This window comes from Roseomonas sp. CAU 1739, from assembly GCF_039839775.1.
In the GTDB taxonomy this organism is placed as follows: Bacteria; Pseudomonadota; Alphaproteobacteria; order Acetobacterales; family Acetobacteraceae; genus Neoroseomonas.
Map to the genome: position 1 here is coordinate 500,022 of NZ_JBDOQQ010000002.1, position 57,671 is coordinate 557,692.

Annotated in this window: 48 protein-coding genes, 1 tRNA gene and 1 pseudogene (1 of these 50 only partly in view); 24 read left to right on the forward strand and 26 right to left on the reverse strand. The window is 68.7% G+C overall.

The window, feature by feature from the left end:
* On the reverse strand, window positions 1–601 hold the beginning of the coding sequence (locus AAFN86_RS05990) for a N,N-dimethylformamidase beta subunit family domain-containing protein (protein WP_347542325.1). The gene continues 1,595 nt to the left of window position 1, outside the view; only the first 601 of its 2,196 coding nucleotides appear in the window; its start codon is at window positions 599–601; the stop codon falls past the left edge of the window.
* 119 nt (window positions 602–720) lie between these two features.
* On the opposite strand from AAFN86_RS05990, the gene AAFN86_RS05995 reads away from it, so the two are divergent.
* The gene (locus AAFN86_RS05995) at window positions 721–1,485 is read left to right on the forward strand and encodes a class II aldolase/adducin family protein (protein ID WP_347542326.1); all 765 of its coding nucleotides are present in this window, start codon (window positions 721–723) and stop codon (window positions 1,483–1,485) included.
* A 22-nt stretch (window positions 1,486–1,507) separates the two neighbouring features.
* Here AAFN86_RS05995 and AAFN86_RS06000 read toward each other — a convergent pair whose 3' ends face one another.
* From AAFN86_RS06000 to AAFN86_RS06025, 6 genes are all read right to left on the reverse strand, one after another.
* On the reverse strand, window positions 1,508–2,314 hold the full coding sequence (locus tag AAFN86_RS06000; RefSeq protein WP_347542327.1) for a 3'-5' exonuclease: 807 nt from the start codon (window positions 2,312–2,314) through the stop codon (window positions 1,508–1,510).
* 19 nt (window positions 2,315–2,333) lie between these two features.
* Window positions 2,334–3,476, reverse strand: coding sequence for an MFS transporter (locus AAFN86_RS06005; protein WP_347542328.1), 1,143 nt, complete (start codon window positions 3,474–3,476; stop codon window positions 2,334–2,336).
* Window positions 3,477–3,789: 313 nt separating this feature from the next.
* Window positions 3,790–5,394 (reverse strand): GMC family oxidoreductase N-terminal domain-containing protein, encoded by a 1,605-nt coding sequence (locus AAFN86_RS06010; protein WP_347542329.1) that lies wholly within the window; start codon window positions 5,392–5,394, stop codon window positions 3,790–3,792.
* Window positions 5,391–6,380 (reverse strand): tripartite tricarboxylate transporter substrate binding protein, encoded by a 990-nt coding sequence (locus AAFN86_RS06015; protein ID WP_347542330.1) that lies wholly within the window; start codon window positions 6,378–6,380, stop codon window positions 5,391–5,393. Before AAFN86_RS06015 ends, AAFN86_RS06010 begins: the two co-directional genes overlap by 4 nt.
* A gap of 72 nt (window positions 6,381–6,452) precedes the next feature.
* Window positions 6,453–7,079, reverse strand: a complete 627-nt coding sequence (locus tag AAFN86_RS06020; RefSeq protein ID WP_347542331.1) for a DUF1345 domain-containing protein — start codon at window positions 7,077–7,079, stop codon at window positions 6,453–6,455.
* Window positions 7,079–8,059, reverse strand: coding sequence for a pyridoxal-phosphate dependent enzyme (locus tag AAFN86_RS06025; RefSeq protein ID WP_347542332.1), 981 nt, complete (start codon window positions 8,057–8,059; stop codon window positions 7,079–7,081). Before AAFN86_RS06025 ends, AAFN86_RS06020 begins: the two co-directional genes overlap by 1 nt.
* Window positions 8,060–8,259: 200 nt before the next feature.
* On the opposite strand from AAFN86_RS06025, the gene AAFN86_RS06030 reads away from it, so the two are divergent.
* From AAFN86_RS06030 to AAFN86_RS06055, 6 genes are all read left to right on the forward strand, one after another.
* The gene (locus AAFN86_RS06030; RefSeq protein WP_347542333.1) at window positions 8,260–9,621 is read left to right on the forward strand and encodes an ABC transporter substrate-binding protein; all 1,362 of its coding nucleotides are present in this window, start codon (window positions 8,260–8,262) and stop codon (window positions 9,619–9,621) included.
* Between the two features lie 68 nt (window positions 9,622–9,689).
* Entirely contained in the window at window positions 9,690–10,622 is a 933-nt protein-coding gene (locus tag AAFN86_RS06035) for a sugar ABC transporter permease (RefSeq protein WP_347542334.1), read from the forward strand.
* A complete protein-coding gene (locus AAFN86_RS06040) occupies window positions 10,622–11,518 on the forward strand; it encodes a carbohydrate ABC transporter permease (protein WP_347542335.1) in 897 nt (298 codons plus the stop codon). Before AAFN86_RS06035 ends, AAFN86_RS06040 begins: the two co-directional genes overlap by 1 nt.
* 6 nt (window positions 11,519–11,524) lie before the next feature.
* The gene (locus AAFN86_RS06045) at window positions 11,525–12,625 is read left to right on the forward strand and encodes a sn-glycerol-3-phosphate ABC transporter ATP-binding protein UgpC (RefSeq protein WP_347542336.1); all 1,101 of its coding nucleotides are present in this window, start codon (window positions 11,525–11,527) and stop codon (window positions 12,623–12,625) included.
* A 3-nt stretch (window positions 12,626–12,628) separates the two neighbouring features.
* Window positions 12,629–13,387 (forward strand): SDR family oxidoreductase, encoded by a 759-nt coding sequence (locus AAFN86_RS06050; protein WP_347542337.1) that lies wholly within the window; start codon window positions 12,629–12,631, stop codon window positions 13,385–13,387.
* 192 nt (window positions 13,388–13,579) lie between these two features.
* A complete protein-coding gene (locus AAFN86_RS06055; RefSeq protein ID WP_347542338.1) occupies window positions 13,580–14,659 on the forward strand; it encodes a malate/lactate/ureidoglycolate dehydrogenase in 1,080 nt (359 codons plus the stop codon).
* Between the two features lies 1 nt (window position 14,660).
* On the opposite strand, the gene AAFN86_RS06060 is transcribed toward AAFN86_RS06055, so the two are convergent.
* Together AAFN86_RS06060 and AAFN86_RS06065 are read right to left on the reverse strand one after the other, a co-directional pair.
* Window positions 14,661–16,499 (reverse strand): ABC transporter ATP-binding protein/permease, encoded by a 1,839-nt coding sequence (locus tag AAFN86_RS06060; protein ID WP_347542339.1) that lies wholly within the window; start codon window positions 16,497–16,499, stop codon window positions 14,661–14,663.
* Window positions 16,496–17,338, reverse strand: a complete 843-nt coding sequence (locus AAFN86_RS06065; RefSeq protein WP_347542340.1) for a DUF1932 domain-containing protein — start codon at window positions 17,336–17,338, stop codon at window positions 16,496–16,498. The genes AAFN86_RS06060 and AAFN86_RS06065 overlap by 4 nt, the downstream gene beginning before the upstream one ends.
* A gap of 226 nt (window positions 17,339–17,564) precedes the next feature.
* On the opposite strand from AAFN86_RS06065, the gene AAFN86_RS06070 reads away from it, so the two are divergent.
* From AAFN86_RS06070 to AAFN86_RS06105, 8 genes are all read left to right on the forward strand, one after another.
* The gene (locus AAFN86_RS06070) at window positions 17,565–18,464 is read left to right on the forward strand and encodes a TauD/TfdA family dioxygenase (RefSeq protein WP_347542341.1); all 900 of its coding nucleotides are present in this window, start codon (window positions 17,565–17,567) and stop codon (window positions 18,462–18,464) included.
* Complete coding sequence (locus AAFN86_RS06075) at window positions 18,464–19,249, forward strand: fumarylacetoacetate hydrolase family protein (protein WP_347542342.1); 786 nt, start codon at window positions 18,464–18,466, stop codon at window positions 19,247–19,249. Before AAFN86_RS06070 ends, AAFN86_RS06075 begins: the two co-directional genes overlap by 1 nt.
* Window positions 19,250–19,253: 4 nt before the next feature.
* On the forward strand, window positions 19,254–20,336 hold the full coding sequence (locus AAFN86_RS06080; RefSeq protein ID WP_347542343.1) for an Ldh family oxidoreductase: 1,083 nt from the start codon (window positions 19,254–19,256) through the stop codon (window positions 20,334–20,336).
* Between the two features lie 27 nt (window positions 20,337–20,363).
* Window positions 20,364–21,935 carry an ABC transporter substrate-binding protein gene (locus AAFN86_RS06085; protein WP_347542344.1) on the forward strand — a complete coding sequence of 524 codons (1,572 nt, stop codon included), beginning with the start codon at window positions 20,364–20,366 and terminating at the stop codon, window positions 21,933–21,935.
* Between the two features lie 183 nt (window positions 21,936–22,118).
* Window positions 22,119–23,309 carry a hypothetical protein gene (locus tag AAFN86_RS06090; RefSeq protein WP_347542345.1) on the forward strand — a complete coding sequence of 397 codons (1,191 nt, stop codon included), beginning with the start codon at window positions 22,119–22,121 and terminating at the stop codon, window positions 23,307–23,309.
* Entirely contained in the window at window positions 23,302–24,249 is a 948-nt protein-coding gene (locus tag AAFN86_RS06095) for a DUF6384 family protein (protein WP_347542346.1), read from the forward strand. Before AAFN86_RS06090 ends, AAFN86_RS06095 begins: the two co-directional genes overlap by 8 nt.
* Entirely contained in the window at window positions 24,243–25,820 is a 1,578-nt protein-coding gene (locus AAFN86_RS06100; RefSeq protein WP_347542347.1) for a hypothetical protein, read from the forward strand. The genes AAFN86_RS06095 and AAFN86_RS06100 overlap by 7 nt, the downstream gene beginning before the upstream one ends.
* A 135-nt stretch (window positions 25,821–25,955) precedes the next feature.
* Window positions 25,956–26,996 (forward strand): amino acid ABC transporter substrate-binding protein, encoded by a 1,041-nt coding sequence (locus AAFN86_RS06105; RefSeq protein ID WP_347542348.1) that lies wholly within the window; start codon window positions 25,956–25,958, stop codon window positions 26,994–26,996.
* A gap of 260 nt (window positions 26,997–27,256) precedes the next feature.
* Here AAFN86_RS06105 and AAFN86_RS06110 read toward each other — a convergent pair whose 3' ends face one another.
* The 10 genes from AAFN86_RS06110 to AAFN86_RS06155 form a co-directional block, all read right to left on the reverse strand.
* Window positions 27,257–28,027, reverse strand: a complete 771-nt coding sequence (locus AAFN86_RS06110) for an SDR family oxidoreductase (RefSeq protein ID WP_347542349.1) — start codon at window positions 28,025–28,027, stop codon at window positions 27,257–27,259.
* 425 nt (window positions 28,028–28,452) lie between these two features.
* Window positions 28,453–29,409: a D-2-hydroxyacid dehydrogenase gene (locus tag AAFN86_RS06115; RefSeq protein ID WP_347542350.1), complete on the reverse strand. Its 957-nt coding sequence runs from the start codon at window positions 29,407–29,409 to the stop codon at window positions 28,453–28,455.
* A 306-nt stretch (window positions 29,410–29,715) separates the two neighbouring features.
* Window positions 29,716–30,480 (reverse strand): Crp/Fnr family transcriptional regulator, encoded by a 765-nt coding sequence (locus tag AAFN86_RS06120; RefSeq protein ID WP_347542351.1) that lies wholly within the window; start codon window positions 30,478–30,480, stop codon window positions 29,716–29,718.
* A 632-nt stretch (window positions 30,481–31,112) separates the two neighbouring features.
* Window positions 31,113–33,248 (reverse strand): acetate--CoA ligase family protein, encoded by a 2,136-nt coding sequence (locus AAFN86_RS06125; protein WP_347542352.1) that lies wholly within the window; start codon window positions 33,246–33,248, stop codon window positions 31,113–31,115.
* A gap of 75 nt (window positions 33,249–33,323) precedes the next feature.
* Complete coding sequence (locus AAFN86_RS06130; RefSeq protein ID WP_347542353.1) at window positions 33,324–33,791, reverse strand: CYTH domain-containing protein; 468 nt, start codon at window positions 33,789–33,791, stop codon at window positions 33,324–33,326.
* 7 nt (window positions 33,792–33,798) lie between these two features.
* Window positions 33,799–35,628 (reverse strand): alpha/beta fold hydrolase, encoded by a 1,830-nt coding sequence (locus AAFN86_RS06135; protein ID WP_347542354.1) that lies wholly within the window; start codon window positions 35,626–35,628, stop codon window positions 33,799–33,801.
* 72 nt (window positions 35,629–35,700) lie between these two features.
* Window positions 35,701–36,903, reverse strand: coding sequence for an aminotransferase class V-fold PLP-dependent enzyme (locus tag AAFN86_RS06140; RefSeq protein ID WP_347542355.1), 1,203 nt, complete (start codon window positions 36,901–36,903; stop codon window positions 35,701–35,703).
* A gap of 108 nt (window positions 36,904–37,011) precedes the next feature.
* Complete coding sequence (locus AAFN86_RS06145) at window positions 37,012–38,190, reverse strand: VWA domain-containing protein (RefSeq protein WP_347542356.1); 1,179 nt, start codon at window positions 38,188–38,190, stop codon at window positions 37,012–37,014.
* 4 nt (window positions 38,191–38,194) lie between these two features.
* Complete coding sequence (locus AAFN86_RS06150) at window positions 38,195–39,043, reverse strand: MoxR family ATPase (protein WP_347542357.1); 849 nt, start codon at window positions 39,041–39,043, stop codon at window positions 38,195–38,197.
* Window positions 39,044–39,091: 48 nt separating this feature from the next.
* Window positions 39,092–39,571 (reverse strand): CinA family protein, encoded by a 480-nt coding sequence (locus AAFN86_RS06155; protein WP_347542358.1) that lies wholly within the window; start codon window positions 39,569–39,571, stop codon window positions 39,092–39,094.
* 172 nt (window positions 39,572–39,743) lie between these two features.
* Between AAFN86_RS06155 and AAFN86_RS06160 the strand changes: the two genes are divergently transcribed.
* Window positions 39,744–41,813 carry a carbon starvation CstA family protein gene (locus AAFN86_RS06160; protein ID WP_347542359.1) on the forward strand — a complete coding sequence of 690 codons (2,070 nt, stop codon included), beginning with the start codon at window positions 39,744–39,746 and terminating at the stop codon, window positions 41,811–41,813.
* Complete coding sequence (locus AAFN86_RS06165; protein ID WP_408906582.1) at window positions 41,810–42,037, forward strand: YbdD/YjiX family protein; 228 nt, start codon at window positions 41,810–41,812, stop codon at window positions 42,035–42,037. Before AAFN86_RS06160 ends, AAFN86_RS06165 begins: the two co-directional genes overlap by 4 nt.
* A gap of 175 nt (window positions 42,038–42,212) precedes the next feature.
* Here the strand turns inward: AAFN86_RS06165 and AAFN86_RS06170 are convergent, their stop codons facing one another.
* Together AAFN86_RS06170 and AAFN86_RS06175 are read right to left on the reverse strand one after the other, a co-directional pair.
* Window positions 42,213–43,412, reverse strand: a complete 1,200-nt coding sequence (locus AAFN86_RS06170) for an MFS transporter (protein WP_347542360.1) — start codon at window positions 43,410–43,412, stop codon at window positions 42,213–42,215.
* A 298-nt stretch (window positions 43,413–43,710) separates the two neighbouring features.
* A complete protein-coding gene (locus tag AAFN86_RS06175) occupies window positions 43,711–45,147 on the reverse strand; it encodes an NAD-dependent succinate-semialdehyde dehydrogenase (RefSeq protein WP_347542361.1) in 1,437 nt (478 codons plus the stop codon).
* Between the two features lie 200 nt (window positions 45,148–45,347).
* On the opposite strand from AAFN86_RS06175, the gene AAFN86_RS06180 reads away from it, so the two are divergent.
* From AAFN86_RS06180 to AAFN86_RS06190, 3 genes are all read left to right on the forward strand, one after another.
* A complete protein-coding gene (locus tag AAFN86_RS06180; RefSeq protein WP_347542362.1) occupies window positions 45,348–47,048 on the forward strand; it encodes a tetratricopeptide repeat protein in 1,701 nt (566 codons plus the stop codon).
* Window positions 47,045–47,905: a 4-(cytidine 5'-diphospho)-2-C-methyl-D-erythritol kinase gene (locus tag AAFN86_RS06185; protein WP_408906589.1), complete on the forward strand. Its 861-nt coding sequence runs from the start codon at window positions 47,045–47,047 to the stop codon at window positions 47,903–47,905. Before AAFN86_RS06180 ends, AAFN86_RS06185 begins: the two co-directional genes overlap by 4 nt.
* 11 nt (window positions 47,906–47,916) lie before the next feature.
* Window positions 47,917–47,991: transfer RNA gene (locus AAFN86_RS06190), tRNA-Gln, on the forward strand.
* Window positions 47,992–47,993: 2 nt separating this feature from the next.
* On the opposite strand, the gene AAFN86_RS06195 is transcribed toward AAFN86_RS06190, so the two are convergent.
* The 3 genes from AAFN86_RS06195 to AAFN86_RS06205 form a co-directional block, all read right to left on the reverse strand.
* Window positions 47,994–49,262 carry a recombinase family protein gene (locus tag AAFN86_RS06195; RefSeq protein ID WP_347542363.1) on the reverse strand — a complete coding sequence of 423 codons (1,269 nt, stop codon included), beginning with the start codon at window positions 49,260–49,262 and terminating at the stop codon, window positions 47,994–47,996.
* Window positions 49,255–49,812, reverse strand: coding sequence for a DUF2924 domain-containing protein (locus AAFN86_RS06200; RefSeq protein WP_347542364.1), 558 nt, complete (start codon window positions 49,810–49,812; stop codon window positions 49,255–49,257). The genes AAFN86_RS06195 and AAFN86_RS06200 overlap by 8 nt, the downstream gene beginning before the upstream one ends.
* A gap of 400 nt (window positions 49,813–50,212) precedes the next feature.
* Entirely contained in the window at window positions 50,213–50,815 is a 603-nt protein-coding gene (locus AAFN86_RS06205) for a DUF3489 domain-containing protein (protein ID WP_347542365.1), read from the reverse strand.
* Between the two features lie 721 nt (window positions 50,816–51,536).
* Here AAFN86_RS06205 and AAFN86_RS06210 point away from each other — a divergent pair.
* Window positions 51,537–52,249, forward strand: a pseudogene (locus AAFN86_RS06210) (IS5 family transposase).
* Window positions 52,250–53,137: 888 nt separating this feature from the next.
* Entirely contained in the window at window positions 53,138–53,887 is a 750-nt protein-coding gene (locus AAFN86_RS06215; protein ID WP_347542366.1) for an aldolase/citrate lyase family protein, read from the forward strand.
* Window positions 53,888–54,251: 364 nt separating this feature from the next.
* Here the strand turns inward: AAFN86_RS06215 and AAFN86_RS06220 are convergent, their stop codons facing one another.
* Window positions 54,252–55,241: a tripartite tricarboxylate transporter substrate binding protein gene (locus tag AAFN86_RS06220; protein WP_347542367.1), complete on the reverse strand. Its 990-nt coding sequence runs from the start codon at window positions 55,239–55,241 to the stop codon at window positions 54,252–54,254.
* A 138-nt stretch (window positions 55,242–55,379) separates the two neighbouring features.
* Here AAFN86_RS06220 and AAFN86_RS06225 point away from each other — a divergent pair, with 138 nt between their 5' ends.
* On the forward strand, window positions 55,380–55,766 hold the full coding sequence (locus tag AAFN86_RS06225) for a VOC family protein (protein ID WP_347542368.1): 387 nt from the start codon (window positions 55,380–55,382) through the stop codon (window positions 55,764–55,766).
* Window positions 55,767–55,786: 20 nt separating this feature from the next.
* Entirely contained in the window at window positions 55,787–56,629 is an 843-nt protein-coding gene (locus tag AAFN86_RS06230) for an alpha/beta hydrolase (RefSeq protein ID WP_347542369.1), read from the forward strand.
* A gap of 7 nt (window positions 56,630–56,636) precedes the next feature.
* Here AAFN86_RS06230 and AAFN86_RS06235 read toward each other — a convergent pair whose 3' ends face one another.
* A complete protein-coding gene (locus tag AAFN86_RS06235; protein ID WP_347542371.1) occupies window positions 56,637–57,623 on the reverse strand; it encodes a tripartite tricarboxylate transporter substrate binding protein in 987 nt (328 codons plus the stop codon).
* Between the last annotated feature and the right edge of the window lie 48 nt (window positions 57,624–57,671).

Here is a 57,671-nt window from a genome sequence, read left to right on the forward strand (position 1 = left end):
CGTCGCCGGACGGCAGACGCAGCCCCGCCACGACAGCGGTCGCGACGGCCTCGGCCCCACCATAGAGTGGCACAGAGCCGACGGCCACGCGGCCCGTGCCCGGATCGGCACTGAGCCAAAGCCGATGCCAGCCGCGCGGCGCCGGCGCGCGGCCGGTCGCCACCACCACCGCGCCTTGCGTCCCGGTGATGCTGCCGGTCACGCCCTCCGGGCCGATCGACAGCGTGGCGCAGGCGCCGTCCGCGGTCTCGCTCATCACCGTTACGGCATCACGCGGCAGCACCGCCAGCCAGACCAGCGCGGTCCAGGTCAGCGGCCCGGCCTGCCGCCGCGGCGGCCGCGGCACCACCGCATGCGACCCCAGCCGGATCGGCTGGTGCCGCCCTTCGAAGGTCACATCGAAGCGGTACGACAGATCCTCGAAGCGCAGCCCGGGCCCGGCCGGGTTGGGGTCGCCGGAGATCACCCGCACCAGCCTCGCCCGCGCCTGGCCACCATCGCGCACGCTGATGCGCGCGTCGAAGCGCTCACCCGGGCGGTGCGAGAAGCGGTCGAGATAGCCGGTGATCGGCAGCTCCGCGAAGGGTGGTGGCGGCGACATGGCGGGGCTCCTCGAAACGCGCTGCACAAAGCCTCCGCCGCGTGCCGCGACGCGTCAATCCGCGGATGGCGGGCGCGCGCGCTTCATGCCAGCCTGTCGTGTCCCGGCAGGAGGCTTCCATGGCGAATGTGGTCCACTCCCTTACCGACAGCCGCGCGGAGGAACGCGAATGGGCGTTGCGCTGCGACATGGCGGCGGTGTTCCGCATCGGCGCGCGGCTCGGCTGGAACGAGCATATCGGCAACCACAATTCACTGATGCTGCCGGACAGCGAGACGCCGCTGTTCCTGATCAACCCACGCGGATACCTGTTCCAGGAACTGCGCGCCTCCGACCTGATCGTCTGCGACCTCGATGGGAAGGTGCTGAAGGGCAAGGGTGAGCTGCGCAAGGTCGCCTTCCACATCCATTGCCGCATCCACCTGGCGAACCCCAAGGCGACGTGCGTGGTGCATGTCCATCCGCGCTGGCTGACCGCGCTGTCGATGATCGAGGGTGCGGAATTCTCGCTCTCCCATCACAACTCGCTGCTGCTGAACGACCGCACCGTCTATGACGGCGAGGGCGACCAGCCCGTGCACAGCAACGAGGAAGGCGACCGCATCGCGCGGCTGATGGGCGACAAGACCATCATGGTGATGCGCGGCCATGGCGTGACCGTCGTCGGCCCCACCGTGCACGATGCCTTCGACGAGACCTACATGGCCGAGCGCACGACCATGTACCAGATGACCGCCATGCAGACGGGGATGCCGCTGCACAAGCTGCCGGACGGGTTGCGCCGGCACCATACCGGGGCGTGGGGGGACAAGCTGGATGCGCGGCTGCACCTCGATGCCTGGCGCCGCGTGCTGGACCGCGAGGAACCCGACTACGCGACGTGAAGGCTACGGCGCGGCGCTGCGGCTATCCTCGTGACAGCCGTAGCGCCGTCTCGGCATGGTCGGCCAGGTGCGGCTCGGCGCGGTGTTCCTCCAGATAGGTCGCGAAGGCGGTGAAGGAGGCGCGGGCGGCGTCCTGCGGCATCGCACCGGTCGCCTGCCAGAAGCGCAGCAGCAACAGCCAGGTCGCGGCCACATCCGTCTCGCAATATTCCGCGACCTCGGCGCCGCGGCCGGCGGCCATGGCGGGTTCCACCTCGGACCCATCCATGCCGGCCTTGGCGGTCAGGCCGAGCAACGCGCAGGCTTCCGCCAGGGACGGCATCGGCGAGGCGCGGAACCCCGACAAGCGATCCGCCAGATCGATGTGGTCGCGCCCATAGCGATAGCCGTAGTCCCGACCGTTGCCACCATTCAGCGACGGCATCGCCACGCCCGTCGCGATCGCGCGATACCGCAGCACCGGCAGGTCGAAACCGGATGTATTGAAGCCCGCCAGCATCGGCGCGGGTCGCTGCGACAGCGTGCGTTCGAACAGCGCCAGGATCTCCGGCTCGCTGGTCTCGCCGATATGCCGGGCCGCCATGCGGCGCGGGCGCCAGGGTTCCTCGGCGCCGTCGCGTTCGGCGACCAGCAAGGCGAGGCAGGCGACCGCGTGCAGCGGCGGCTTCAGGAAGGTGGTGGCCGGGTCCTGTCCCTCTCGCGCATAGCGGGCGCCGAGCTTCACGCGCAGCGCGGCATCGGCCAGCCCCTCGGCTTCCTCACCCAGCAGAGCACGACCGGCGGCCAGGTCGGGCACTGTTTCGATATCGAAGACGACGACGCGTTCCATGGCGGCGATGCTGCGCGGATCAGCGCGGCGCGCGCAACAGCAGAGCACCGAGCAGCAGGCACAGCGCCGCCGTCCCGCCCCAGAAGACGCTGAGCGCCGCCGGCGCGCCGAATGCATCGACCGCGAGACCGGTCAGCAGCGGCGGCACGCAGAACCCGGCATGGGCGACGAGGAAGACCCCCGCCGCCGCACGCGCCCGGTCACCGCCCGCCGCGGCTTCCGACGCGGCGGCAAGCGCACCGACAAACAGGAAGCCGTAGGCCGCGCTGCCCACCAGCGCCCCGCCCATCAGCAGCAACGGCACGGAGGCGTCCAGCGTGCCGAGCAGGACCATGCCGGCGCCGACGACCAGGATCGGCAGGCCGATCAGCGAGGAGCGTCGCGCCGGCAGCGTCCCGATGGCCTGCTGCATGACGGTGCCGACCAGGATCATGAAGCAGATCGCGAGCGGCCCGAGCCGCGGATGGCCCATCGCCGCCAGCGCCACCGGCACCGAGCTGAGCGTTACCCCCGTCACGCCCCAGGCGGCGAACATGCCGAAGGTCGTCGTGACGGTGCCGCGCGGGAAGGCCGGAATGCGCAGCCAGGCAACGCGGGCCGTGGGTGCCCGGTCGGGCAGCCGAGCGACCAGCGGCAGCAGAAGGGCAATGGCGGCGAGGTGGATCCAGAAGGTGACCGGTGGCTCGACCTCGCCGACCAGCCACAGCACCGCGAGGGTAGCGAGCCCGCCGGTGGCGAAGGACCCTGCCGTGGCGAAGGCCGTCACTCGCGCCGCAACGCGCCCGGCGTCGGGTCCGCCGGCCAGGTCCGCCGCCCAGGCGGTGGCGCCGCCGGCGACCAGGCCGATCGCCAGGCCCTGGAACATGCGCGCGACGGCGAGTGCCGGCAGGCCGGGGGCGATGGTCAGCACCGTCGTCGCCAGGAACGCGAAGACCATGGCGGCCAGCAGGCACGGCTTGCGCCCGATCCGGTCGGACAACCCACCGAGCAGCGGAGCGGTGATGATCAACGTCGTCGCATAGACGATGAAGGCGAGCGCCAGGCCGCCCGCGCCGCCGCCGCTGCGCGCGGCATAGGCGGTGAAGAGCGGCATGGGCAGGGTGGTGGTGGCGCCGATGATGAAGACGGCGGCGCCGATGGTGGCGACGGGGCGAGAGATCATGGGCGGCGGGCGAGCCCCGGTGCGCCGCGATCCCAGGCGCGCTGTTGGAGGGGCGCTGCCCCTCCAAGCCACCCCGCCAGGGGCCAGCGGGCCCCTGGACCGCGGGGATTTGGCGCCGCGTCCTGCGGGGTCGCCATCGTGAGGTGGGACCGAGGTGTTGGACGCCCTTTCACCCGCCCGGTTGCCGCGCCGGATCCGGCCACATCATCCTCGACCGGCCAAGGCGCCCGGCACCAGGTCGAGGTTTGCAAAGGCCTTAAGCCTTTGGTGGGGAGGTCCGGAGGGGCAAAGCCCCTCTGGCCTTCGGCACCGCTCACGCCGCCGCCTTGATGAAGCCCGCCGCTCGTTCCGCCACCAGCATCACCGCCGGCTGGATGTTCGGCGACGGGATCAGCGGAAATGCCGAGGCATCGGCAACGCGCAGCCCGTCGACGCCGCGCAGGCGCAGCTGCGGGTCGAGCACCGCCATCGGGTCGCTGCCCATCTTCGCCGTGCCGCAGGGGTGGAAGACGGTGCCGGCGGTGGCGCGGATGTTCTCGAGGATCGCATCATCCGTCGTCACGTCCGGGCCGGGACGCAGTTCTTCCTCGATCAGCGCGGCGAGCGGCACCTGCGCGGCGACGCGCCGCGCCAGCCGTGCGGCACCGAGCATGATGCGGATGTCGTTCGGATGGTCGAGGTAGTTGGCGCGGATGCCCGGCTTGTCGGCGACGTCGGGGGATTTCAGGAAGACCTCGCCACGGCTGTCGGGGCGGCAGACGCCGTAGTTGAACATGAAGCCCGGGAAGCCGTGCAGGCCCTTCTCATAGGCGAAGGTGGAGAAGTTCACGAAAAGGAACTGGATCTCGGCTTCCTCGGCACCTGGAGTGACGCGGGCGAAGGCGTTGGCCTCGCCGGCGCCGATCGACAGCGGGCCGGTGCGCGTCAGCAGGTAGTCGAGGCCCATCTTCGCCTGGCGCAGCGGCGACTGCATGATCTCGTTCAAGGTGCCGCAGGGCTTCGAGCGGTAGATGAACTTCGCGATCAGATGGTCCTGCAGGTTGCGCCCGACGCCGGGGCTGTGATGGATGATTGGGATGCCGAGCGCCTGAAGTGCCGCGCCATCGCCGATGCCCGACAGCATCAGCAGCTTCGGTGTCTCGATCGCGCCGGCCGAGCAGACGATTTCGCGCGCCGCGCGGAAGGTGACGGGCTGGCCGTTCTGCCGCGCCTCGATGGCAACCGCGCGGCCGTTCTCGACAACGATGCGGGTGGCGAGCACGCCGGTCTCGACGCGCAGATTGCCGCGCGCCATGGCGGGGCGGAGGTATTCCTTCGCCGTAGATGACCGTCTGCCGCCATTGACGTTGAGCTGCACCGGACCGGCGCCGTCGATCGGCGTGCCGTCATTCCAGTCGCGGTTGCGCGGCAAGCCCGCGGCGACGCAGGCCTCGACGAAGGCACTGGCGGCGGGGGCCAGCTTCCGCGGTTCGCGCACATGGATCGCGCCTGCGGCGCCGCGTGCCGGATCGGGCGCGCCGTCCCAATGTTCGATGCGGCGGAAGACGGGTTCGACATCCTGGTAGGACCAGCCGCCGGCGCCCGCCTGCGCCCAGCGGTCGAAATCGTGCGGCGACCCCCGCAGATAGACCAGGCCGTTCACGCTGCCCGACCCACCCAGCACCTTGCCGCGTGGCCAATGGATGCGGCGGTCGTTCAGGTTGGGCTCGGCTTCGGTCTCATAGCGCCAGTCATACTTGCCGCTGCCGTACAGCTTGGCGTAGCCGGCCGGCAGGCTGATCCAGATGTCGCGGTCGGGCGGGCCGGCTTCCAGCAGCAGCACGCGGCAGCCGGGATCCTCCGACAGCCGCGCGGCGAGGATGCAGCCGGCGGATCCGCCGCCGACGATGATGATATCCGCGTCCGGTGAGGCGCTCACGATTCCATCCGAACCCCGGTGCGGTCGACCACACCCTTGAACTTGTCGAGTTCCGCCTGGAAGAAGGCCCGCGTATCGGCCGGCGTGTTCGGCCGCGTCCAGGGTGTTATGCCGGCGACCAGGAAGCGGTCGTTCAACTGCGGGTCGCGCAGCGCGCTGTTGATGGCGCGGTTCAGCGCCTCGGTGACCGGCGCGGGCATGCGCGGCGGGCCAATCACGGCGAACCAGTTGCCGATGTCGAAGCCCGGCATGCCGGATTCCGCAAGCGTCGGGATGTTCGGGAAAGCCGGGAAGCGATCGAGCCCGGTGATGGCGATGCCGCGCACGCGTTCGTCGCGCACCTGCGCGGCTGCCGAGGCCAGCACCGCGACTCCCCAAGCCGTTTCCCCACGCGCGATGCTTTCCACCATGAGCCCGCCGGAGCGGTAGGGGATATGAGCGAACTTGCCGCCCAGGCCGAGCGAGACGGCGACCGCCTCGGCGGCGAAATGCGGAATGGAGCCGACGCCGGACGAGGCGTAGGGCATGTCGTCCTGCGGCCCGGCGCGCAGCTTCTGCACCGCCTCGGCCGCATTCGCCGCCGGGAAGTTCGGCTTGGCAATGAGGATCAGCGGCCCGTTCGCCACCACCGCGACATGGGTGAAGTCGGCCATTGGATCGTACCGCGTACCACCCTGCATCGCGTGCGGGATCAGCGCGTGGGAGGACGCCTCGTTAAGCATCAGCACATGCCCGTCGGCCGGCTGGCGGCGCAGCCAATCCGAGGCGACGGTGCCGGATGCGCCGGGCCGGTTCTCCACCACCACCCGTGCATTCGGGCCGAGGAATCCCTGCATCCGGTCGGCCAGCAGCCTTGCGGTGATGTCGGTTGACCCGCCCGGGGCGAAGCCGCTGACAAGGGTGATCGCACGGTCGGGAAAGGCTTGCGCCCGCGCGACGGCAGGCATGGCGAGGACGGGAAGGGCGAGCAGGCTCCGACGGTTCATGACGGCGTTTCCCTGGCGATTCTGATTGTGGCGCCAGGGAAGCGCCGAACCGCGCGCAAGACAAGCCGCCTGTCAGTTCGCCGCACTGCCCGCCAGGACATTGACCGCTAGGCCGAGTATCGCCGCGTTGAAGACGAACGCGGCGAGACCGTGCGTCAGCACCAGCCGCCGCATGGCCGGGGAGGTGGTGGTGACGTCCGAGACCTGCGCCGTCATGCCGACCGTGTAGCTGAAATACAAGAACTCGGCCCAGTCGGGATGCTCGCAGCCCGGGAAGGCGATGCCGCCGCCGTCGAGCCAGTAGGCATGGGCGTATTGCACCGCAAACAGCATATGGAGATACGCCCAGGACAACGCGATGGTCGCGATGCCGAGCGGGGCGGAATAGGGTGCGCGCGCACCGCCGCCGATCTCGCCGACCACGCCCAGCAGCGCGGCGATGGCCGCGCCCAGTGTGGCGGCCAGCACGGTCCAGCGGCTTTCCTCAAGCAGGCGGGCATGGCTGCGCATGCGGTCGGGCGGCGTGATGACCAGGGCGTGCAGCAGCAGCCCCGAATGCGTACCGGCGCCGGCGCACCAGCCGACCAGCAGGCCCGCGCGCAGCGGCAGGCCGGCGAACAGCACGGCGATGGCAAGCGCGGCGAGCAGCACCGCGAACGCCAGAAGCAGCGTTGGCCTCTGGCGCAGATGCAGCCGCATCAGGCGGCAAGGGCCCGCGCGAAGACCGCCGGGTCGGCATTGCCGCCGCTGATGACGACGCCGATCACGCCGCCCTTCGCCGCCACCTTGCCGGCCAGCACCGCCGCCAGCGCCACCGCGCCGCCGGGTTCGGCGACGATCTTCAGATGCTCGAAGGCGAAGCGCATGGCGTGGAACACCTCGGCTTCCGTCACCACCGCACCGCCGGCGAGATGGCGATGGTTGATCGGGAAGGTCAGCGCCCCGGGTTGCTTCGACAGCAGCGCATCGCACAGGCCGCTGCCGGGGATCTCGACGGCAACGCGTCGTCCGGCTTCGAGCGATCGGCGCGTATCGTCCCAACCTTCCGGCTCGACGGCGAAGGCCTCCGCCTGCGGCGCCAGCGCCTCGAGCGCCAGGACACAGCCTGCGGTCAGGCCGCCGCCGCCGGTGCACACGGCGAAGGCATCGAGGGCGAGGCCGATCGCCGCCGCATCCTCGATCAATTCGAGCGCCACCGTACCCTGGCCGGCGATGACGTGCGGGTGATCGAAGGGCGGGATGATGGTGGCGCCGCGCTCCGCCGCCAGGGTCTCCGCCAGCGCCTCGCGGTCAACGCCATGCCGGTCATAGGCGATGATCTCCGCCCCCCAGCGGCGCGTCGCCTCCACCTTGATGGCTGGCGCGTCGGACGGCATCGCGATGGTCGCGCGCATGCCCAGCATGTGTGCGGCCGCCGCGCAGCCCTGGCCGTGATTGCCGGAGGAATGGGTGACGATGCCGCCGCGCCGGGCTGCGGGCGAAAGCAGCAGGGCCGCATTGGTCGCGCCGCGCAACTTGAAGGATCCGGTGCGCTGCAGCGGCTCGGGTTTGACCAGCACGGTCGCGCCGGCGCGTTCGTCCAGCAGGCGGTGGCGCAGCACCGGCGTGCGCACGACACGCCCGGCCAGTCGCGCCGCGGCAGCGCGGACATCCTCAAATGTAGGCAGTGGATCAGACATGATGGTGGCCTTCCTGGCAGGCGCGGCGGTCGAGCCTGCGCCGGGTACTTAACAGCGGCAAGGCATCAGAATGCCTGTCCTTTAGGCAATATATTCACCATGGTTTCAGGCGGTTGCCATGCGCCGTCTCCCCTGCCTAACCTTGCCTGTCGGAATACGGACCCGTCTGAGGTCCGTACCGGGAGGTTTGGAGGGAAAGAATGTCCAAGAACGGGTTGTCCCGGCGCGACGTACTGCGCAATGGGGCTGGTGTGCTGGCGGCGACGACCGTGGGCGCACCGATGGTGCATGCGCAGGGCACCGCGGGTAGCCTTCGCTTCGCCTTCTGGGACCATTGGGTGCCCGGTGGCAACGATGCGCTCAAGCAGCTTGCGCAGCGCTGGGGCGAACAGAACCGCGTCAACATGACCGTGGACTTCATCAATACGACGGGCAACCAGTTGCAGTTGACCATCGCGGCTCAGGCGCAGTCGCGCAGCGGCCATGACGGCATCAGCCTGCTGCCGTGGGATCCGGGCACCTACGCCGACCAACTCGAGTCCTGCGATGACGTCGTCCAGCGGCTGATCGCCAAATACGGCGCGATCAACCCGGTTGCCGAGTTCCTCGGCAAGCGCAACGGTGCCTGGCGCGCGGTGCCGGCGACCTCCGGCACCCAGACCAAGCCGGCCTGCGCGCGGTTCGACCTGTTGCAGGAACATGCCGGCCTCGACATCCGCGCCATGTGGCCGGCCGAGGACCGCAAGGGGCCGGGTGCCGAGAACTGGACCTGGGACACCTTCCTGCGCGCCGCGGAAGCCTGCCAGAAGGCCGGCTTCCCCTTCGGCCTGCCGATGGGTCAGTTCACCGATGCGGTGGATTGGGTCGGCGCGCTGTTCCTGTCCTATGGCGCTCGCGTCACGGACGAGCGCGGCAATCCGACGATCCGCGGCAACCAGGAACTGCGCCAGGCGGTCGACTATGCGGTGCGGCTGTCGCGCTTCCTGCCCAACGACGTCTGGGCGTGGGATGATGCGTCGAACAACCGGGCGCTGATCTCCGGCCGTTCGGCGCTGATCTTCAATCCGCCGTCGGCCTGGGCGGTGGCGAAGCGCGACGCACCGCAGGTGGCCGAGAAGTGCTGGACCATCCCGATGCCGGCCGGCCCGCGCGGGCGTTTCCTGGCCTATCTGCCCTATCAGACCGGCATCTGGTCCTTCGGGCGGAACAAGACGGCGGCGAAGACCTTCCTCGAGTTCATCTCCCAGCGCGAGAGCGCCGAACTGTGCTCGAATACCTCGGAAGGCTACGACATCCCGCCCTTCCCGAGCATGTCCGACTTCCCCGTGTGGCGTACGATCGGTCCACCGGTCGGCACCATCTTCAACTACCCGCTGAAGCCGCATCACGACGCGACCTATGCGATCGCCTTCTCTCCGGCCCCGCCGGAGCTGGCGCAGCAGATGTATATCCAGGCGCTCAACACCAAGTTGATCGCGCGGATTTCGCAGGGTGGCGAGAACATGGAGACCGCGCTCACTTGGCTCGAGCGCGAGATCAACAACATGCGTCGCGGCGGCTGATACCGCAGTACCGTCGCACCCGGGGCCTCGGTCCCGGGTGCGACGTCGAACATGGGAGGTAACCCGGGATGGCAGATGGCGGAAACGTCACAATCCCGCGCATGGAGGTGCCGGCGGGCTCCTCACTGAAGCGGTTCGCACGGCAACGATCGACGATCGCCCTGCTGATGACCTTGCCGTTGATCGTGGTGATCGGCGGCCTGGTCATTTGGCCAGCGGCCTATGCGATGCATCTGGCGACGCTGAACCGGCGGATGACCACCTTCATCGGCCTCGAGAACTTCGCCATCCTGCTCGAGTCCGACACCTTCCGGATGGTGATCTTCCAATCGGTGTTCTTCGCGGTCACCGCGGTGATCCTGAAGGCGTCGATCGGCTTCTGGCTGGCGCACATGCTGCATCACATCCCCGCCAAGGGGCAGCGCAAGTGGCGCGGCATGCTGCTGGTGCCGTGGGTGATCCCGCCCGCGCTGTCCACGCTGGGCTGGTGGTGGATGTTCGACCCGTCCTACTCGGCGGTGAACTGGCTGCTGAACGTCTTCGCGGTGCCGTCCGTGCCCTGGCTCGGCGAACCCTGGTGGGCGCGGATCAGCGTCATCATCGTGAATGTCTGGTACGGCGCACCGTTCTTCATGATCATGTACCTCGCGGCGCTGAAAAGCGTGCCCGAACAGCTGTACGAGGCCGCCCAGATCGACGGCGCCTCGTCGTGGCAGCGGCTACGCTATGTGACGCTGCCGATGATGGCGAACATCATCTCGATCACCGTGCTGTTCAGCCTGATCGTCACCTTCGCGAACTACGACATCGTCCGCGTGCTGACCAATGGCGGGCCGCGCGACCTGACGCATGTCTTCGCGTCCTACGCCTTCCAGGTCGGCATCCTGGCCGGCAACATTCCGCGCGGCGCGGCGGTGTCGCTGTTCATGTTCCCGATCCTGGCCTTCATCGCCTTCTTCGTGCTGCGCGGCGTGAACCGTCGAAATCGGGAGGAAGCGTGATGTCCGCAACAGCCGCCGCCACCGCCCAGCAGGGCATCTACCACAAGGCCGGCAGCCTGCGGCGCGAACGCCGCTGGGCGCTGTGGTCGGCGTATATTTCGCTGATCGTCGCGGCCATCGTCATGCTCGCCCCGCCGGTCTACATGCTGCTGACCAGCCTCAAGACCAGCGCCGAGGTCGCCGACCTCAGCGGGTCGCCCTGGTGGGTGCGCCGCCCGACGCTGGAGAACTACGCGGCGCTGCTCACCAACCGCATGTTCATCGACTTCTTCATCAACAGCGTGAAGGTCACGGCGGCGGTGGTGACCATCACCATGGTGATCTCCGTGCTGGCGGCCTTCGCACTCGGCCGCATGCGCTTCTGGGGCAGCCAGGTGCTGGCGACCGGCGTGTTCCTGACCTACCTGGTGCCCGACACGCTGCTGTTCATCCCGCTGTACCAGATCGTCGGCGGGCTTGGCCTGCTCGACAATGCCTGGGGCCTGGTGCTGGTGTACCCGACGCTGACGGTGCCCTTCTGCACCTGGATCATGATCGGGTACTTCGCATCGATCCCCAAGGAGCTGGATGAGGCGGCGCTGATCGACGGCGCCAACTGGATGCAGATGCTGTGGAAGATCTTCATCCCGGTGGCGCTGCCCGGCATCGTCGCGGCGACGATCTTCGCCTTCACGGTGTCCTGGGCAGCCTTCGTCTATCCGACCGCCTTCATCACGACGCCATCGGAGATGCCGATGACCATCGGCGTGGTATCGCAGCTGATCCGCGGCGACACCTTCGCCTGGGGGCAGCTGATGGCCGGCGCGCTGCTCGCCGCGCTGCCGCCCGTGGTGATCTACGCCTTCCTCATGGACTACTACATCGCCGGGCTGACGGCCGGCGCGACAAAGGGCTGAACAGGCATGGCTCAGGTTTCACTTCGTAAGATCATCAAGGCCTATGAAGGCGGCGTGCAGGCGGTCAAGGGGATCGACCTCGAGATCGCCGACCATGAATTCGTGGTCCTGGTTGGCCCGTCCGGTTGCGGCAAGTCGACCACGCTGCGCATGATCGCGGGTCTCGAGGAGATTTCCGGCGGCGACATTGCCATCGGCGGCACCGTGGTGAACGACATCCCGCCGCGCGACCGGGACATCGCCATGGTGTTCCAGAACTACGCGCTGTATCCGCACATGTCGGTCTACGACAACATGGCCTTCGGCCTGACGCTGCGGAAATTTCCCAAGGCCGAGATCGACAAGCGGGTCACCGAGGCTGCCCGCATCCTCGACATCACCCCGCTGCTCGCCCGCAAGCCGAAGGCGCTGTCGGGCGGCCAGCGGCAGCGCGTGGCGATGGGCCGCGCTATCGTGCGCGACCCCAAGGTCTTCCTGTTCGACGAACCGCTCTCGAATCTCGATGCCAAGCTGCGCGTGCAGATGCGCACCGAGATCAAGAAGGTCCACCAGACCGTCAAGACCACGACCATCTACGTCACCCACGACCAGGTGGAGGCGATGACGCTCGCCGACCGCGTGGTGGTGATGAACCATGGCGTCATCGAGCAGGTCGGCCCGCCGCAGGAGTTGTACCACCATCCGGCGACACGCTTCGTCGCCGGCTTCATCGGTAGCCCGGCGATGAACTTCATCCCCGCGAAGCTGGAGGAAGTCTCCGGCGCGCTGCGTCTGACGCTGTCCAACGGCGCGACGCTGGATGTGCCGGAGGCCCGCACCGCACGCTATCGCCAGCATGCGGGCAAGGCTGTGCTGTTCGGCATCCGCCCGGAACACCTGACCGACGACAAGCCGACCGACAAGACCAACCCGGCGCCGGTGATCCTGACGCCCGAGGTGATCGAGCCGATGGGCATGGAGACGCTGGCGCATTTCAAGCTGGACGGCGCCGAGATCTCGGCGCGGCTGGATCCGGCGACGCCGGCGACGGTGGGCGAGCCCTTGCGCCTGATCGCGCACATGGATCAGATGCACCTCATCGATCCCACCAACGACAAGGTGCTCTGAACAATGCAGCGTCTCGCTGGGAAGTCCGCCTGGGTGACCGGGGCGGGCAGCGGCATCGGCCGCGCCATCGCCATTGCCTTCGCCGCCGAGGGTGCCAAGGTCGCACTCACCGGCCGGCGCACCGCACCACTTGAGGAAACCGCCGCGATGATCGGCGGCGGTGCCGTCATCGCCCCCGCCGACCTGACCGACGAAAAGCAGGTGGCCGCGGCACTGGCCAAGGTGGAATCGACGATCGGCGGCCCCGACATCCTGGTGAACAATGCCGGGGTGAACCTGCCGAAGCGCTACATGCACCAGCTGACGCCGGAGGCGATCCGCGCCCTGGTGGATGGCAATCTGACAGCGCCGTTCATGACGTCGATCGCGGTCCTGCCAGGCATGCGCAAGCGCGGCGGCGGACACCTGATCCAGATCGCGTCCATGGCCGGCAAGGGCATCTCCTTCCTGTCGGGGCCTGGCTACACGGCGGCGAAGCACGGCTTCGTCGCGCTGTCGCAGTCGATCAACCAGGAGAACGGGATCCACAACATCCGATCCTGCTGCATCTGCCCCGGCGAGGTCGCGACCGACATCCTGAAGAACCGCCCCGAGCCCGTACCGGCCGAGGATATCGAACGCCTGCTGCAGCCCGAGGACATCGCCGCCATGGCGCTGTTCGTCGCTACCATGCCGCCGCGCGCCAATATCACCGAGATGCTGGTGACGCCGACCTATATGCGACTGCTGGCGCCGGCGGCGAAGAAGGTCGCCGCGATGTAGGTCAATGTCGGGGAAGGCAACTTCCCCGAACCGGGCACCCGTCGACGTTGCCGCGCAACGCCGACGGGACCGAACCTCCTCCTATCCATCTTTTGGAGACGGGCCGCCAAGGCCGGCGCCAATTGACAAAAGAAGGAGGGGGATTCGGGGGAGTTCTCTCCCCCGCACTTTCTTCCTTTCGGGACGCCCCTCATGGACATGCAACACATCCCCGTCGACGCGCTGACAAAGCTTGTTCGCGACGTCTTCATCGCCGCCGGCTGCGATGCCGCCGAATCCGGCCGCATCGCGACGCATCTCGTCGGCGCCAACCTGGCCGGCCATGACAGCCACGGCGTTGTGCGCGTGCCTCGCTATGTCGAATGGCTCGAAGCCGGCTTCATCGTGAAGGGCCAGGATGCCGAGGTCGTCACGGATGGCGGATCCTTCGCCGTGCTGGACGGGAAGTGGGGTTTCGGCCAGACGGTCGCACCGCAGGCCGTGGCGCTGGGCATCAAGCGCGCGCAGGACAGCGGCGTCTGCATCACCGCGCTGCGCAATGCGGGCCATATCGGCCGCGTCGGCGACTATGCCGAACAGGCGATTGCAGCCGGGCTGATCTCCATCCATTTCGTCAACGTCGCCGGCAGTGTTCTGGTCGCGCCCTTTGGCGGGGTGGAGCGGCGCTTCTCGACCAACCCGGTCGCGATCGGCGTGCCGCTGCCGGGCCGGCCGCTGGTGCTCGACTTCGCGACTTCGCTGGTCGCGGAAGGCAAGGTGCTGGTGGCGTCCTCCGGCGGCAAGAAGCTGCCTGAGGGCGCGCTGATCGAACCCGATGGGACCCTGTCGACCGACCCGCACACGCTGTACGGACCCTATGATGCGGTCGGCCCCCGCAATCCGGCCAATGGCGCGGGTGCGATCCGCGCCTTCGGGGATCACAAGGGTTCGGGCCTCGCCTTCATGTGCGAGATGCTGGCCGGGTGCCTGACCGCCGGCGGCACCAGCGGGCCGGTCGGCGGCCGCGGCCGCATCGCCAACGGCATGCTGTCGATCTTCCTCTCACCGAAGCATTTCGGCACCCAGGCCGAATTCGAACGCATGGGCCTCGTCTATGCCGACTGGATCGCGGCCTGCCGTCCGGCCGATCCCGCCGCACCGGTGCTGCTGCCCGGTGAGCCGGAGGCGCAACGCCGCACCGACCGCACGGCCCATGGCGTGCCGCTGCCGGCGGAAACCTGGTCCAACATCCTCGCGACCGCGACGCGGCTCGGGGTGAAAAGCCCGCTCTGACCTACCAGGTCTGCCGCTGCTCGTAGCCACGGCGAAGCCAGTCCACCACCGGCAGCGGTCGCCGTCTTGGCCGCTGCGCGGCGGCCTGGCGGCGGGCGTGGATTTCGCGCAGCAGCACCTCGCCGCCCGCCTGGCGGCGCAGCGTCAGCTGCCGGGTGAAATGCGCGGCCGGCCCCGGATGGCGGCCCAGCAGCAACAGCCCCGCCTGCGGCAACTCCCGGCCGATCAGGCGGATCATCGCGTCGGCCTCCTCCGCCTCGAAGGATGCGGTGGTTTCGCCGAGGATGATCCACCGTGGCCGGTGCAGCAGCAGACGCGCGACGGCCATGCGCTGCAGTTCCGGGCCACCAAGGACGCCCGCCCAATCCGCCTCGTCGTCCAGTCGTTGGGCGAGGCTGTCGAGACCGGCGGCGGCCAGTGCCCGCGCGACGGCTTCGGCCGGATAGTTCGCGGCGGCCTCGGGAAAGGCGAGCGCGTCCTGCAGCCTGCCCGGCGGTAGGTGTGGGCGTTCGCCGATGGCGGCGATCATGTCCTCCGGCGGCAGTTCGACGACGCCCTGGCCCCACGGCCAGATGCCGGCGACCACGCGGAACAGGGCCTGGGCGGCTTCCAGGTCGCCGGTGACCAGCACGCGCTCACCCGGTTCGACGTGCAGGGTGATATCGCTGAGCAGCGCCGTGCCGTCCGGCAGCGCGACACACAGGCCGCGCGCGCCGAGGCCGCGCCCGGGGGCGCGGTCGAGCACGATGGCGTCGGCCCCTTGCCGTTCGGCTTCCGCCCTGACAGTGCGAACGCCCTCCTCCAGCGCGAGCACGCGTTCCACCGAGGCGCGCCATTCGGCGATGCGGGCGAGGTTGTCGACCGGCCAGGAGAGTGCGGCGGTTACCTGCTGGAAGGCCTGCGCCGTCTGCATCAGGGCGCCGAGCGTGATGGTGCCGGCAATGAAGCGTGGCGTCGCGACCAGGATGGGAAACACCGGCGCGAGGGTGATGTAGCCCGCCGAGAATCCGGTCAGGCGCGACAGCCCTTCGGTCTGCGCGGCCCAGGCCGGGGCGATGGTGTCGAACAGCGTGGCAAGGCGGGCGCGCTCATGCGCTTCCCCGCGTGCCAGCGCGATGGGCTCGGCGGATTCACGGGCGCGGACCAGGCCGAAGCGGAAATCCGCCTCGCGCGTCTGGCGCAGATCCGTCGCGACCACCAGCGGCCGACCCAGCATGAAGGCGATGGTGGACCCCATGGCGGCATAGGCGATGGACAACGCGACGAGATGCCCGGGAACCGACAGCCCGAACACCGCGACCCACCCCGACAGGCTCCACAGCACGCCGATGAAGGACACCAGCAGCAGCGTGGCGTAGAGCAGCGTATGCGCCAGATCGACCGCGTATTCGGTGGCGATGCGAATGTCCTCGGCGATGCGTCCATCCGGGTTGTCGTGGTCACCCGGGATCTGCGCCACCTGGTATTGACGCGCCTGCGTCATCCAGTCGCCGACGACGCGCTGTGTCAGCCAGGAGCGCCAGGCCAGGTTCACGCGCCGCCGCGCCACCATGTGGAAGGCGTTGGACAGAACGGCGCCCGCGACGATCAGGGCGAAGATGCCGATCTGCGTCAGGAAGCGATCCATCGAACGGCGTTCGAGCGCGTCAAAGAGGTCGGCGCTCCAGAGGTTCAGCCGGATCGCGAGCGCCACCTGCGCGGCGCACAGCAGCACGATCGTGGCGGTCCAGCCCCGCGCGTACCAGCGCTGCGCGCCATGCAGCCAGAAGGGGCCGGCGAGACGCAGGAAGTCACGGAAGAAGAACCGCGTGGGGCCGCGAGGATCGGCGCCGTCGGTCACGACCCATCGAGGAAGGCGCGCAAGGCCGCGACCTCCGTCTCGCTCCCTGCATCGGCGAGGCGCGCATAGAGCCGCGCCGCCCCGCCATAGATGGCGGCGGCACCGTCATCCTCCCGGACGAAGTCGGCGATCTCCTCCATCTCGCCGGCCCAGCGATAGGCCTTGCCATACATGCTCGGGACCATGCGGGCGAACCAGGCGGACAGCGCCGGCTGGCTCGAGGCGAGTTCGGCGCGCAGCGCATCAGCCGCGCCTGCGCGCGTCGCCGCCAGCATCATGGCCGAGCCGATCGCGACCAGCCCCTTGGTAATGCCCGCATAGGACATCTTGAGCCCGGAAGCCGCGCCAATCGGCCCGTCCATCACGCGCAGGTTGATCCCGCGCCGGTCGAGCAGCGCCGCAAGACCCGTCGCTTCCTGGCCGGACGCGTAGATCACAGGGCCGCCATACCCCTCCCGTGGCGGGCCGCCGATGATCCCGGCATCGGCGACGCGCAGGCCATGGGTGCCGAGCAGGTTGGCCACGCGGCGCATCGTCTCGGGACTGATGGCGTTGCAGTCGACATACAGGGGCGGCTTCTCCGCCGCCGCCAGCATCGGGGCCAAGCGTTCCGCCGTTGCCGTCGCCTGGTCCGGCGGCAGGATGGACAGGAACGCGTCAGCCTGCCCGAAGGCGGTCTCGGGCACGGCCTCCATTCCCGCCTGCGCGGCGCGCGCGGCGCTGGCGGCGCTGCGGCCCTCCACGCAGGTCAGCACCCGCACGCCATGCGTGACCAGCCGCGCGGCAACGCCCGCACCCATGGCACCCTGTGCGAGGATGGCAATCACCGGGTTTCCCATCGCCTGCTCCTATGGCTCGGACAGCCGACCAGCCTGGACTTGTCGCGCAGGCCTGCCAATCCCGCCCGCCGATTTGCCGCGCTTCCGCGGCAGGTCTAGCGTTGCCGCACCGGGGTCTGGATGCCCCGGAGGGAAGGACATGTCCGCCAACCATGCGTGCCCGCGGCAATGCGGCGCGTGGCAGGGTGCATCCTCCTTCCCGCTGCGGCAGGAAAGGAAGACCGGGATGCCCACCATTCGACCCAGCGGCGACGTGCTTGAAGCGAGCGTCACCGATATCGATCTCTCGCGCCCGATGAGCGCCGCGGATTTCGCGACCATCCTGCGCGCACTTGGCCAGCACGGCGTGCTGTGTTTTCCGAACCAACTGCTCGAACCGGCCGCGCTGCGCGACTTCTCGCTGCGTTTCGGCTCCATCCAGACCTCGCTGTCCGGCAAGTTCCAGGATCCGGAGGTCCCGGAGGTTGGCATCCTCTCGAACATCATGGTGGACGGAAAGCCGATCGGCCTCGCGGATGCCGGGCAGGATTGGCACACCGACATGTCCTATCGCGACACCATGGGCTTCGTGAACGTGCTGAACGCCCACCGGGTGCCGCGGCGCGATGGTCGCGTGCTGGGTTCGACCGTCTTCGCCAACATGCATGCGGCCTACGATGAGCTGGACCCGGCGCTGAAGAAGCGGCTGGAGAACGCCACGGCGACGCATGACTTCAACAAGTTCTGGGACATGATGGTCAAGCGCGGCACGGCCGGGCGCAAGCCGCTCACGCCCGAGGAGCGCGCCAAGCGCCCACCTTCGGTGCATCCGGTGTTCCTGACGCATCCGATCACCGGCCGGAAAGTGCTGTACTGCAACCCCGGCTATGCGGTGCGCATCAACGAGCTGGATGAAGCCGAAAGCGATCGCGTGCTGGAAGCGCTGTTCGAACACCAGTTGCAGGACCGCTTCCTGCACACGCATCAATGGTCCGAGGGTGACCTGCTGATCTGGGACAACATCGGCACGCTGCACAACGCCATCCCGGATTACGGGCCGAACGAGCACCGGCTGATGAAGCGCTGCCAGGTGATGGCGGACAAGGTGTTCCAGCCGGCCTTCATTCAGCAGGCACTGGCCGCCTGATGCGCTGGATCCGCTTCACGGCCGAGGGCCGCACCGCCTATGGCATCCTGGAAGGCGGCCGCATCGCGGAAGTCGCGGGCGACCCCTTCCGCGGCTACGAGGCTACGTCGCGCAAGCACGACCTTTCGGCCGTGAAGATCGAAATTCCCGTCATCCCGCCGACCTTTTATGCGGCGGGATTGAACTACGTCGAACACGTCAAGGAAGGTGCGGCCCGGCGCGGCGAGACACCCAACATCCCGACCAAGCCCGACATGGGCTATCGCGCCGCCAATGCGCTGATCGCCCATGGCGAGACGGTGGTGATCCCCGCCGACGCGACCGAGAAGGTGCACTACGAAGGCGAACTGGTTGCCGTGGTCGGCAAGAAGGCCAAGCACCTGACGGAGGAGAACGCGCTGTCCTGCCTGCTCGGCTGGACCATCGGTAATGATGTCAGCGAACGCACCTGGCAGAAGGCCGACCGGACCTTCTGGCGGTCGAAGAACACCGACACCTTCAAGCCGATGGGGCCGTGGATCGAAACCGATTTCGACCTCGACGCCGCGGTGACGACGGTACGCGTGAATGGCGAGATCCGCACCCAGTACCACACCAACCACATGCTGTTCGGCGTGGCGAAGTTCATCGCCACCATGACACAGAACATCACGCTGCATCCGGGCGACATCATCTGGATGGGCACGGATGGTGTCTCACCCGACCTCGTCTCCGGCGACGTGGTGGATGTCGAGATCACCGGAATCGGTCATCTGACCAATCCTTTCATCCGCGAAGGCGCCTGACACCGTGAATGTCCAGCATGAGCGCGTGCGCGCGCAGATCGAGGCCATCCTGCAATCCTGGGGCATGGCGCCTGACCTGCTGAAGACCACCGTCGAGGCGATGATCGAGACCGACCTGCTCGGTGTGGACAGCCACGGCATCTCGATGCTGATGACCTATGAGAAGCGCGTGAAGGACGGTTCGCTGAACCTGCAGGCGCGGCCGCGCATCGAGAAGCAGAATGCCTGCACCGCGCTGGTCGATGGCGGCGCGGGGCTGGGGCATCCGGTCTCGGCCTTCGGGATGAACCTCGCGGTGGACAAGGCGAAGGAAGCCGGCGTCGGCATCGTCGGGGTCCGCAATTCCCACCATTTCGGCGCGGCGGGTGTCTATGCGCGCATCGCCGCACGTCGCGGCGCGATCGGCATGGTCACATCGGCCACGCGCGGCGTGACGATGGTGCCGACGCGCGGCGCGGCACCGGTGCTCGGCACCAATCCGCTGGCCTTTGCCGCTCCCGCGAAGCGGCATCCGCCCTTCGTGCTCGACATGGCGACGACGACGACCGCCGCCGGCAAGGTGAAGGTCTATGACCTCAACGACCGGCCATTGCCGTCAGGCTGGGTGCTGGACGCCAAGGGCCAGCCGGTCACGGACCCGAAGCAGGGCTTCGACATCGTGTTCAATCAGCCGCAGGGCGGTCTGTCGCCGCTGGGCGGCACCGCCGAGATGGCCAGCGCCAAGGGCTACGGCTTGGCGATGATGGTGCATATCCTGGGTGGCACGCTGGTCGGATCCTCCTTCTCGCCGATCCGCAACCGCACGCAGAAGCCGGGTGACCCCGACGACATCGGCCATTTCTTCATGGCGATCGACCCGGCCGCCTTCCGCATGCCGGGCGAGTTCGAGGGCGACCTCGACGACGTCATCGACGTGATGCACGCGACGCCCGCGACTGATCCGGCGAAGCCCGTGCTGGTCGCCGGCGAACCCGAGGAGGTCGAGCGCCAGCGTCGCCTGCGCGACGGCATTCCGGTGCCGGACAGCCTGGCCACGCTGATCCGCGGCATCTGCGAAAGGTCCGGCGCCGCCTATCTGCTGGGCTGAACAACAACGAACGGGAGGAGCGCAGCAATGAAACAGGCCCTGATGGCCGCTACCGCCGGCATCGCCCTGGTCGCCGGCGCGGCGCAGGCGCAGACGCTGCGCATGGGTGTCGGTGCGCAGATCACCGCGACCGATCCGCATTTCCACAACATCTCTCCCAACAACGCCTTCGCCTCGATGGTGTTCGACAATCTGATCGAGACCGACGACCGCGCGCGGGTGCGGCCGGGCCTGGCGGAATCCTGGCGCCCGGTCGGCGAGGATGTGTGGGAGTTCCGCCTGCGCCGCGGCGTGAAGTTCCAGAATGGATCGGACTTCACCGCCGAGGACGTCGCCTTCACCCTCGAACGCATCCCGCAGGTGGTGAACAGCCCCGGGTCTTTCCGCACCTATACCCAGGCGATCACCGGCGTTGAGATCGTCGATCCCTACACCATCCGCTTCCGCACCAATGGCCCCGCGCCGGTGCTGCCCAACGACATCGCCATGGTGCCGATGCTCGACCGGCAGACGCATCAGGGTGCGACGACGGAAGACTTCAATTCCGGCCGGGTCGCCATCGGCACCGGCCCCTATCGCATGACGATGCACCGCCCCGGCGATCGCATCGAGTTGCAACGCAACGACGCCTATTGGGGTGGGCGGCCGCAATGGGCGGCCGTGGACTACCGCATGATCACCAATGACGCCGCACGGACCGCGGCGATCCTGGCCGGCGATGTCGATTTCATCGACCAGGTGCCCACCACCGACATCGAACGCCTGCGCCGCACGCCACGCGTGTCGCTCAGCGAAATCGACAGCATGCGCTTCATCTACTTCGCGATGGACCACATGCGCGACGGCCCCACGCCCTTCATCACCGACAATGACGGTCGCCCGCTGCCGCGCAATCCGCTGAAGGATGTGCGCGTGCGGCGCGCATTGTCGCTCGCCATCGACCGCGCGGCCATCGTCTCGCGCGTCATGGAAGGCGCGGCGACCGCGACGGTGCAGGTGATGCCGCCGGGCTCCTTCGGCTATACGCCCGACCTGACGGTGCCCGCCGCGGACGTTGAGGGCGCGCGCCGCCTGCTCGCCGAGGCCGGCTACCCCAACGGCTTCCGCCTGACGCTGCATGGCCCGAACGACCGCTATCCCAACGATGCCCGCATTTCCCAGGCGGTGGGGCAGATGTGGACGCGCATCGGCGTGCGCACCCAGGTCGAGGTCTCACCCTATGCCAGTTTCATCGCGCGGGCCTCGCGCCAGGAGTTCTCGGTCTTTCTCGTCTCCTGGGGCACCTCGACGGGTGAACCGCTCGCGGGGCTGCGCTCGGTCGCGATGACCTACAACCGGGATCTGGGAACCGGCTCGGTCAATCGTGGCCGCTACGCCAACCCCGCCTTCGACGCGGCCCTGCAGACCGCCAGCCGGGAACTGGACGATGCGCGCCGGGAAGCCCTGCTGTTCGACGCGACGCGCATCCTGGTGAACGACCAGGGCATCATCTCGACCCACCTGCAGAAGAATATCTGGGCAATGCGCGCGGGCTTCGAGCATACGCCGCGGGTGGACGAACGCACCCGCGCGCAGGATGTGAGGTCGGTCGCACGGTGATGTGACCGCCTCCGGCATGAATGCTGACTCGGGCGGCGGGGCAGGCTATGAGTCGCGCCCCGACGCCTGAACCGCGATGCGTTGACCCGCCACGGTCCAGGCCAATGTTTTTGACAGCGTGATTACGCTCCCCGGCGCCCTCGCGCCTGCGACCGTCACGCCCAGGCCAGGAGACCGGACAGGATGAGCGAAACCGCCGTCACCGTGCAGCCCATGCGCTACCTCGACAAGGCGATGGGCGCGCTGCGCGACCTTGGCCTGCCGCTGCCGACCGCCTCGGCCGAGGAAAGCCCGATCACCGGCCTGCTTTCGAAGATCATGGAGGTCGATACCGACCGCGTCACCCTGATCGCCCGCGTGCTGAACCAGGCCACCACCTTCAACGAGGTGGTTCGCGAGCAGATCAAGGCGATGGAGGTCGGCGAGCGCTACCAGACCATCACCAACGCCTTCAACTCCATCCGCGACGATGCCCGCGGCATGGTCGCGCAGATGGAAGACGGCAAGATCTCCACCATGGAGCGGCTGTCGAACATCTGGCAGAAGGCGACGCGCGGCGACATCGCGTCCCGCTTCGACAAGATCCGCGACACCTATCTGGAAGTGTCGAAGGACACCAAGGAAAACATCGACCGCGAGCATTCGATCCTCGAGGCCTATCGCGACTTCCGCGGTGCGCTGAAGCAGGCCGAGGTGCTGGCGCTCGAAGTGCTGAAGACCGGCGAGGGGCGGCTCAACGTCGCCAAGGCCGCGACCGATGCGGCGGTGAAGGCGGCCGAGGCCGCGGCGACCCTGGAACCGGCCGAACGCGCCAAGCTCGAACTCGCCCGTGACGAGGCGCTGCGCGTGCTCCAGGCCGAGGACGGCAAGTACCAGATCGCCAAGGACCTCGCCGACAACCTGACCGTGTCCTACAACACGTCCGAGGTCATCATGGCCCGGCTGGTGCAGACCACGACGGCGAAGGAACGCGTCTACCAGCAGTCCGTCTCCTTCTTCTCGACCAATGAGGCGGTGCTGACCGCGCTCACCGCTTCCTTCACCGGCATGCATGGGCTGCATGAGAGCACCCGCGCGCTGGAGAGCATGAAGTCCGGCGTGAACCAGTCGCTCGAAGTCCTCGCCGAGATCGGCGGCAAGGTGCAGGAGGCCGCGCTCAAGGCCGGCTATGGCCCGACCATCCAGGCGGATGCGGTGAAGAAGCTGGTGGAGTCCGTGGTGAACTACCAGGAACGTTCGCTCGAGATCATCGACGAGATGCGGACCTCCGCGACGCAGAACAGCGAGGAGATCCGCCGCTCGGTCGAGGAGGCCAAGCAGCGCATGGCGAAGCTGACCCAGCGCGCCAGCTCGGTCGTCGCCGCCAATGCCTGAGCCCGCCGCGGCCGTCGCGACACCCGCGCCCGCGCTCGATGAGACGATGATGGCGATGGACGTGGTGGACACCATCCGCCACGCCGATCGCCTGGTCGAACGTGAACTCGGCGGCGAGGACCGGCAGCAGCGGCTGCGCGAGCGTCTGCGCGAGATCTACAAGTCGCAAGGCATCGAGGTCTCCGACGGCGTCCTCGACCAAGGCATCGCCGCGCTGGAGGAGAAACGCTTCGCCTATGCGCCGAAGGGCGAAGGCTGGAAGCGCAGCCTGGCCACCGCATGGGCGACGCGGGCGCGCTGGGGCCGCTTTGCATTGGCTGGGTTCGGCGTGCTGGTCGTCGGCTGGGGCGTCTATCATTTCACCGTCGTCGCACCCCGCCAGCGTGAGGCGGCGGCCCTCGCGCAGGAACTCGGCACCGGCCTGCCGCGCGCGCTGCGTGCCGAATACGACCGCGTTCTTGCCGGCACCCAGGACGCCGCGGCGCGCGCCGATGCGACACGATTGCTGGCCGAAGGCGAGGCCGCGGCGCGTGCCGGCAACCTCACCGAGGCCCGTGCGCGGCGCACCGCGCTCAACGACCTCGCCGCGCGGCTCGCCGCTGCCTACACCGTGCGCATCGTCAACCGCCCCGGCGAGCCGTCCGCGATCTGGCGCGTGCCCGCGGCCAATCCGCGCGCCCGGAACTACTACCTGATCGTCGAGGCGGTGGACCGCGACGGCCGCCCCGTGGAGGTGCCGATCACCAGCGAGGAAGACGGCCGCACCGCCCGCGTGTCCCGCTGGGCGCTGCATGTGCCGGAAGCGGAGTTCGAACGCGTGCGCCGCGACAAGCTCGCCGACGGGCTGATCGACCAGCCGGTCATCGGCGAGAAGGTTGCCGGAACCCTGGCGCCGCGCTGGACCATACAGACCACCGGGGGGGCGATCCTGTCATGGTGAATGGCGTCGCCGTGCTGCAGGAAGTCGACGCGCACCTGGCCGATGCGCAGCGCGAGGCTTCCGCCGCGCAGACCGAGGCGGATCGTCTCGCCGCCCAGCGCGAGGGGCTGCGCACCGAGGAAGCCGAGGCGCTGCGCGAACTGGCGCGCCTGCGCCTGATGGAACTCGCCGACGGGCGACAGGCGGTCGAGGCGCTCGATGCCGCCGGGGCGCAGGTGCGCGAGAGCCTCTCCCGGCGCGCTGTCGAATTGGAGGCGGTGCAGCGCACGGTTCTCGATGCCCGTGATGCCCTGGTCGCCGCCGAGGCGCAGCGCGACGCCGAGGCCGCCCGCCATCGCGCCGCACAAGATGCCGAAGCCGCCGCGTTGAAGGCGGCCGATGCCAAGGCGACGCAGGATGCCGAATTCCAGCGCCTGTCCACCGCGGCTGAGGAGGCCGAGCGCGTCGCCCAGCATGCCGAGCAGAAATCCGGCTTCGCCGCGCGCGACTTCGAAGAGAAGGGCCGTCCCTACCGCGCCGATCCGCTGTTCGCCTATCTGTGGGACCGAGGCTGGGGCACCGGCCGGTATCGCGCCTTCCCGCTGGTGCGGATGATCGATGGCTGGGTCGCCAGGCTGATCGAATTCGAACCGGCGCGCAGGTCCTATGCGCTGCTGGCGGAACTGCCGGGCAGCATGACGTCACACGCGGCGCGCATGCGCGCCGAGGCGGATGCCGCGGTGCGCGCCATGGTGGAACGCCGCCGAGCCCTCGCCGGATTGCCGCAAGGCGAGCCGCGCCCCGACACCACCACGCTGGCGGCGGCCGAGGATACGGTCGAGGCGGCGCGCACCGCCCTGACCGAGGCCGAGGCGAAGCGCAGCGCGCTGGCTGCCGGCGAGGACGCGGCGTCCCAGCAGGCGATCCGCGCGCTGGAGGCGGCGATCGGCGCGCGGTCCCTGCGCACCCTGCGCGAGGAAGCCGCCCGCACGCCGACGCGCGAGGATGATGCGATCGTCTCCCGGCTCGAAATCACCGCGGCCGAGCGCGCGCGGCTGGAGCATGCGCTGGCTGACGCCCAAGCGCAGGCCGAAGGGGCGCGGCGCCGCCTGACCGAGTTGCAGACGCTGCGCCAGGACATGCGCAGCCGCGGCGTGGACCGCAGCGACTGGGGCTTCGCCAGCGGCGCGCTGATCGGTGCGCTGGTCAGCGAGGTGCTGCGCGGCGCGCTGTCCCGCGACGGATTCTGGGACCGCATGGAACGTCAGCGCATGCCCGACCAGATGCCGGGCACCAGCCAGCCCGGACCCTGGGGCAAGCCATTGCCTGGACCCTGGGGCCGGCCGGCGCCGGGTCCATGGTCGACCGGTCCCGCACCTCCCGCATCAGGCGGTGGGTGGTGGGAGGAGGACAGGTCGCCGTATTGGGGCAAAGGCAGGCCGCAGGGCGGCGGCGGCAGCAAAGGCGGCGGCTGGTCCGGCGGCGATAGCGGCGGGGGCTGGAGCACGGGCGGCGGGACGTCCAATGGCGGCTTCACCACCGGCGGCAGCAGTGATTCCGGCGGCGGATTCCGCACCGGCGGGTCAGTCTGATCAACGTCGCCGCGTAATGATCCCGGGCGCGCGGGGCGCCGCCTTGTCCTTGTCAGGTGGCCGGGCGACCATGCCCGCCGCCGGGCGTCCATCGACGATGGCGTCCTCCATCCGATCGACAGGACGAAGAAGACCATGATGTTTCTCCGCAACGCCGGCGTCGCCGCGGCGCTCGCCGTGGCCGGCGCCCTGGCGCCGGATGGCGCCTTCGCACAAGGGGCGCAGCCGGGGCCGACGCTCGCCTCGGTGCGGTCCAAGGGCATGCTGGATTGCAGCGCCAACCAGGGTTCGCCTGGCTTCGGCGTGCCGGACAGCCGGGGTGAGCAGCGCGGCCTGGATCCCGACATCTGCCGCGCCGTCGCCGCCGCCGTGCTGGGCGATGCGTCCCGCGTGCGCTGGCATGTGCTGACCAGCCAGGCACGCATTCCCGCGCTGCAATCGGGCCAGGTCGATCTCGTCGCCCGTACCTTCACCTGGACCCATTCGCGGGAGGTGAATGCCGGGCTGCAATTCGGCCCGACCACCTTCTATGACGGTCAGGGCTTCATCGTGCGTCGCGCGACCGGCGTGACGCGCGCCGCGCAGCTGGATGGCGCCACGGTCTGCGCGACGGCGGGTTCGACCAACGAACTCAACCTCGCCGACTGGGCGCGCACCAACAACATCCGCGTCCAGCCACTGGTCTTCGAGAGCAACGAGGACACCCGCAAGGCCTACACCGCCGGGCGCTGCGACGCCTACACGCTGGACGCCAGCCAACTCGCCGCCTTCCGCACGTCGCTAGTGGCGGCGGACCACATCATCCTGCCCGACATCATCAGCAAGGAACCGCTGACCCCGGCCGTCCGCAAAGGCGATCCGCAGTGGTTCGACATCATGCGCTGGACGATCTACGCGCTGATCCTGGCGGAGGAATTCGGCATCACCCAGGCCAATGTGGACCAGATGCTCGCCAGCCCGAATCCGGAGATCCGGCGCCTGCTGGGCGAGGCCGGGGACACCGGGCCGGCCATGGGTCTCGACCGCCGCTGGGCCTACAACGCGATCAAGGCAGTGGGGAACTACGGCGAGATCTTCGACCGGCATCTCGGGCCGAATTCGGCCATCGGGCTGGAGCGCGGGCTGAACAATCTGTGGAACCGCGGTGGGCTGATGTACGCGCCGCCGATGCGGTGAGGGATGGCTCTATAGGTACTGGAGGGGCTCTGCCCCTCCAGGCCACCCCGCCAAAGGCCAGTGGGCCTTTGGAAACCGATACCTGGCGCCGAGCGACACGGTCAGGATCAGTGATCGGATACGGGGCCGTTCCGAAAAGGCCGAACCGCCGCGCTCAGTGCCCGGTGATGGTTTACAAAGGCCCCACTGGACTTTGGTGGGGGAGGTCCGGAGGGGGCAAAGCCCTCTCCGGTTCCTCCGCCTGACGGGCGTCGCCGCCGTCAGTACAGCGAATACCCCCCGTCCAGCACCAGGCAATCCCCCGTGTGATACGCGGCGGCATCACTCGCCAGATACACCGCGATGCCGCCGAAATCCGCCCCCGTACCCCAGCGCCGTGCGGGAATGCGCGGCAGGACGGCGGCGCTGAATTTCTCGTCGCCCACGCTGCGCGCGGTCATTGCCGTCTCGATCCAGCTGGGCAGCACCGCATTGGCCCGGATGCCGTGGCGGGCAAGTTCCACTGCCAGCGCGCGGATCACGGCCACCATCGCACCCTTGGTCGCGGCGTATTGCGTGTTGCGCGCGGCACCTTCGATGGCGGCGAGCGAGGCGGTGCCGATCAGTGACCCGCCGCCGCCGCGTTCGACCATGTGCCGCGCCGCCGTGCGCAGCGTGTAGAAGGCGCCGTCCAGATTGACCCGCGTGACGCGATGCCATTCCTCGCTGTCGAGTTCGGTGAACTTCATCTTGCGGCCATAGGTGCCCGCATTGGCGAAGCAGGCATCGACGCGGCCGAGGGCGGCGAGCGTGCCGGCGAATGCGGCCTCGACCGCGGCTTCGTCGCCGACATCGCAGGTCTCGGCGTGAGTCCGCCCGCCGGCCGCCGCAAGCATTGCGCGTGCCTCGTCGTTCTTCGCCGCGTTGGTGCCCCAGATCGCGACATCCGCCCCGGCTTCCGCGAGGGCGCGCGCCATGCCCAGGCCGATGCCGGAATTGCCGCCGGTGACGAGGCAGACCTTGCCGGTCAGGTCGAAAGGTCGGTAGGGCATGGCAGATCCTCGATGGCACTACTATTGGTTTAGAAGGCTCGATTGGTGTCGGTTTCGGACAAATGCCCGGTGGCGGGCAAGGGATCGAGGGCCGGGAGGTCGGAGGGGCGCTGCCCCTCCAAGCCACCCTGCCAGGGGCCCGCGGGAAGCTGGTGCTTGCGGCAAGCAATCGGCCGATATGCGATGCGATCCATCGGCATGGCGCCGGTCATCATGGATGCGCTCCCGTCATCATGGCCCAAACGCTGTTGTCCATCGGCTGGTCGAGGTTCTCGGCAGTCTCAAGCCACTGATCGGTTGCGTGGCGCAGCGGCCAGCGACCGCAGCAAGGGCGATGCCCTTGCCTGGCCGGGGATACGGCATCGGTTCCAGATAATATTCCTATATCCCATTCCTCGCCACGAAGTCCAGCGAAACCGGCTGCTTCAATACCCCGCCTGGCGGTCCACCAACTGCGTCAGCGGCGCACCTTCGACGAAGCGGTGCAGGTTCTCGACCAGCAGCGCGGCAACCATGGAATCGCGTTCGGGGTGCAGGCCGCCGATATGGGGAAGCACCATGATCCGCTCCTCTCCCCAGAAGGGATGTTCGGCGGGCATCGGCTCGGTGCGGAACACATCGAGCACGGCGCCGGCGATGGTTCCCGCCTGTACCGCGGCGACCAGATCGTCGTCCTTGATCAGCGCGCCGCGGCCGAAATTCAGCAGCCAGGCGGTCTTCTTCATCTGCGACAGCCGCGCCGCGTCGATGAAATTGTCCGTCGCCGGGGTGGCGGGCAGCAGCAGGACGACGAAGTCGCTTGCCGCCAGCACCTCATCCGTGGCCTCGGGCCGATAGACGCGGTCCACATGCGGCAGGTCGCCGCTGCCGCGACGGGTGCCGATGACATGCATCTCCAGCGCCTCCGCCTTGCGGGCGAGTTCCACGCCGATCGCGCCGAGGCCGAGGATGCCGAGCGTCTTGCCCGCCAGGGTCGCCGAGACGCGCCGCGTCCAACGTTTCGCGGCATTGTCGCCGGTGATCGCGGCATAGGGCTTGGTGATGTGGAACAGCGCGCCGAGGATGTTCTCGGGCATCTGGACCCGATGCGTGCCGCGCGCGCAGGACAGCGCCAGGTCCGGCTTCAGGTCGGGGCGCGACAGCCAATGTTCGACACCGGCGGTCAGCGTCTGCACGAAGCGGAGCCGGGGCATGCGTGTCAGCGTCCCGGCCGGCGGGCCCCAGGACAGCAGCGCCTCGGCTTCGGCAAGCTGGGCGTCGCTGGGCGTGGCGGCGCGGGGCACTGTTTCCACGCGCAGGCGGCCGGCGAGGCCCGCGGCCTCGATCGCGGCGGCATAGGGGCCGGCGCCATCGGTCCATAGCAGCAGTAGTGGCTTGGTCATCTTGCGCGCCCTTCGGTTGTGCCGGGAGCCTGCGGCAGCCAAGGGCGCCCGTCCAGATGGTGGGCGGATCACGCGAAACGCACGGGCGTATGCGCGCTGGGGCCGGTGCCTTGCGCCGGGCCGGGGGCGCCCAGCGCGACCGGGCTCGGTCCATCCGCGACACCGGTGGCTGTCCGACGACCGACCCCTTGGCCCGATGCGTTGCATCGGGCCAGGAGCGCAACGCGTGACCGCGCCCAGACCACCAGCCGGCCCCGGGACCAGAGTGCCCGGGCGCGCAAACCAAGCCGGCGCCGAAGCAAACCGTCAGGCGGCTGGCGCGCGCAGCTCCGAGGTGACGGCCTGCTGCATCTCGGCCACGCGCAGGATGCGGATGACGCGGCGGTCGCGCGCCAGCCAGCCTTCCCGCGTCATGTCCGACAATTCTCGCGAGACGACTTCACGCCGGGCGCCGATGCGGGCCGCGAGTTCGTGATGCGGCGGCGGCGGGGAGACCACGCGTTCGCCCGGCGTGCCGCTGCGTGGCCGAGACAGGCGCAGCAATTCGGAGAACAGGCGGAGTCGGACCGGCAAGGCCTCGCGTTCCAGCGTGCGTTCGGTCTGCAGGCGCAGCTTTGCCGTCAGCGTGCGCAGCAGACCATGGCAGGCGGTCGGGTTGGTGAAGATGAAGTCGAGGAACGTCTGCGCCGGGATGATGCACAGCCGCGACCGCGCGATCGCCGTGACGTTGGCGGCGCGCGGCGCGCCGTCGATGGCGGAGAGCTCGCCGAAGAACTCCCCGCTGCCGAATTCGTTCAGCAGCACTTCGCGGCCGGAGGCGGCGCGCAGCTGGACGCGCACGGAGCCGGCGGCGACGAAGAAGATGTCGGTGGAGGGTTCGTCGTCATCGACCACCACCTGGCCGGGTTCGACGGTGCGCCAGCGGGCGGCGGCGGCAACCTTCGCCAGCGCGGTGGCGTCGGCGCCGCGGAAGAAGGGCAGGTCGGCCAGGGTGGCCGGGCGTGTCGGGTCAGCCATGGTGGGACGCAGCCAGACGAGATGCGGGAATACGGGATCCTGGATCGCGCGCATGGTCGGCCTCCTGCCCGGCCCCGACACGGCGCCGCCGGATGGAGACTGCGTTGCAGCGGCGGCGAACGGGAGTGACGCTGATCACGGGACGATCACCTGGGCAAGGCGGACGGAGGCGGCCCCGGCCCGAGACAGCATGGCCGGCGCCCACCGACGCCATCGGGTGCAATGAAATGTCATGCTGCCACCTTTGCGCTATCCTGGGCCCTATCCTGCCACCTCCGGGACGTTTCGTGAAATATGCGTTAGTGCGTGCGCCCGAACGTTGTGGCTCTTGCGCCTCACTCGGCATGCCGGTGCCGGGTATCCGCGATCCAGCTGGTCGTGGCCGGCACGGGCGAAGCCTTGTCGGCGGCGGGCAATTGGAGAGGGGTGCCGCCCCTCTCAAAAACTCACCCCGCCAGGGTGCCAGGGCACCCTGGACCGCCGGGACCTGGCGCCTGGCGTGGCGGGCGGGCCACCATGAGGAGCGCGATTCGGGCACGGTGCCCGGGCCGGATCCCAGGTGCGCGGCGCAATCCGCGTACCCCCGGTGCTGCTGTTCTGTCCAACACCAGATGATGGTTTCCAAAGGCCCACTGGCTTTTAGTGGGGTGAGGTTCGGAGAGGGGCAAAGCCCCTCTCCGACTTCATCAGGCCTTCACGATCAGCGCATCCACCGCGACCGCATCGGAGCCGGCGATGATGATCGGGTTCACGTCCAGCTCGGCGACACGGTCGCGCTGGTCGGCGACGAATTCCGACAGGCGCGTGACGATATCGGCGAGACAGTCGAGATCGGCCGCCGGCGCACCGCGGAAGCCTTCCAGCGCCGCGCGGCCGCGCAGGCCTTCGAACATGGTGCGCGCCTCGGTGTGGGTGATGGGCGCGAGGGCGAGGGACGAATCCCGCATCAGTTCGACGAGTACGCCGCCCAGGCCGGCGACGATCAGCGGGCCCATCAACGGGTCGACGCGGCCGCCGACCATGACCTCGACGCCAGGCTTGGCCATGGGCTGCACGAGGACGCCGTTGATGCGGGCGTCCGGGGCATGGTGGTGCGCATTCGCCATGACGGCGCGATAGGCGTCACGGACCTCTGCGGCGTCCTTCAGCTTCAGGCGGATGACGCCGGCCTCGGTCTTGTGCGGCAGGTCGGGGCTTTCGACCTTCATCGCGACGGGGAAGCCCAAGGCCTCGGCCGCGGCCACGGCTGCATCCTCGGTCTGGGTCAGCGTCTCGGGCACCACCGGGACGCCATAGGCGGCGAGCACGGCCTTGGCTTCGCGTTCCGTCAGCGTGCGGTCCTGGGAGGCGGCGATCAGCGCGGCGGCTTCGGCGGCGGCCTCGGGGCGGGACAGGCGGGTCAGCAGGCGCGGGCCGCGGGCGCGCCGGGCTTCGCGGGCGTGCCAATGCGACAGCGCGGCGAAGCAGCGGTCCATGGATCGGAACAGGCCGATGCGCGGGTTCTGCTCGGCTTCCTTGGAGCCGAAGCCCTCCAGCCATTCCGTGGTCCAGACGACGCAGATCGGCTTGTCATGGTCCTCGGCGATGGCGGCGAGCTCGCCCGGGCGCTTGGCCGAGAGTTCGGTCGAGTAGATCTGCGCATAGATCAGCGCGCCGTAATGGTCCTCGCCGAGCATGGCGGAGGCGCAGGCGGTCAGGCTGGCGGGGTCGTTGGCGACCTGGGCGGTCACGTCGCAGGGGTTCCGTGCGGACCCGAAATCCGGGATGCGCGATTCCAGGATGGCCTGGACCGGCGGGGTCGGCTGCGGCAGCGGGACGTGATGCGCCTCGGCCTTGTCGGCCGACATGATGGCGGCACCACCGGACACCGCGACGACCGCGACGCCGCGCGCGCGCGGGGCGGGGGCCTTGGCCAGGAAGGCAGCGGTTTCGACCAGCGCCTCGAAATCCTTCACCACCACGGCGCCGGCGCGTTCGAAGGCGGCGAGATAGGCGGCCTGTTCGCCGGCGAGCGAGCCGGTGTGGGACATCGCCGCCGCCGCGCCGGCTTCGCCCGTGCCGAGCTTGAAGACCACCAGCGGCTTGTTGGCGGCATCCGCCACCTCGGCCGCCTGGATGAAGCGCATCGGGTCCGGCATGCCTTCGAAGACACAGGCGATGGCGCTGCAGGACGGATCATCGGCGAGGTAGGAGACGCAGTCGGCGACATCGACATCCGATGAATTGCCGGTGGTGAGCAGGTGGCTGACCGAGACGCCGCGCATCACCGACTGCGCCAGTGAGAAGCCGAGCGCGCCGGACTGACTGACCAGGCCGATCGCATGCGGCAGCGGGGCTTCCATCGGCGGCGGGATCATGAAGGTGACGCCGGCCTTGGATTTGAAGTTCAGCATGCCGATGCAGTTCGGCCCGACGATGCGCATGTCGGCGTCACGGCCGATCTGCGCGAGGCGGAGCTGGGCGGCGATGTCGGCGTCCCGACCGGTTTCCGAATAGCCGGAGGCGTAGAGCATGATGCCGCCGACGCCGGCCTTGGCGCAGTCGAGGGCGATCTCCTCCACCGCATCCTTGGCGACGACGAGAATGCAGCAATCCGGCACTTCGGGCAGCGCGGCGATGGAGGGGAAGCAGGGGCGCTCGCCGATCGTCTCGTAGCGGGAATTCACCAGGTAGAGCCGGCCGGTATAGTCCTTCAGCGCCTGGACGGTACGGTCGGCGAAGGACCCCGCGCGCGGGCTGGCGCCGATCACGGCGATGGAGGCCGGATCGAACAGGCGGCCCATCTCACCGTGGCGATAGACGGCGCGGGTCGTGGAACTCATGCGGACGTTTCCCCTGGCTCGGTCTCCGGCACGTTGTGGCCGGTCGGTCGAGCCTATGCGGCGATGCGCGCGGCGTCACCCCCGCGGCGGCGCATCCGCCGAGGCGAGTACGGCATTGGCGTAGCGGGAATCGTCGGTGACCTCCCGCCCCGCCCAGGGTGGCAGGGTGAGGGGATGATCGGCCGCGGGAAGCTCGACCTCGGCGATGACGAGACCGGCGAGCGGGCCTTCGAAGACGTCCACCTCCCACATCAGGCCGCCATGGGGAACTTCGTGGCGGGTCTTGGCGATGCGCCGGCCGGTGCAGAGCGCATCCAGCATCGACGCCGCATCGGCGGTTGGGATGTCGTACTCGAATTCGGGGCGCACCAGGCCGCCGGGGCCCTTGATGGTCAGGCGGGCGCGGTCCTCGATCAGGCGCAGGCGGACGGTGACGCCGTCCTCCCGCGCCAGGTAGCCCTGCACCAGCCGGCGCGCACGGGTCGCGGCATCGCGCCACGCCGGGCCGCTGACGAGGAAGCGGCGTTCGATCTCGAAACCCATGCGGACATCACTTCATGTGGACATAGCTGCCCGGTGCGGCGTCGAGCGGCGGCAGGCCGCGATCGGGCGCACCCATTGGCGGGGGCGGCACCATGCCTGCGCTGTCGATGCTGGCAAGCCAGGCGGCCCAGGCCGGCCACCAGGACCCGTCCTGGCGCGGCGCGATGGCGGCCCAGGAGGTGGGGTCGAGGTACCGTTCGGCATGGGCCCGCGTCATGATCTGGAAGTGCCGCCCCGCATGGCCGGGTTCGCTGACGATGCCGGCATTGTGGCCGCCGGAGGCCAGCACGAAGGTCACGTCCGTGTCGCTGAACAGCGCGATCTTGTAGACGGAATGCCAGGGCGCGATGTGGTCCTTCAGCGTGCCGACGGCGAAGATCGGCGCGCTGATGTCCGACAGGGCGATGACGCGGCCTTCCACGGCGAAGCGGCCCGCGGTCAGGCGGTTTTCTAGGAACAGCCCGCGCAGGTATTCGCCATGCATGCGCGCCGGCATGCGCGTCTGGTCGGCATTCCAGGCCATCAGGTCGGTCATGGCGGTGCGTTCGCCGAGCACGTAGTCGCGCATCAGTCGCGACCACACCAGGTCGTTCGAGCGCAGCGCCTGGAAGGCACCGGTCATCTGGTGGGTGTCGAGATAGCCGCGATCCCACATCATGTCCTCGAGGAAGGCGAGCTGGCTTTCATCGACGAAGAGCATGAGTTCGCCGGCCTCGGCGAAATCGGTCTGCGCGGCGAACAGCGTCATCGAGGCCAGCCGGTCGTCGCCGTCGCGCGCCATGGTGGCCGCGGCGATCGACAGGATGGTGCCGCCCAGGCAGTAGCCGCAGGCGTGGATCCTGCGATCCGGCAGGATGGCGGAGACCGCACCGAGTGCCGCCATCACGCCGTCGCGGCGATAGTCGTCGAGCGCGGTGTCGCGATCGGTCGCGTCGGGGTTCTTCCACGACACCATGAAGACGGTGAAGCCCTGGCCGACCAGCCAGCGGACCAGCGAGTTCTCCGGGCTGAGGTCGAGGATGTAGTACTTCATGATCCAGGCGGGGACGATCAGCACGGGTTCGGCATGGACATTGTCCGTGGTCGGCTCGTACTGGATCAGCTCCATCAGGTCGTTGCGGAAGACGACGCGGCCGGGGGTGACGGCGACGTCCTGCCCGGGACGGAACTGGTCCGTGCCGGGGGGTGGGGCGCCGGTCAGGCTGCGTTCCAGGTCGTCGAGCCAGTTGGCCGCGCCGCGCAGCAGGTTGGTGCCGGCCTCGGCGATGGTGCGCTCGGCGATGGCGGGATTCATCCAGGGCAGGTTGGACGGCGCGAACACATCGACCATCTGGCGCAGCATGAAGGCGACGCGGTCGGCATGGGCCTGCGCCAGGCCGGGCACGCCGCGGGTCGCTTCCGCCCACCAGGCCTCGGTCAGCAGATGCGCCTGGGCCATGGCGTTGAAGGGGAAGGCCTGCCAGGCGGGGTCGGCGAAGCGGGCGTCGCCGTTGGTGGGTCGGATCAGTGGTGGGGCGTCGCGCTGGTTCGCCGCATATCGCAGCCACAACATCCACCGCAGCCCCTGGATCCAGGCGCGCGCGATGAGTTCCATCCGCTTGCCCGGCGCGCGGGACAGATGCACGGCCCAATCGGTCCAGGCACCGCTGATGGCGGTGGGGGAAATACCCTGGGTCAGCCGCGCCTCGGCGGCACGCAGCACGCGGTCAAGGGTGTGGAAGGACGGGCCGGCCGGCCAGGCCCCGGCCGCCGCCGCGACCGGGGTGGCAGGGATGGGCGGCGTGGCCGGTGTGGCGACGCCAGGCGCGGGGCCGCGCCGGGGGTGGGATCGGGACATGCGACCTTCTAGCGCAGGTGGCCGATCCCAAATGTTGCGGCCGCGCAAGCCGGCGGCCGCTTCACCGGGTCGTCACGCCGCGCGTGCGGCTTCGGCCAGGTATTCGATGGCGGCGTTCACCCCGCCCGGGGCGTGGGGGACGCCGGCGACGCGGAAGGATGCCTCGACCGTGGCGAGCGTGCCGAGGATCATCGGCTCGTTCAGGTCACCCAGATGGCCGATGCGGAACACCTTGCCGCCAAGACGGTTGAGGCCGCCGCCAAGGGAGACGTTGAAGCGCTGCAGCGCGATGCGCCGGACCGCCTCGGCATCGTGACCCTCGGGCATCTGCACGGCGGTGACCGAGTTGGAATACCGGTCCGGTGCCTGGCAGAACAGCTGCGGGCCGTTGTTGCCGGACCAATGGCGCACGCAGCGGCGCACCGCCTCGGCGAGGCGGGCATGGCGGGCGAAGACCTGGTCGAGGCCTTCCTCCTCCAGCAGGCGGATCGATTCCTGGAGGCCATAGAACAGCGAGGTCGGCACCGTGCCGATGAACGACTTGTGCCGCCGCCCGAGCATGTTCGACCATTTCAGGTAGGATTTCGGCAGCGTCGATGCGGCATGCGCGGCCATCGCCTTGGGCGAGACGCCGGTGAAGGACAGGCCGGTGGGCAGCATCAGCCCCTTCTGGCTGCCGCCGACCGCGACATCCACGCCCCAATCGTCCATCCGGAATTCGAGCGAGCCGAGCGAGGAGATGGTGTCCACCAGCAGCATCGCCGGATGGCCAGTGGCAGCGAGCGCGGCGCGGACCTCGATGAGGGGCAGTTCCATGCCCGTCGCCGTCTCATTCTGCACGGCGCAGACTGCCTTGATGGCGTGGCCGGTGTCGGCGGCCAGCATCGCGCGCAACGCGGCGAAGTCCGCGCCACGGTGCCAGTCCGCCGCCAGGGTGCGGACCTCCAGGCCGAAATCCTGCGCCATCTTGCCCCAGGATTCGGAGAAGTGGCCGGTTTCGATGACCAGCAGCGCGTCGCCGGCGCAGAACAGGTTGACCAGCGCCGCTTCCCACGCCGCGTGACCGGAGCCGGTGTAGAGGAAGATGTCGTGCTGCGTCTTCAGGATGCGCTTCAGCCCGGCGACGACGCCGTCATAGACGGTGAGGAAGGCCGGGTCGTTGAAGTCGATGCTGACATGCGCGACCGCCTTGAGGATGGAATCCGGGATGTTGGTCGGACCGGGATTGGCGAAGAACTGGCGGCCGCGTGGCGTGCGGGCGGTGGTGGTGGACATTCTGGTTCGTTTCCTCCGTTGAACGTGATGGCCGTTGGCACGCGGGCGCCGCAGGGCCGGATCACGCGATCAGACATGGATGGGCGAGCCGGGCGCACCCGTCGCGCCTCAGCGCGCCAATTCGCGCGCCATCGATTCCAGCCCCGCCAGCGTCAGCGGGTGCATGCGGTTCTCCATCAGGCGCTGCATGATCGAGATGGATTGCGTGTGGCGCCAATGCTGCTGGTCGATCGGGTTCAGCCAGGCCGCCTTGCGGAAATGGCGCGTCAGGCGGTTCATCCAGACCTCGCCGGATTCCTCGTTCCAGTGTTCGACGGAACCGCCGGGCTGGATAATCTCGTACGGCCCCATGGTGGCGTCGCCGACCATCACCAGGCGCCAATCCGGGCCATAGGTGCGCAGCATCTCCATCATCGGGCGCTCCGTTTCCTTGCGACGACGGTTGGTGCGCCAGACGCGCTCATAGGGGCAGTTGTGGAAGTACCAGAATTCCAGGTGCTTGAATTCCGACCGCGCAGCGGTGAACAGCTCCTGGCAGATGCGGATGTGGTCATCCATCGACCCGCCGATATCCATCAGCAGCAGCACCTTCACCGCATTGTGCCGCTCCGGGACCATGTGCAGGTCGAGCGATCCGCCATTCTTCGCCGTCGCGCCGATGGTGCCGTGGATGTCGAGTTCCGTTGCCGCACCGGTGCGCGCGAAGCGGCGCAGGCGGCGCAGGGCGACCTTCATGTTGCGCGACGACAGCGCCTCGTCTTCATCCAGGTCGCGGAAGGTGCGCTGGTCCCACACCTTCGCGGCGCGGCGGTGGCGGGATTCCTCCTGCCCGATGCGGATGCCTTCGGGGTTGAAGCCATGGGCGCCGAAGGGCGATGTGCCACCCGTTCCGATCCACTTCGACCCACCCTGATGGCGGCCCTTCTGTTCCTCCAGCCGCTTCTTCAGCGTCTCCATCAGCGCGTCGAAGCCGCCCAGCGCCTCGATCTGCGCCATCTCCTCGGGCGTCAGCGTCTTCTCGGCGATCTTGCGCAGCCATTCGGTGGGGATTTCGCGCGGGGCCTCGCCCTGCGGCGATTCAAGGCCCTTGAAGATCTCGCCGAAGACCCGGTCGAAGCGGTCGAGGTGGCGTTCGTCCTTCACCAGCGCGGCGCGCGACAGGTGGTAGAAATCATCCACGCTGAAGCCTGCCACGCCTTCCTTCATCGCGCGCAGCAGCGACAGGTACTCCGTGATGGAGGCCGGGACGCCGGCTGCGCGCAGCGCGAGGATGAAGGGGGCGAACACGGCTTCAACCCCCGCGGCGGCGCGCCAGGAAGGCCAGGCGCTCGAACAGGTGCACGTCCTGCTCATTCTTCAGCAGCGCGCCATACAGCGGCGGGATGGCGGTCTTGGCGTCGGATGACCGCAGCGCTTCCGCCGGCATGTCCTCGATGGTCAGCAGCTTCAGCCAGTCGAGCAGTTCGGACGTCGCCGGCTTCTTCTTCAGCTCGTTCACCTGGCGGATGTCGAAGAAGACGTTCAGCGCTTCCCGCAGCAGGTCCTGGCGGATCTCGGGGTAGTGCGCCTTGACGATCATCTCCATCGTCTCGCGGTCGGGGAAGCGGATGTAGTGGAAGAAGCAGCGGCGCAGGAAGGCGTCCGGCAGCTCCTTCTCATTGTTCGAGGTGATGATCACCACGGGGCGGTGCTTCGCCGCGACGGTCTTGCGGGTTTCGTAGACGAAGAACTGCATGCGATCGAGTTCGAGCAGCAGGTCGTTGGGGAATTCGATATCGGCCTTGTCGATCTCGTCGATCAGCAGGACCACCGGCGCATCGGCCTCGAAGGCATCCCACAGCTTGCCGCGCACGATGTAGTTGGCGATGTCGTGCACGCGCGGGTCGCCAAGCTGGCCGTCGCGCAGGCGGGACACCGCATCGTATTCGTACAGGCCCTGCTGCGCCTTGGTGGTCGACTTGATGTGCCATTCGATCAGCGGGTAGCCGAGTGCCTTGGCGATCTCATGTGCCAGCACCGTCTTGCCGGTGCCGGGCTCACCCTTCACCAGCAGCGGACGCTGCAGCGCGACCGAGGCATTGACCGCGACCTCCAATTCCCGCGACGCGACGTAGTTTTCCGTGCCCTTGAACTGCGCCACGGTCCATCCCCTGCCTGTTCGGCTGTCAGGGTCGGGCGGAAGGGCGGATCATGCAAGGGCCTCGGCCGCCAGGCGGAACAGCGCCTGGGCGAAGGCGCGCATATTGGCCTCCCGGTCGGATGCGCCGGTTTCCAGGGTGATGACGCGTTCCACCGGGCCGGAGATCGCCAGGCAGGAATGGCCCGCCGCATCGCCATACCGGTTGCCGGTCGGCCCGGACGCGCCGGTCTCGGCAAAGCCCCAATCGGCGCCGAGCCGCGCCCGCACGGTCCGCGCCAGCAGCAGCGCATAGGGTTCGGAGGAGGAGCGCATCCCTTCCATGTCGGTATCGGTGATGCCTAGCAGCCCGCTGCGCGCCGCCTTGGTGTAGGTCACGGCGCCACCGACGAAATAGGCCGAGGCCCCGGGCACCGCGAGCAACGAGGCCGAGATCAGCCCGGCAGCCGAGCTTTCCGCCACGGCCACCGTCTCACCCCGGGCCTTGAGCCGCGCGCCGATCGCCCGCGCCGCGGGCAGTAAGCTGTCCATCGCATCCTCCATCCCCGGGGGACAGCCAAGCAGATCGGGCCCGATGCGGCCAGCGCCGCGGCCGGGCAGCCCGGGGCGGCAGCAAGTTCATGAGTGCATTCCAGGCGCCGAAATCCTAGATTCCGCCGGCCGGGTTGATCGGACGCAGAACGCCGACATGTGGAGGACGGTCATGACCGCCACTGGCTTCAGGCATCTTCCGTGGATCGTGGTTGGCACCCTTGGCGCGGGCGCCCTGGCCTTCGTGGCCACGGAGCGCGAGGAGCCGGTGAACGCTCTCTGGGTGGTGGTCGCCGCCGTCAGCACCTACCTGGTGGCCTATCGCTACTACGCGCTGTTCATTGCCGAGCGGGTCATGCAGATCGATCCGGCGCGGCCGACCCCCGCGGTGCGGCGCAATGACGGCCTCGATTACGTGCCGACCAACCGCTACGTACTGTTCGGGCATCACTTCGCCGCGATCGCCGGGGCGGGGCCGCTGGTCGGGCCGGTGCTGGCGGCGCAGATGGGCTACCTGCCCGGCATGCTCTGGATCCTGGCAGGCGTGGTCATGGCCGGGGCGGTGCAGGACTTCATGGTCCTGTTCGTGTCGATGCGGCGCGACGGCCGTTCCCTCGGCGAGCTGGTCCGTGCCGAGCTCGGCATCGTGCCGGGCGTCATCGCCCTGTTCGGCACCTTCATGATCATGGTGATCATCCTGGCGGTGCTGGCGCTGATCGTGGTCAAGGCGCTGGCCGAAAGCCCCTGGGGCACCTTCACCGTCGCCGCGACGATCCCCATCGCGATCTTCATGGGCATCTACATGCGCATCATCCGGCCCGGCGCGATCGGGGAGGTTTCGGTCGTCGGCTTCGTGATGCTGATGCTCGCCATCTTCGGCGGGCAGTGGGTGGCCGCCGACCCGGCCTGGGCGGCGGCCTTCACCTTCACGGGCCCGCAGCTGTGCTGGCTGCTGATCGGCTATGGCTTCGTCGCCTCGATCCTGCCGGTCTGGCTGCTGCTCGCACCGCGCGACTACCTGTCGACCTTCCTCAAGATCGGGACGATCCTGGGGCTGGCCATCGGCATCGCCTTCGTCGCGCCGCGGCTGGAAATGCCGGCGGTGACGCGCTTCATCGATGGTACCGGGCCGGTCTGGTCGGGCGCGCTGTTCCCCTTCCTGTTCATCACCATCGCCTGCGGCGCGGTGTCGGGGTTCCATAGCCTGATCTCCTCCGGCACCACGCCGAAGCTGATCGGGACGGAAGCCGATGCGCGCTTCATCGGCTATGGCGGGATGCTGATGGAAAGCTTCGTCGCCATCATGGCGCTGGTGGCGGCCACGGTGATCCAGCCCGGCATCTACTTCACCATGAACAGCCCCGGCGCGCTGATCGGCACGACGCCGGAAAGTGCGGCGACCGCCATCACGCAGATGGGCTTCGCGATCACCGCGGCGGATATCGCCCAGACGGCACAGGATGTGGGGGAGACGACCATCATATCGCGCGTCGGTGGTGCGCCGACGCTGGCAGTGGGCATGGCGCACATCTTCGCCTCGGTGCTCGGCGGCAAGGCGATGATGGCCTTCTGGTACCATTTCGCCATCCTGTTCGAGGCCCTGTTCATCCTGACCGCGGTCGATGCCGGCACGCGGGCGGGGCGCTTCATGCTGCAGGACCTGCTCGGTGTCTTTGTGCCGGCCATGAAGAAGACCGAGAGCTGGGCGTCGAACATCATCGCGACCGCGCTGTGCGTCGGGGCCTGGGGCTACTTCCTGTACCAGGGCGTGACCGATCCGCTCGGCGGGGTGAATACGCTGTGGCCGCTGTTCGGCATTTCCAACCAGATGCTGGCGGCGGTGGCTTTGACGCTGTGCACGGTGGTCATCTTCCGCATGAAGCGGGAGAGGTATGCCTGGGTCACCATACTGCCGACGCTGTGGCTGGTGGCCTGCACGCTGACGGCGGGGCTGCAGAAGATCTTCCATTCGGATCCACGCATTGGCTTCCTCGCCCATGCGAACCGCTTCCAGTCTGCCGTGGCGGAGGGCCGCGTGCTGGCGCCGGCGCGGGACATGGACCAGATGCGGCAGGTGATCGTGAACGACTATGTCGATGCCGGGCTGGCGATGGTGTTCGTCTGCGTGGTGGCCGCCATCATCGTCTTCGGCATCCGGTCCTGCCTGGAGGCGTATCGCGATACATCCTGGACGGCGCGGGAGGTCGGCGCATCCGCTGCGCAAGCGGCGGCCGCGCAGTGAACGCGGACGCAGCCAGGACGCCGCGGGGAAGGCTCACCAGCCTGTTCTCGTGCCTGTGCGACGGCGCGCGGCTGATGGTCGGCGTGCCGCGCTACGAGGATTACGTGGCGCATATGGCGCAGCTGCATCCCGGGCAGCCGCCCATGACCTATGCGGAGTTCTTTCGCGACCGTCAGGCCGCGCGCTACGGCGGATCGAAGGGCGGCGGCCTGCGCTGCTGCTGAACGGTGCGGGAGGCCTGGCGAAGGCGGGCCGAGGCTCCCGGCATCGCGAGCAACTCGACCGGGATCGGACCGGCGGCCGGGCTTTCCGCTATCGCCACCCGTCTCCCCCGGGGCCCTGAGCCGCGCGCCGATCGTGGACGCCGCGGCAGCACGCTGTCCATCGGTCACCGCTTCGTCAGATGTGGCGCCACCAACGGCGCGTCAGGGCGAGCACCGCCAGCCCCGCGATGCCCATGGACGCCGTGGCCAACGGCGCGCCGAATGCTTCCGCCAGGCCGCCCAGGGCCAGAAAGCCAAACGGCCCCAGCCCGATGCATACCGACAGCAGGCCGAGGATGCGGCTGCGGAGTTCGACCGGCGTGGCCAGGAAGATGAGCGTCGGCTGCATGATGGCGAAGCCCGCGCCGCCGACCCCGGCCAGCAGCAGCGCCGCCCCCGCCAGCACCGGATCCGGCGCCCAGGCGAAGGCAGGCAGCATGGCGAAGTACAGCGTGATGCCGCCAAGGTAGATCGCCTTGTACTGCCCGGGTTTCGCCAGCACCGCGACCGTGATGGCGCCGAGGAAGGCGCCGACGCCATCCATCCCCGCCAGCAGCCCGATGCCGCGCGGCCCGAGGTCGTGCTGGTCCTGCCCGATCACCGGGACCATCGACGTGGAAGGCCAGCCGAACAGGTTGAAGATCAGCGTCACCAGCAAGGCGCCAATCAGCCGCGGCTCATGCCGCACCAGGGCCAGGCCCTCGGCAATGCTGGCGAGTACCGACGCCACCGCCGCGCCCGGCGCCGGCGGCGTGCGCGGCAGGCGCAGCACCGCCACCAGGGCGGGCAGATACAGCAGCACGCTCAGCAGGAAGGCGCCGTCCAGCCCGACCGCCGCCAGGATCAGCCCGCCGAGCGTCGGCCCCAGCACGCGGCTGCCATTGCTGGTGGCGACATCGATCGACATGGCGGTGCCCATCCGGGCCGGGCCGGCCACCTGGCCTATCATGGCGCGCCGCACCGGATTATCCGCCGCCCAGGCGACGCCGTTCATGAAGGAGGCGACGGCGAGGTGCCACACCGCGATCGCATCGGTCAGCGCCAGGACGGCGATGACGGCCGAAGTCGCCACTTGGGAAAGGATGGTCAGCAGCAGCGCCTGGCGGCGGTCCATCCGTTCCGCCATGGCGCCGAGGAAGGCGCCGAACAGCCCCATGGGCAGCAACCGCAGCATCGTCAGCATGGCGACGACGAAGGCGGAATGCGTGGCGTTGTAGGCGAAGACGCCGACCGCCAGCGTCTCCAGCCAGCGAACGACGAAGGTCGCCAGCCCCGCCAGCCACAGGCGCAGGAAATCGCGGTCGCGGAACAGGCCGCGCCAGGCGGGTTCCGGCATGGGCGAGCCTGGTTCCTCCCGTAGATCGGAGAAGGGCTTTGCCCCTCTCCGAACCTCACCCCACCAAAGGCCTAAGGGCCTTTGGAAACCATCACTTGGCGCCGTGCCGGCGGTCGCTGCCGTTTGGGACGCACCGCCCTGCCGGGTTCCACATCACGTCACAGTGTCGGGGACTACACGACAGGCCCTATGCAGTGCGCCCCAATCCCCGGCGCCAAAAAACCCGCATTCCAAAGGGCCGTAGCCCTTTGGTGGGGTGGCTTGGAGGGGCAAAGCCCCTCCGATTCTTCGCGTGTGATTACAGCCCGGCCTGCGACACGAACTTCGTGTTCAGATAGGCCTCGATCGCCTCCGACCCGCCCTCGGACCCGTAGCCGCTGTCCTTGGTGCCGCCGAACGGCACTTCTGGCAGCGCGAGGCCGAGGTGGTTGATCGTCATCATGCCGCTCTCGACCCGGGACGCGACGGCGTTCGCGGTCTTGGCCGACTTGGTGAAGGCATAGGCGGCGAGGCCGTAGGGCAGGCGATTGGCCTCGGTCACCACTTCGTCGAGGTCCTTGAAGCGGGAGATCATGGCCATCGGGCCGAACGGTTCCTCGTTCATCGCGCGGGCGTTCAGCGGCACATCGGTCATCACCGTCGGCTCGTAGAAATAGCCCTTGTTGCCGATGCGCGACCCGCCGGTGTGGACCTTGGCACCCTTGGACTGCGCGTCCTGCACCAGCGTCTCGATCCAGGGCACGCGGCGGTCATGGGCGAGCGGGCCCATGGTGGTGCCTTCGGCCATGCCGTCGCCGACCTTCAGCGTCTTGGTGTGGGCGACGAACTTCTCGACGAAGCCGTCATACAGCTTCTCCTGCACCAGGAAGCGCGTCGGCGACACGCAGACCTGGCCGGCATTGCGGAACTTGGCACCCGCCAGCGTCTTGGCGGCGTGGTCGAGATCGGCGTCGTCGAACACGATCGCCGGCGCATGGCCGCCGAGTTCCATCGTCACGCGCTTCATGTGCTGCCCGGCGAGGCCCGCCAGCAGTTTGCCCACCGGGGTGGAGCCGGTGAAGGTCACCTTGCGGATGATCGGGTGGGCGATGAGGTATTCGCTGATCTCGGCGGGGACGCCATAGACGAGGTTCGCGACGCCCGGCGGCAGGCCGGCATCGACGAAGGCGCGGATCAGCTCGGCCGGGGAGGCCGGGGTTTCCTCCGGCGCCTTGACGATGATCGAGCAGCCAGTGGTCACCGCGCCGCACAGCTTGCGGACGACCTGGTTGATCGGGAAGTTCCAGGGGGTGAAGGCGGCGACGGGGCCGACCGGTTCCTTCACGACAAGCTGGTACACTCCCTCGGCGCGGGCGGGGATGACGCGGCCATAGGCGCGGCGGCCTTCCTCGGCGAACCAGTCGATGATGTCGGCGGCCGCCATCACCTCCATCTTCGCTTCCGGCAGTGGCTTGCCCTGTTCGAGCGTCATCAGCGCCGCGGTCGCGTCGGCGCGGGCGCGGAACAGGTCGGCGGCCTTGCGCATCACCTTGTAGCGGTCGAAGGCGGAGACCTTCTTCCACACCGCGAAGCCCTTGTCGGCGGCGGCCAGGGCCTCATCGAGGTCAGCCTTCTCGGCATGGGCGACGGTGCCGATCACTTCCTCGGTGGCCGGGTTCACGACGTTGAGGGTCTTGCCGGAGCGGGCCGGGCGCCACTCCCCGTTGATGTGCAGCAGGGTGTTCGGATAGGCCATGGCGTTGCATTCCTCCGGTAGGGTCGCGTTCGGCGGCGGAGACTACGCGGGGCGACGGCCCGCGGCCAGAGCACCTTGCGCTTGATGCCGACGCCTTGCCGCAAGGCCCGCCGATGCTAGGTTGACGGGAGGAATGGGGCGATTGACCGGCCCCGCGATCCGTCGTGGTGCGGCGCAGCGCGGGCCGCTAGGATGACATGATGAAGTTTCCTGTCCGCTCGTCCCGCACCCTGCTTCTCGCGGTGGCCCTGCTATCCGCCTGTGCCGCCGGGGATGGCGGAGCGGCTGGGCCAGGGGGCTTCACGCCATCGCCGAGCAACGCCTTCGGTGCTTATCTGGCCGGGCGGTTCGCCACCTCGGAATCCGATACGCGGGTGGCGGCGGACAGCCTGCTGGCGGCGCTGCGGGCGGACCCCGACCAGCCGGAAGTGGTCGAGCGCGCCTTCATTGCGACCCTGCTGGATGGCCGGCCCGAGGCGGTGCGGCTGGCCCGGCGGCTGCCCGACAATTCGCTCGCCGCCCTGCTGATTGCCGGCACCGATGCGCAGGCCGGCCGTTGGGACCGCGCCGAACAGCGCATCCGGTCGCTGCCGCGCCAGGGCGTGTCGCAGTTGCTGCAGCCGATGCTGCTGGCCTGGTCCCTGCAGGGCAAGGGGCAGACCGATGCGGCGCTGGCGCTGCTGCGACCGCTGGCGGAATCCGGGCGGTTGCGCACGCTGTATGCGATGCATGCCGCGCTGATCTGCGACCTGGCCAATCGCCCGCGGGAAGCGGAACGTTTCGTGCGCATCGCCATCGGCGATCCGCAGCCGATGACGCTGCGGCTGGTGCAGGTCGCCGGTGGCATCCTGGCCCGCGGCGGCAAGGAGGCCGACGCCGAGCGGCTGGTCGAAACCTATGCGCGCGGCCAGGAGGACCTGGTGCTGTCGGCGTCCCCAGCCGCACAGCGGGAATTGTTCGGCACGCGCGCCGTGTCATCCCCGGTCGAGGGATTTGCCGAGGCCTATCTGGCGTTGGCCGGGTCGTTGCGGGGGCAGGGTGCGGCGGAATTTTCGCTGGCGCTGACGCGGCTGGCGCTGCGGCTGCGGCCTGGCTTCGCACCAGCCCTGCTGCTGGCATCCGACGCGTTGGTCGATGAGCGGCAGTATGAAGCGGCCCTGGCGATACTGGACCAGGTGCCTGCGGATGACCTGCTGAGCGGGCTGGTCGGGCTGCGCCGCGCGGCGGTGCTGGACCGGATGGAACGCACGGAAGAAGCGGCGGCGCAGCTGCGAACCGTCGCCGCGGCCTTCCCGAACGCGTCGCAGCCATATTCACGCCTGGGCGACATGCTGCGCGGCCGGCAGCGCTGGGCGGAGGCGGTGGCGGCGTATTCGGAGGCGATCCGCCGCATCCCCGCGCCCACCGCGACGCATTGGCCGCTGTTCTACAGTCGCGGCGTGGCGCTGGAGCGGGCCGGGGACTGGCCGGCGGCGGAGGCGGATTTCCGCCGCGCGCTCGAACTCAGCCCCGAGCAGCCCTATGTGCTGAACTACCTGGGTTATACCTGGGTGGAACGCGGCGAGCATCTGGCCGAGGCGCGGCGGATGCTGGAACGGGCGGTCGCGCTGCGACCGCAGGATGGCAATGTCGCCGACAGCCTGGGCTGGGCGCTGTACAAGATGGGCGACCTTCCAGGGGCGATCCGCTGGCTGGAACGGGCGGTGGAACTGGAGCCGCGCAACAGCGTGGTGAACGACCACCTCGGCGATGCCTATTGGTCGGCGGGGCGGCAGCGGGAGGCGCAGTTCCAGTGGCGCCGCGCGCTGGCCCTGGGTCCTGAGGGCGATGAGGGGCCGAGGATCGAGGCCAAGATCGCCAGTGGCCTGCCGGCGAACCCGGTAGCGGAGAACCGGCGCTGATCGAGGCGGCGCCGGCGAAGGTCAATCTGCACCTTCACGTGACCGGGCGACGCGCGGACGGATACCATCTGCTCGACAGCCTGGTGGTTTTCGCCGGGGTGGCGGATGCGGTGGAGGCCATGCCGGCAAATCGGCTGGCGCTGACGGTGGCGGGCCCCGAGGCTGGTGTGCTGCGCGCTGAGCCCGACAATCTGGTGCTGCGGGCGGCCCGCGCCCTGGCGGCCGCGGCGGGGGTGCCGGCGCAGGCGATGCTGGGGCTTACCAAGCGGCTGCCGGTGGCTTCGGGCATCGGCGGCGGCAGCGCGGATGCAGCGGCCGCGCTGCGCGCGCTGAATGCGCTTTGGCGGCTTGGCTGGGACGAGGCGCAATTGCGGGAGGTCGCCTTGCCGCTGGGCGCCGACGTGCCCGCCTGCGTGGCATCCCGGTCCTGCCGCATGGGTGGGATCGGCGAGACTCTGTCTGCGGCGCCACGGATACCGACCTGCGGGGTGGTGCTGGCCAATCCCCGTATGGCGTTGGCGACACCGTCGGTGTTCAAGGCCCGGCGGGGTGGGTTTTCCACGCCGGCGCGACTGCCCGGGGCTTGGGCGGATGCGGCGGCGATGGCGCGGGACCTGGCCGGGCTGCGCAATGACCTGGAGGAGCCGGCGATCGGATTGTGCCCGGCGATCGCGGAGGTGTTGGCGGCGCTGCGGGCGCTGCCGGGCTGCCTGCTGGCGCGGATGAGCGGGTCCGGGGCGACGTGTTTCGCCGTGTTCGCCAGGCCGGACGAGGCAGCCGATGCGGCGGGACGATTGCCGGAATCCTGGTGGCGATGGGGCGGGGGGCTTCACGGCGCGGGTGCGGCGGGGGTATGACGCGGCACGGATGGGGCGTCGCCAAGTGGTAAGGCAGCGGTTTTTGGTACCGCCATTCCCAGGTTCGAATCCTGGCGCCCCAGCCACGCTAAGTAGTTGATATTGAACGATTTTTACTTCTGTGCACGCCCTCGCCGACAGGCGCGGAATACCGCGCACTTGCGCCGATACGATTTCCGCACGGCGCCCGAGAGACGCTTGTGGTCCCGGATTCGCGGCGCCCCGCCGCGTCCGGCACGCCGGACCGCAGCGCCGCATACAGGGCCGCCTCGTCGGCGAGGAACCGGCGAATGCGGCCGATCACCAACTGCTCGAGATCACCGGCAGGAACACGGCGACCCGTCGGCGACGAGGACCGCGGCGCGCTGATCAGCGTCTGCGAGACGTAGTAGCGATAGCGTTTTCCTGCCTTCACGGCATGGGTCGGGGTCAAGCGCGTGTCGGTATCGCCCTCATAGGTCAGCCCGGCCAGGAGGCTCGGATGGTCGGCATTGCTGCCGGAGGCGCGCTGCACGCGATTCTCGGCCAGCTGCGCCTGCACGGCATCCCACAGCGGGAGGTCGATGATGGCTTCGTGCTCGCCGGGGTATATATTGCCCTTATGGCGTACCTCACCGCGGTACACTCGGTTCTGCAGCCTGTGGAATAGGGCACCATGCGAGAGCCGCTGACCCGCTTTGCTGGTGACGCGCTCCACGTCGAGCCGTGCATGCAGCAGTCGGACGGCGCCGAGTTCATGATAGGTGCGGAACACGTACCGAACGCTCTCCGCCTCCGCGTCATCGACGACCAGCTTGCGATCCTGCACGACATAGCCGAGCGGCACGGAGCCACCCATCCACATACCCTTGCGCTTGGACGCGGCGATCTTGTCCCGGATGCGTTCGCCGGCCACCTCGCGCTCGAACTGCGCGAAGGAGAGCAGCATGTTCAGCGTGAGGCGACCCATGCTGGTCGCGGTGTTGAAGTGCTGGGTGACCGAGACGAAGGAGGCGCCTTGCTCATCCATGACCTCAACGATGCGGGCGAAGTCGGGCAGCGATCGGGTCAGCCGATCGACCTTGTAAACCAGCACCAGATCGACCTTGCCGGCACGGATGTCGGCCAGCAGGCGCTGCAGGCCGGGTCGCTCGAGAGTGCCGCCGGAGAGACCGCCATCGTCGTACCGGGTAGGCAGGAGGACCCAACCCTCATGGCGCTGGCTGCTGGCGTAGGCTTCGCAAGCCTCGCGCTGGGCATCGAGGCTGTTGAAGACCTGGTCGAGGCCCTCGTCGGAGGACTTGCGGGTGTAGATGGCGCAGCGCCGGCTCGCACCGCGCTGCGCCGATGACGTCGACGATCGGCGCTGCTCATTCACCGTCGGCCGCTCCCCGGCTCGAGTTCTTCGCTGTTCGACGCAGACCGAAGAACCTCGGCCCCGACCGGTGGGCGCCGGTGATCAGATGGGCGATCTGGGTCAGCGAGGCGTAGTGCTCTCCACCGTGCTCAAAGCCCTTCTCAAGTACGGTGACGGTGTGGGTCCGTCCGTGCCATTCGCGCACGAGGGTCGTCCCCGGCTTGAGCTTGACGGCAGGTGCGACCGGCGGCTGCTTGCCCGTTGCGGCCAAGCTGCGCGACAGGGCACCGAGCTGACGCAGGGCGGCCGCTGACAACCCGCCCAGCGCCTCCTCCTGCAGCCGATGGGCAATGCTCCGCTGAAGGAGATCACGGCTGAGGCGAACCGGCGCGGCGCTGCGATAGAGCTTGCGCCACTCGATGCGCAGGTCCTCCAATCCGAGGCTCGCCAGCGCTGCAACGGGTCCGCTCAGCTCGTCCGGATCAGCACGGATGGGGATGGCGGGCAGCGTTCCCCCGGACGGCGGAGGCGGCAGGGAGATAGTGAGAGTCGTATCAGCAGTCGGCGGCATCGGGCTTGTCCTCCGCGGGACACCGCTCCATGCGGCGCTCCCACCACCCGAAGCCCGGACACCGCCGGGTCATGCCGTGCCGGCCACCGGGAGGTGCGCCGTGCATGCACACCAATGCGTGCCGTGAGATGGAAGTCCAGCAGGAAGCGAGACGAAAGACTCGGCTCGCCGGCCCAGGACCAGGCGTGGCTATCGCGGCGACCAGAGACCGCGATTTCGCGGGTGGATGCTCGCCGGTGCAGGCGATAGGCGATGTCCCGCTGCAGGAAGTCCGGGCTCAACGCGGCGGGCGCCACCATGCCGTGAAGGCATTCCCACTCCTGCCGCCGCGCGACGGCAGGCGAATCACCTCCGGGCAGGCCGGAGCCTGCCTTGCGCGGTCGGGGAATCGCGGCGCCCCTCAGCCAGCCACCGTCAGGCAATAGGCCTTGCGGCCGTTCTGCTGGATGAGCGCCACATCGAAACCCCGCTTGCGCAGACCGGTGACGGCGGCGCGGGCCGCGTGCGGCAGCCAGCCGGTCAGCGTGGTGATCTCGGCGAGCGTCGCACCCGCCTCGGCAGAAATCGCCTGCAGCACCTCCCCCAGCTTGCCGGCGGGGCGGCGGGGCGGGGCGTCCTGCGTACCCGGCCCAGCGGCAGGCTCCTGGACCGCCTCAGCACCGCCATCCGCGGAAGCCACCGGAGCCTCATCGTTGTCGGCAGCGGTCTCCATCGATTCCATCGCCGTCACCGCGGTGGGAGCGCCCGCTGCGGCGAGGCCGGCTGCGGTGAGACGGAGGCCGCGGTGCTGGCCGGCCTCGTAGGCCCGCCAGGCGATGCTCGCGTCGTCGACCGGCACCTCTGCGACGAGGTCCATCTTGAGCAGAGCACCGAGCAGGTTGCGCTGGGCGCCACCCGGAGCGCGGACCGTCGGCGGCAGGGGGAGCACCATGTGGTCGGGCCGTTGCGCAGCGGTGGTGAGGACCAGCAGCTGGGCGACGGTGAGGGTCTTGGCGGTGGACATCGGGATGGTTCCTTGTGCGGAGCACCGCCCCATGCGGCGCTCCCACCACCCGAACCCCGGGACTTGCCGGGTTTGCTCTCGCGGGCTCCCTCACCCGCGGCGCGTCAGCACCAATGCCTCCTGTCGCAGGGAAGTCGAGCGGAATGTGCAGGGCCGTCGCAGCCGCTGCAATCGCCTCGACTGCCACGGCCAGGCTCCAGACTCACCGGCGTGACATTACTCGCGCCTACGGTTCAGGGCGGGCATCCCGCGATGCGACGTGCCGGCACGATAGCCTTGACGACGTGATTGATGTCGCCACCCAATCGTCGGGCAAGGACGTCCGTGCATCATGATGCGCGCGGCTAGCCATCGGCGGAGAGACTGCGGCGGCTCGACCACGATGCTGAGGTACGAAGGCGATATAGCCGTGTTGTGGCTTCGACATCGCCCTTGGATGCGATGGAATGGTGACCCAGGAAGACGATGGCCGACACAGACGACAAGGACCATGTGTTCGCCCGGTTCCAGGAAGGCCCGGCAGCGCCGTCCGATCGGCGCGAGCAACGGGTCATTCCTCGCCGCGGCACTGCCTCCGGCACCAGGGTGGTCGAGGTCGTCCTAGGTGGTGTGGACTCTAGGGATTCCCTGGCTGATGGAAGCATGATTCAAAGCTGCCTTTTGGAGGCGGCGGATGGGCGTGCTGGATCGGTTGATCCTGGATGACGCGGCGTGGGCGCGGATGGCGCCGCACATCATTGGCGATGAGAGGACGCGCGGCAGTTCGGGCCGCAACAACCGGATGTTCGTCGAGGCGGTGCTGTGGATCGTGCGGACCGGCTCGCCCTGGCGCGACCTGCCGGAGGTCTTTGGTAGTTGGAACAGCGCCTTCCGCCGCTTCAGCCGCTGGAGTGCCAAGGGCGTCTGGCGCCGCATCTTCGCCGCGATGGCCGATGACCCGGACTTCGAATACCTGATCATCGACAGCACCATCGTGCGGGCGCATCAGCACGCCGCGGGAGCAAAAAAGGGCCTGAGGATCAGGCCATTGGCCGATCCCGCGGCGGTCTGAGCACCAAGATCCACCTCGCCGTCCGCGGCCTGGGGTGTCCGGCCAGGATCATCCTCACCGCCGGTCAGCGTGGCGATGTGCCGCAGGCCGCAGCGCTGCTCGGCGAGGATCGGCCCGCCGCCGTGCTGGCCGATGCCGCCTACGACGCCGACCACTTCCGCCAGGCCATCGCTCAGGCCGGCGCTGTCGCGGTCATCCCCAACAATCCATCGCGCACGAAGAAGCATCCGCTCGACCGTCAGCTCTACAAGGAACGCCACCTGATCGAATGCTGCTTCTCCAAGCTCAAGCAGTTCCGCCGCGTCGCCACACGCTACGAAAAGACCGCCCGCAACTTCCTCGCCGTCGTCACCATCGCCGCCACCAGCCTTTGGCTCAGGTAACTGTCCACGGAACCTAGTGCGATCAGGCAGCGCATTGAAGGAGAATAGACGCCTGCAGAGCCGCACGCCCCTCGGCGTGCGCGCCGCGACCTGGGAGGATGGCTTTCCGGCCAGGTTGGCGGCACGGGATCGGACCCCGTGCCGACGTCCCCACGGCGGAGCCGGCTCAGACGGCCGTGCACGTCATGCCGATGTGGGAGCACACTGGCTCTCAGGAGCGTCCGTCGTCATCACCTGACAGGGCACCACGAAACGGCGCCCGGCGCGCAGCTACCGCCAACGCCAGTCTGCGGACGACCACCGCGAAGCGACACGTGGCCGATCCGTTCGACGCTGGTGACGATGGCGCAAACTGTCTGCGCTGCGGCTATGCGATCGAGCCGGAGCGCGATCGGCAGGATCTCATGACCTGCGCCGCGTGTGGGTAGCGTCACAGCAAGTCCCGTCTCTGCCGCGTTCGTGCGACCAGTATGACGCAAATTGGCCGAAAGCAGTCAATCGGCTCGTGGACGAGCAACGCGCCAGATCGGACGTCTAGCTGGCGTGGGCATACCGGGCAGGCCACGGACTCCAGGCAGGCCTCGTATGGCATCAAGAGGCGGGCATTGCGGGCGCTTCGCAATGCACGCGCAGACGCATCCATGGCGCGTCACAGCCGGCTTGTCTGGATTTCGGTCCGATCGGACAGCACGATGGAGCCTCCGGCGGATCGATGCTGGTGGTGAGTGTCATTCGGCGCGCCAACGGGACCCCGGATCGGCGTCGAATAGGGACAACTTGCAGGCTGCGCTGCTTCGCCGATGTGCAATAGTGCCGCTTCGACGCGCTCATCGCCATCGCAGTCGTTGAGCAGTGCGCCAGAGATCGTTGGGGGGGAATCGACACCAGATGAACGACATCAAGGACGCCATCAAGTCAGGTAGAACCGTCGTCGGGACTGCCGGATCTCCAAGCGTAGACATACCACTTCTGGCCGATGCCGGGTTCGACTTCCTGCTGTTCGACACCCAGCACTCGGCCTGGGAGATCAAGCAGCTTCAGGCGCCGATCCAGGCGATGCGGGGCAAGCAGACGGCGCCGGTGGTGCGAGTCGCCGCGAACGAGGCCTACCAGATTTGCTTCGCGCTCGATGCCGGCGCGCGCGGCGTCATCATTCCGATGGTGAACACCCGGGCGGAAGCAGAGGCCGCCGTCCGCGCCTGTCGCTACTATCCCGTCGGCAACCGCAGCAACGCCGGAGTGCGCGGTGAGTGGGGCGAGTTCAAGAGTTACCGCGACTACATGGATGCTGTTAACAACGAGCTCCTTGTCGTGCCGATGATCGAGACCAACCAGGCGCTGGAGAATCTCGATTCCATCGCCTCGGTGCCGGGGGTCGATGTTCTGCTGATCGGGCCGTCCGACCTGTCGATCGAGTTGGGAGTGCCGCTCGACTACGCGTGCGATACCTATCAGCGCGCGCTCGACAAGATCGCGGCCGCCGCTGCAAAGCATGGCATCGCCGCGGGGATGTATTTCATCCCGCCCGGGATGGACCCGAATTTCTTCGTCCAGAAGGGATTCAAGTTTTTCACCATGCCCTGGGGTCCCTGGGCTCAGGCAGGTATTCAGAACGCCCTGGCCGAGATCAAGCGCTAGATGTGTGGTCCCTGGCCTTGATGGTGCAGTTTTCTCCGTGGCATGGAGGGATGCGCCGCGGGCCAGGTATTCCACGGCAGCGACGGCGCTGACTGAAGCGGCGATGTCGGCCCGCGGCTCTTGTTCTCGGCTGAGGCCGCTTCCCCTAGGCTGCGCTTCGTCGCAGCGATCGATGACACGTTCAGTCCCTGCCTCTGCAATCCCCGGCGCAACGTAATCATCTGCGTGGTGGTGACCCTCGCGGCTTCGTTGCCCGAGGCGCGTTCGAGCCCAACTACGCGGCCGCTGAGCGAAGGGCGGCGTTCGCGAAGCACAGTGCAGCCATCGAATGGCGGGAGGGGGTGCTTTACGGGCACTCCAAGGCTCAGTCCGCCCGAGCTCCTGAGGCTTGCACAAGCCGCCCCCATTTCTCGCGTTCTGCCGCTACGAAGCGGGCGAAATCGGCCCCAAACAGCGTGCCTGGCTCGGCGCCAACATCTGCCAATCGTTCGAGCAGCGCCGTCTCCTGCATTGCTGCACGCACCTCGCGGGTGATCCGCGCGAGCAATGCTGGCGGCGTCGTGCCTGCCGCGCCAAGGCCGAACCAGGACGATGCCTCGAACCCCGGCACGCCAGCCTCGGCCACAGTCGGTAGATCAGGCATCGCCCGAGCGCGCTGAGAGCCGGCGACGGCCAGCGCGCGAACGCGCCCCTCCCTCACCTGAGGCAGCACGCCCGGCATGTTGTCGAAGTAGATCTGCAGACGCCCGGCAATCAGGTCCGTCATCGCCGGTGCTGCCCCACGATAGGGGACATGGACGATATCGATGTCCGCCAAAGACCGTAGCAGTTCGCCGGCCAGGTGGTTGGTCCCGCCCACCGACGACGACCCGAACGCCATCTTACCCGGCTCGCGCTTTGCCAGAGCGATCAGCTCCGAGACGGAGCGGGCCAGGCTGGAATTCGGCACCATCAGCACAATCGGAACCGAGGCGACCAGCGCCACCGGCGCGATGTCGCGAATGGGGTCGAAGGGCATCGATCGATAAAGGTATTCGTTGATCGCGAACGGCCCTGGCGGATTCAGCACAAGGGTATGGCCGTCCGGTCCTGACTTCGCTACGTAGTCTGTCCCCACATTCCCGCCCGCGCCGCTGCGATTTTCCACCAGGAACGGTTGCCCCAGGCGCTCGCGCATGGCCTCGGCGAGAAAGCGGGCAACGATGTCCGTCGATCCGCCGGGTGGGAAAGGAACCACAATTCGCACGGGCCGCTCTGGCCAGGAGGCCTGCGCTTGCGCGTGCGAGGTGCAACTCAAGCTGCCCAGGGCAGCAGCGGCAAACGCCAACGATCGGCGACCCACAAATGCAGGCATCGCGTTCCCTCCGTGTTTTCCGGGAACGATGGGACAACCTTCCGCCGCCGGCAAGCCGGCCACCTTGACGCCAACGGGTGCTGCCAGTCCTCTAGCGAATATGACGGGCCTCAGACCTGTCGAGAGGAGCTCCAGCAAATGGCCGAGTACCGGTGCGACCACGTCCACCTGCGCAGCGCCGATGTCGAGGGAGCCGCGGCCTTCTACGTCGATGCCCTTGGCGCCAGGATGGATTTCCGCCGCGACGTGGACGGCGTGCCGCGGATCGGCATCAACCTGGGTGGGCTGACGGTCTTTATCGATCAGGTGCCCGACGGGACACCCTCGACCCCTCCCCCACCATTCATCGGGATCGAGCATCTCTGCCTGGCCGTCGCGGGCCTGGAGGAAGCTGCCCGCGATCTGAAAGCGAGGGGCGTCAACTTCACCGTCGAGCCGCGTCAGATGCGGCCGGGACTTCGCTACGCCTTCATCGAGGGCCCGGACAAGGTTCGGATCGAACTCGTCGACCGGACACCGGCCTAGCCACAGCGGAGACGCAGACAATGCCCTTCCTCCGCCGCGCTGGACGCCCAACCCTGCACTACACCGTCGACGATCACACCGATCCCTGGCGGGACGCTCCCTGGCTGATTCTCCAGCACGGCTACGGGCGCTCGGGCGTCTTCTGGCGGGCATGGATCCCCTATCTGTCCCGCTTCTACCGGGTCGTCTGCCCGGACCTTCGGGGCCTCGGCCAGTCTCCGCTCGACTTCGACCCCGATCAGGGCATCAACGTCGAGGGTTTCGTCGAGGACCTGGCGGCGATCATGGATCACGTCGCCGCGGGACAGCCGGTCCACTATTGCGGCGAATCGTTGGGCGGCATCCTGGGCATCATAATGGGGGCGACGAGACCCGAGCGCTTTCGCAGCCTCACCCTGCTCGCCGCTCCGGTCACGATTCCCAAGCAGACCCAGCAGGCGTTCGCCTGCGGTCACGCGAGCTGGCAGGACGCGCTGCGGATCATGGGCAGCAAAGGCTGGTCCGACGCCGTGAACGTCGCCACCCGCTTTCCACCCGACGCGGATCCCGCGCTCGTCGCTTGGTACGCGGAGGAGATGGGCAAGTCGCCCGTCGAGGTTCTGATCGCCCTGTCTCGCGTTGCTGCCAAGGTCGACGTGTCCGAATACCTGTCACGCGTGGCGGTGGCCACCCTTGGCCTCTACCCGACGGCGGGCATCGTCACCGGACACGAGGAAGCCCAGATCCGCGCGGGTATCCCGGGCATCCGCGTCATCAACCTGCCCACGCGGTATCACGCCATACAGGTGCTGATGCCAGCGGCCTGCGCCCGGTCACTGCTGCATTTCTGCGGTGAGCTCGATGGCCGGGCGAACCACGAATAGGCGGCATTCAATCCTGCTGAAGGCCCAGTTGACGGATGACCTGTCCCCAACGATCGAGCTCGACCTGCATCGCCGTCGCCAGATCCTCGGGACCCATGCTGCGCGTCTCCAGTGACTGACGGGAGAAGCGATCACGTACCGTGAGGAGAGCGACGACCCGACGGAGGTCGCCGTCGATCTTGCTGACCATTGCGGTAGGCAGGCCGGCGGGTCCGAGCACGGCATACCAGGTCCCCGCCTCGAACCCGGGATAGCCAGACTCCGCAAGCGTCGGAACATTCGGAAGGGCCTGAGCACGCGCCTCACCCGTCGTCGCGATGGCACGCAGGTGACCGGCCTGCACCGCAGGAACGGCCAGGACCGGATTGTGGAACATCGCCTGGACCTGGCCGGCGAGAAGCGCCGTATGCGCCGGCGCCGCGCCCTGGAAGGGTACGTGGGTGAACTCGAGGCCCGCGCGGGTGCGGAAGAGTTCGGCGGCGAGGTGCGTCGGGGTCCCGACCCCTGCCGATGTCATTGTCAGCCGCCCGGGATTCGCGCGCATGTACGCTTCGAGTTCGGAGACGGTGGTCGCCGGCACCGAGGGATGCAGGACGACCACAAGGCTGTAGTAGGCAACCTGGGTGATGGGCGTGAAGTCCCGGATGGGATCAAAGGCCAGCCGTCGGTAGAGTGCGGCGCCCTGCACATGAGAGGATGCCGCCAACAGCAAGGTCTGGCCGTCAGGCGGCGATTTGGCGACGACATCCGCGCCGATGTTGCCCCCGGCGCCGCCTCGATTGTCGATGACGATGGGTTGGCCCCAGCCCTCGCTGAGCGGTTCGCCGAGGATACGTCCGATGGCATCTGCCGGACCTCCCGGCGGGAAGGGCACGACCAGTCGAACCGGGCGCGTCGGCCATGCCTGCGCAATGGCCGGCGAGGCGAGCGCGGCCCCCGCGATGCCGAGAAGGGAACGACGTGAAGATGACAGGCCGTTGCCGCGATGGGTCATGGCGGATCGAACTCCCTTGCGGCGGCTCCTTTGAACGGACCGCTTCGA

Bases quoted from the DNA above. Each gene is read 5' to 3' on its own strand.
- AAFN86_RS05995 (WP_347542326.1), top strand. From the start codon at position 721: ATGGCGAATGTGGTCCACTCCCTTACCGACAGCCGCGCGGAGGAACGC.
- AAFN86_RS06000 (WP_347542327.1), bottom strand. From the start codon at position 2,314: ATGGAACGCGTCGTCGTCTTCGATATCGAAACAGTGCCCGACCTGGCC.
- AAFN86_RS06005 (WP_347542328.1), bottom strand. From the start codon at position 3,476: ATGATCTCTCGCCCCGTCGCCACCATCGGCGCCGCCGTCTTCATCATC.
- AAFN86_RS06015 (WP_347542330.1), bottom strand. From the start codon at position 6,380: ATGAACCGTCGGAGCCTGCTCGCCCTTCCCGTCCTCGCCATGCCTGCC.
- AAFN86_RS06020 (WP_347542331.1), bottom strand. From the start codon at position 7,079: ATGCGGCTGCATCTGCGCCAGAGGCCAACGCTGCTTCTGGCGTTCGCG.
- AAFN86_RS06025 (WP_347542332.1), bottom strand. From the start codon at position 8,059: ATGTCTGATCCACTGCCTACATTTGAGGATGTCCGCGCTGCCGCGGCG.
- AAFN86_RS06030 (WP_347542333.1), top strand. From the start codon at position 8,260: ATGTCCAAGAACGGGTTGTCCCGGCGCGACGTACTGCGCAATGGGGCT.
- AAFN86_RS06035 (WP_347542334.1), top strand. From the start codon at position 9,690: ATGGCAGATGGCGGAAACGTCACAATCCCGCGCATGGAGGTGCCGGCG.
- AAFN86_RS06040 (WP_347542335.1), top strand. From the start codon at position 10,622: ATGTCCGCAACAGCCGCCGCCACCGCCCAGCAGGGCATCTACCACAAG.
- AAFN86_RS06045 (WP_347542336.1), top strand. From the start codon at position 11,525: ATGGCTCAGGTTTCACTTCGTAAGATCATCAAGGCCTATGAAGGCGGC.
- AAFN86_RS06050 (WP_347542337.1), top strand. From the start codon at position 12,629: ATGCAGCGTCTCGCTGGGAAGTCCGCCTGGGTGACCGGGGCGGGCAGC.
- AAFN86_RS06055 (WP_347542338.1), top strand. From the start codon at position 13,580: ATGGACATGCAACACATCCCCGTCGACGCGCTGACAAAGCTTGTTCGC.
- AAFN86_RS06065 (WP_347542340.1), bottom strand. From the start codon at position 17,338: ATGGGAAACCCGGTGATTGCCATCCTCGCACAGGGTGCCATGGGTGCG.
- AAFN86_RS06070 (WP_347542341.1), top strand. From the start codon at position 17,565: ATGCCCACCATTCGACCCAGCGGCGACGTGCTTGAAGCGAGCGTCACC.
- AAFN86_RS06075 (WP_347542342.1), top strand. From the start codon at position 18,464: ATGCGCTGGATCCGCTTCACGGCCGAGGGCCGCACCGCCTATGGCATC.
- AAFN86_RS06085 (WP_347542344.1), top strand. From the start codon at position 20,364: ATGAAACAGGCCCTGATGGCCGCTACCGCCGGCATCGCCCTGGTCGCC.
- AAFN86_RS06090 (WP_347542345.1), top strand. From the start codon at position 22,119: ATGAGCGAAACCGCCGTCACCGTGCAGCCCATGCGCTACCTCGACAAG.
- AAFN86_RS06095 (WP_347542346.1), top strand. From the start codon at position 23,302: ATGCCTGAGCCCGCCGCGGCCGTCGCGACACCCGCGCCCGCGCTCGAT.
- AAFN86_RS06100 (WP_347542347.1), top strand. From the start codon at position 24,243: ATGGTGAATGGCGTCGCCGTGCTGCAGGAAGTCGACGCGCACCTGGCC.
- AAFN86_RS06105 (WP_347542348.1), top strand. From the start codon at position 25,956: ATGATGTTTCTCCGCAACGCCGGCGTCGCCGCGGCGCTCGCCGTGGCC.
- AAFN86_RS06110 (WP_347542349.1), bottom strand. From the start codon at position 28,027: ATGCCCTACCGACCTTTCGACCTGACCGGCAAGGTCTGCCTCGTCACC.
- AAFN86_RS06115 (WP_347542350.1), bottom strand. From the start codon at position 29,409: ATGACCAAGCCACTACTGCTGCTATGGACCGATGGCGCCGGCCCCTAT.
- AAFN86_RS06120 (WP_347542351.1), bottom strand. From the start codon at position 30,480: ATGCGCGCGATCCAGGATCCCGTATTCCCGCATCTCGTCTGGCTGCGT.
- AAFN86_RS06125 (WP_347542352.1), bottom strand. From the start codon at position 33,248: ATGAGTTCCACGACCCGCGCCGTCTATCGCCACGGTGAGATGGGCCGC.
- AAFN86_RS06130 (WP_347542353.1), bottom strand. From the start codon at position 33,791: ATGGGTTTCGAGATCGAACGCCGCTTCCTCGTCAGCGGCCCGGCGTGG.
- AAFN86_RS06135 (WP_347542354.1), bottom strand. From the start codon at position 35,628: ATGTCCCGATCCCACCCCCGGCGCGGCCCCGCGCCTGGCGTCGCCACA.
- AAFN86_RS06140 (WP_347542355.1), bottom strand. From the start codon at position 36,903: ATGTCCACCACCACCGCCCGCACGCCACGCGGCCGCCAGTTCTTCGCC.
- AAFN86_RS06155 (WP_347542358.1), bottom strand. From the start codon at position 39,571: ATGGACAGCTTACTGCCCGCGGCGCGGGCGATCGGCGCGCGGCTCAAG.
- AAFN86_RS06160 (WP_347542359.1), top strand. From the start codon at position 39,744: ATGACCGCCACTGGCTTCAGGCATCTTCCGTGGATCGTGGTTGGCACC.
- AAFN86_RS06170 (WP_347542360.1), bottom strand. From the start codon at position 43,412: ATGCCGGAACCCGCCTGGCGCGGCCTGTTCCGCGACCGCGATTTCCTG.
- AAFN86_RS06175 (WP_347542361.1), bottom strand. From the start codon at position 45,147: ATGGCCTATCCGAACACCCTGCTGCACATCAACGGGGAGTGGCGCCCG.
- AAFN86_RS06180 (WP_347542362.1), top strand. From the start codon at position 45,348: ATGAAGTTTCCTGTCCGCTCGTCCCGCACCCTGCTTCTCGCGGTGGCC.
- AAFN86_RS06200 (WP_347542364.1), bottom strand. From the start codon at position 49,812: ATGCCGCCGACTGCTGATACGACTCTCACTATCTCCCTGCCGCCTCCG.
- AAFN86_RS06205 (WP_347542365.1), bottom strand. From the start codon at position 50,815: ATGTCCACCGCCAAGACCCTCACCGTCGCCCAGCTGCTGGTCCTCACC.
- AAFN86_RS06215 (WP_347542366.1), top strand. From the start codon at position 53,138: ATGAACGACATCAAGGACGCCATCAAGTCAGGTAGAACCGTCGTCGGG.
- AAFN86_RS06220 (WP_347542367.1), bottom strand. From the start codon at position 55,241: ATGCCTGCATTTGTGGGTCGCCGATCGTTGGCGTTTGCCGCTGCTGCC.
- AAFN86_RS06225 (WP_347542368.1), top strand. From the start codon at position 55,380: ATGGCCGAGTACCGGTGCGACCACGTCCACCTGCGCAGCGCCGATGTC.
- AAFN86_RS06230 (WP_347542369.1), top strand. From the start codon at position 55,787: ATGCCCTTCCTCCGCCGCGCTGGACGCCCAACCCTGCACTACACCGTC.
- AAFN86_RS06235 (WP_347542371.1), bottom strand. From the start codon at position 57,623: ATGACCCATCGCGGCAACGGCCTGTCATCTTCACGTCGTTCCCTTCTC.